The following is a 57,671-nucleotide window of genomic DNA, read 5'->3' as shown; positions in this document are numbered from 1 at the left end:
ATCTATTTCCCTCTGCACCCGATGGAGCACCAATACTTGGTTACGGACTCAATCCCTCAGATCGAAGCGATCATCGACGCGGGTGGCGAGCACCCGCATGTGATGGACCCCGCCGGGGAAAGCTATTTGCGGCAGGAAGGGCGCGGCTTGTGCATCGGCTTTTACGAACAGCCCTGCAAACCCTGGGCCGTCGATGGCACACCTTGGGAGTTCGGGCACGAGCTGCTGCCCGACGACTACGACAAGATCACCGACAGTATCGAGTTCGCCTATCGCCGATTTCCGGTTCTGGCCGAGGCCGGGGTGAAATCGGTGATCCACGGGCCGTTTACCTTTGCGCCGGACGGGAACCCTCTGGTTGGGCCGGTGCCGGGGGTGCGGAACTACTGGTCCGCCTGCGGCGTGATGGCCGGGTTCAGTCAGGGCGGTGGCGTCGGGTTGACGCTGGCACAGTGGATGATCGAGGGCGAACCGGAACGGGATGTCTTTGCCATGGACGTGGCGCGGTTCGGCGACTGGATCAGCCCCGGCTATACCCGCCCCAAAGTGATCGAAAACTACCAAAAACGGTTCAGCGTCGTCTACCCGAACGAGGAACTGCCCGCCGCACGCCCAAACCGCACCACCCCGATGTACGACATCTTCAGCGACATGGGTGCGGTCTGGGGCCAACAATATGGGCTCGAGGTGCCAAACTATTTCGCGCAGGACGATGAACCGGGTTATGAAACCCCGTCCTTCCGCCGCTCGGACGCGTTTGAGGCGACGGGCCGCGAAGTCCGGGCGGTGCGTGAGGGCGTCGGGATCAATGAGGTCCACAATTTCGGCAAATACCGTATCACCGGGCCGGGCGCGCGCGACTGGCTGGATCGGGTCATGGCGGGGCGTATCCCTCAGCCGGGTAGAGTATCTCTGACCCCGATGCTGTCCCCCAAGGGCAAGCTGATCGGCGATTTCACCGTTTCCTGCCTAAGCGAGACATGCTTCCAACTCACCGCCTCTTACGGCAGTCAGGCGTTCCACATGCGCTGGTTCCAGCAGAACGAGCAGCCGGGTGTGTCGGTCGAAAATATCTCGGACCGGCTGAACGGCTTCCAGATCGCAGGGCCAAAAGCCGCTGAGGTTCTGAGCGCCTGCACCCGCGAGGATGTTTCAACGCTGCGGTTTCTCGACGTGCGTCCCATGACTGTTGGCATGACCGACTGCATCGTGCAGCGGGTCAGCTACACCGGCGATCTGGGGTATGAGATCTACTGCGATCCGATGGCTCAGCGGCAATTGTGGTGGACGCTGTGGCAGGCCGGTGAACCTCATGGCATGGTGCCCTTTGGCATGCGAGCCATGATGTCCTTGCGTCTGGATAAGTTCTTTGGCTCGTGGATGCGAGAGTTTTCGCCCGACTACACGGCGGCGGAAACGGGGTTGGACCGGTTCATCTCATTCTCCAAAAACGCCGATTTCATCGGGCGCGCGGCGGCAGAGGCCGAACGTGCAGCCGGAACCACCCGCAAACTGGTCGCCTTTGACGTCGATGCGGACGACGCGGACGTGAACGCCTACGAGCCAATCTGGCTGGACGGCGCGGTTGTCGGGTTCTGCACGTCAGGCGGGTATTCTCATTTCGCCGGGAAATCCATCGCGATGGGGTTCCTGCCAACCGAACGCGCCGTCGATGGGTTGGAGGTGGAGATCGAAATCCTCGGCCAGATGCGCAAGGCCCGAGTGATTTCGACCCCTCTGTTTGACGCAGATGGCGCGCGTATGAGGGGATGACTTCCCTCCTTGTCAGGGGCATGTTGGCGGAATGAGCGAGATACCCGTTATCCTTCTGGCCGCCGGTCAATCGCGCCGCATGGGCGGGGCGGACAAGCTGATGCAAGAGGTCAGCGGTATGTCACTGATCCGGCGCTCGGCAATTGCAGCCAGTGCCGTTGGCCCGGTGATCGTCGCCTTGCCCCCGGCCCCGCACCCGAGGCACGACGCGCTGGGTGATCTTGGAGTTCTAAGGGTACCAATCCCCGACGCTGCCGAAGGGATGAACGCCAGCCTGCGCGGCGCACTAGCGCATGTTCCGCCAGACGCCCCGGCAGTGATGGTGCTGCTGGCGGATCTACCGGAGCTGACCGCCGGGGATCTGACCGCCGTCCTGCGATCCCGCATAACGCACCCAGACCACCTGATCTGGCGTGGGGCAACCGAAGATGGCAAACCCGGTCATCCTGTCCTGTTTGATCAAAGCCTGATTGGCGAGTTGTCCCGGCTACAGGGCGATGACGGCGCGCAAGCCGTGGTGCGGGCACGTAAGGACCAGGTCCATCTCCACCACCTGCCCGGACGCAACGCGCTGCTGGACCTCGACACGCCCGAAGACTGGGCGGCTTGGCGCGCAAGTCGCGCCCCTTAAATGAACACGGCCCGGTCGTTTCCGACCGGGCCGGTTGCCCAACACAGGACTACCACTTTTCACCAATCCCAAAAGCACAACCAGATCACCACGCAGGTGTACTGGTCAATCCGCTGCTGAACCGAAACAAGACCCCCTCGTTAACATGCCGCTAGCGCTTTTTAGACTGAGCTAGCCGTTGGCACCCCCTAGCGCCTTCGACTCCCCCTTACTTGGGCAAAATCATCCTCACCGATCCGAGGTTTCGAAACAACGTAAAATTGGATGAAACAGGTAAGTTTGACGAAAGGTGTTTGGCATTTGCGCAACATCTTGCCAGATGCAACACTACTTTAAGGAGAGTTGTATTTTTGAGTGCGCAACGATAACGGCCAATATGCGCAAACTTTTGCTCAGCATTGAAAACAAAAGGAGAGGTTTAACGGTGGCCCTCTAAAGATACGCGCAACTGCATACAATCCAAAGATGAACTACCCAAACCACCCAAGGGCACCGCTTCGTTTGTCAACCAAACTGATTTAATTCAACGTTTTTGAAAATTTGACACCGATTTCGGCAACAATTCTCCGATTCGGATGCCGAAATTACGGCGAAACGAACGAATCCACGATCGTCACCGCCGCCACAGGACAGGGCCTTTGTGGCGAAATTAAGATTTCTTAATGGAGCAGTCAGGAAAGACTCAGCTTTGACGGGCATCTCCGTTTCAACGCGCGGCTGCAATCGCGCGGTACATACAGGAGACACACATGAGCATCCGTAAATCCCCGCTTCTTTTGCCGCGCACGTCCAACTGGGTCGGCGCCGGTGCATTAGGGGCCGCCATGCTGGCCACGACCGCCCTGCCCTCGATGGCGGATGAGGCGCTGGCCGATCTGGTCGAAAGCGTCTCGCCTTCGGTCGTGACCATTATCGCCGAACAAAACACCGCGCCTGCACCCGCGCAGGGACAGAATTTCGATTTCGAAGGACACCCGTTCGGAGAGTTCTTCAAGCGCTTTGGCGGCCCGGAAGGGTTCAATACGCCCGAGCGCGGCCCCGCGCAGGGCCTTGGTTCAGGCTTCGTTCTGGATGAGGCCGGTTACATCATCACCAACCACCACGTGGTCGACAACGCCTCGGTCATCACGGTTCGGCTGAACGATGACCGCACATTCGAGGCCGAGGTGATCGGCACCGACCCGCTGACCGATATCGCCGTGCTGAAAATCGACGCCGGTGAAACCCTGCAGGCCGTTGAAATGGGTGACAGCGAAGTCATCCGCGTTGGCGAAGATGTGGTGGCCATCGGCAACCCGTTCGGTTTGAACTCGACCGTGACCACCGGCATCGTTTCGGCCAAGGGTCGCAACATCTCGCAGGGGCCCTACGCCGAGTTTATCCAGACCGATGCGGCCATCAACAAAGGCAACTCGGGCGGTCCGCTGTTCAACATGGAAGGCGAAGTAATCGGCGTGAACTCGGCCATTTACTCGCCCAGCGGCGGTTCGGTCGGGCTGGGTTTTGCGGTGACATCGAACATCGTCGAACATATCGCAGCCGACCTGCGCGATGATGGTCAGGTCAGCCGCGGCTGGCTGGGTGTCTCGATCCAGAATGTCAGCCCGGAACTTGCCGCAGCACTGGGCATCGACACGTCCGCAGGGGCGTTGGTGGCCGAGGTGGTCTCGGGCAGCCCGGCAGATGGCGTGCTGCAACAGGGCGACGTGATCCTGACGTTCAACGACAAGGATGTCGATTCAAGCAGCGACCTGCCCTTGCTGGTCGGCACCACCAAGGTGGGCACCGACAGCACGGTAACCGTCCTACGCGACGGCAAGCAGCAACAGCTTGAGCTGACGATCGGTCAGTATCAGACGGCCTCGGCCGACACGGATACCGCTGTTGACGCCAACGTCTCGGGCACATCCCTTGGCGTCACCGTCGCCCCCCTGACCGACGCGTCCCGCGCCGAGATGGGTGTTGGTGAAAACATCGACGGCGTGGTCGTGACCGAGTTGAAGCCCGACAGCCCTGCCGCCAAAGCGGGCCTGCAACGCGGCGACGTGATCGTGAAATTGGGCAACCAGGACACCTTTACGCCGGATGCGCTGAAGGCGGCGCTGGACAGCGAGAAAACCGATCCGGCCCTGGTGCTGATCAATCGCGGCGGCAACCAGATCTTTGTTGCGGTGGAAGTCGCCTAAACGAAGACCCGCGCGTGCCACTTGATGGGGAAATCTGGCGCGCGCCTCCCCGGCGGTTTGACTTGTCCGCGATCCGCCGGGTTGCCGGGTGCGTTCTCCGCACCCGGCAAGAGCTTTGGTAAATCATGTGCTTTGACTGAAATTTGTGTTTAAATCCCGGTAGAAAGGAACCCGCATCATGAGCCGACGTCTGCTTATCGTTGAAGATGACGAAGATACTCGGGACTTCATCGCCAAGGGTTTTAGCGAAGAAGGCTATGTGGTCGAGGTCGCCGCAGATGGCCGCGAGGGCCTGTATCACGCGACCGATGGCGGGTTCGACGCTGTGGTGCTGGACCGGATGCTGCCGGGACTGGACGGGTTGTCCTTGATCAAGTCCATGCGCGCGGCAGGTCTGAAAACCCCGGTTCTGATGCTGACCGCGATGAGCGCGGTTGATGAGCGGGTCAAGGGCCTGCGGTCGGGGGCTGACGATTACTTGGTAAAGCCGTTCTCGTTTCAGGAACTGCACGCGCGGATCGAGGCCTTGTTGCGCCGCCCTCAAGAATCCGAGGAGACGCCGACGCTCACCTGCAAAGACCTTGAGATGGACTTGCTGACGCGCAAAGTCACCCGCGACGGGCGCGAGATCACGCTGACCCCGCGCGAGTTTCAGATCCTCGAATTTTTCCTGCGCCGCAAGAACCGCGTCGTCTCGCGCACGATGCTATTGGAGGGCGTCTGGGACTACCATTTCGACCCCAACACCAATGTCGTGGACGTACATATCTCGAAGCTGCGCCGCCAGTTGGATGAAGGTGGAGAGATGCAGTTGATTGAAACCGTGAGGGGTGCGGGTTACATGATGTCTGATGGATAACCTACGGCTTTCCCTAAATAATTCGCGAACAAGGCTCGTCGTCGCCAGTATGGTGCTTAGCACCTTTCTGACGGCGACGGTTTTGGCTTTGGTCTATGTAACCGCCAATCGTAGTATTGAATCCGAAACCCGCTCGGTCGTGTCGGCAGAACTGACCGGGCTGGCTGATGAGTACGAACGACGCGGATTGATCGGCCTGATCACGGCCATAGAACGCCGCCTGCCAAGCGCGTCGGAACGGGACGCGATGTACCTTCTGACCGACCGAAGCGGCACATCGCTGGTCGGCAACCTGAAAAGCTGGCCCGCCAATATCGCCGCAGGCAGCGGGTGGGTCGAACTGGATGTGCGCCGCGCAGAGGATGACCAACTGGTACCGGTCTCTGCCGCCTCCATCCGCCTACCCGGCGGCGAGCGTTTGCTGGTGGGACGCGACGCAATCGCGCGCCAGCAGTTTGACCGGGTCCTTTTGCGTTCAGTGGCGCTGGCGCTTGGCATTGCGCTGGTTCTGAGCGTTTTGACTGGCTGGCTGTTCACGCGGCTTGTCTTTTCGCGACTGTCCGACATCGCCAGCACTGCTGAAAACATCGTCTCGGGCGATCTGTCCCGGCGCATGCCGATGCGGGGAACCGGGGATGAGTTCGATCAGGTCGCGGGAACGCTCAACAACATGCTTGACCGGATCGAGGAGCTAATCAGCAACCTGCGCACCACATCGAACTCAATCGCCCATGACCTACGCTCGCCCCTGTCCCGCCTGCGGCAACGGGTCGAGGCCCTGTCCGATCCGGGCAAAAGCGATCTGGATCGCGAGGTCGACATCGCCCGCGCGACCGGGGAAATCGACCATGTTCTGCGGGTTCTGGGGCAACTCACCGATATCTCTCGGGCCGAAGCCGGGCTAGGGCGCGAACAATTCGAGCTAGTAGATTTGCAGCAACTGGTCAGCGATGTCGTTGAACTCTACGACCCTGTGGCGGCGGATAAAGGAATCGCGCTCGAGGTCTTTGGACAGGTCGAACCCATACAGGGCCACCGCCCCCTGCTGTCGCAGGCGCTGTCCAACCTGCTGGAAAATGCGATGCGCTATGCGCCACAGGATACGGCGATCACGATCTCAATCACCCGCGATGGCGACTTCACCCGCCTGAGCGTCCGGGACCGGGGCCCCGGCGTGCCCGAGAAAGACCTGCAGCAGTTGCAAATGCCCTTCGTCACCCTCGATCCGGCCCGGACCGAGCGCAACGCGGGTCTTGGACTGGCGCTTGTGGCCGCCATTTCGCGCATGCACGGGGGTGCGTTTTCCGCGCGTAACTGCGATCCGGGGCTTGAGACGACGATCAAGCTGGCAAACCAGCCCTAGGCTGGAACACCTTTGATCGCCATCGTCTTGTTTTTATAGCGTTTATCCGACGTCACATCCGCGCCGAACCAGTCGGGCGGCTGGAAATCCAGCGCCTCGGGTTCGGAGGTGAATTCCACCTCGACCAGACATAACGGCGCGAGATCCCCCTGAAACACATCCAACTCAAACGTCCGACCATCCGGCAGTTGGCTGGTGAACCGTTCCTTCGCAACCCGGCGGCCCTCGGTTTCCGGCCAGAACGTCTGGAACTGTTCGTGGGACAGTTCGGCCTCACGCTCGACCCGAACCAGCCCCCCTGCACCTTTGAGGGTCAGGAAATAACGCTCGCCCTTCTGGCGCAGGCGCAGTTCAGTCGAGTCGTCCGGGGCCGTCAGATAGCCCTGACGTACCAGCGCCTTATCCGCGTCTTCCAGATCCGGAAGGCGTGCCACCAGAAACTTACGTTCAATTTCCGTGCTCATTTGGACGAAGTCACTCCGTTTTCAAGTTCGTCAAACAGCGCCTGATAGGCCGCGCTGGCGGCACTGCGCCGGGCATAGGTGCTGACCGGCGCGCGGTGTTGACCCATCTTTTCGATATCCGCCGCAAATGGGATTGCCGTCTGCAGAAAGCGCTTGCGGTACAGCTTGCGCATCTTTTTCATCGTTTCCTGATGCAAAACCTTGCGCACCTGCACCATCGAGAAAAAGGCGCGCAGCTTTTTCTTGCGCAAGTTGTGCTCGGCGAAGAAGCTGACCAGTTGATCGAAAGTCCGCTCGGACAGGGTTGTCGGAATGACGGGAACAACGATTTCATCGGCGGCTTTGAAAATGTTCTCGGACAGAGTCGAGAAGTTGGGCGGGCAGTCCAGAATGATCACGTCATAGTCGCTCCCAGCCGCGATCAGAGCCTTTTTCAGACGCGATCGCTTGTTACGCATCCGAGACAGGAAGACATCGAAATCGCGGAATGTCAGATTCGCGGGAAGCACATCCAGCCCTTCGAAATCGCTCGCCCGGATCGCATTTGTAAACCGTTTGACGTCTTCAAAAAACCGGGCATCTGTCAGCTTTTTCGAAGGCTTGACCCGAAAGTAAAACCCCGACGCGCCCTGCGGATCAAGATCGCACAGCAGAACCTGTTGACCCGCCTGCGCATAGGCATACGCCAAATTCACCGAGGTCGCGGTTTTGCCAACACCGCCCTTGTTGCTGTAACAGGCAATGATCTTCATCCATCACTCCTTTTCATCGTGAAACAGGCTGCGGAAAAGCTGCCGTATGTCCGGGCTGTCGAACTGCTGGAAATTCGCAATCACGCGTCCGCGTTCTGCCTTTTGGCGCTGATCCAGCACCGCAATCAGCCCGCCTGCGGCCAGGCCAAGCTGGGCCTCGACCCGGCCCTGGGCGTTGCTTTGCTGTGATATGAAATCCAGCAACGCTTCTTGTTGAACGGAATAGTCGTTGAAAAGACCAAGATTATCCTGCAGCTTTTTCAGCGGCTTGATGATCGACTTGAAACCTTTGGCATCGAACAACGGGGCAAAGAACTCCATCAAATAGCGCAGCTTCTTGCAGTCAATCCGCAGGTCGTGCACGACTTGATCCGGCGTCTCCTCAGAGATGCTGCGGGCCAGTTTGCAGACCCTGCGGTATCGTTTCCATATCAGGGCGCAGGCATAATCATACGCAGCGCGGTTTGCATTAGGCCCCGGCTCTACCGTTTGGGTATCTTTGAACAGGTGGGCGAGGTCTTCCATGGTGGCATTGTAAGCCTCACTGCGTAACCGGCGGGACAGGCGGGATAACTCTTGCGCCCGTTCTTTCTCGAACCGGTTGAACATCACCTGCACACCAGCATGAAGGTTCGGCGGTATAAGGCTGAAATACATGTCCTTTTCCAGCAGATACACATCCAGGTCGCGCACCCGGCCGGTCGCCGCCATCACGTCGGAAAAGACACGTTTCAATTCAGCCGTTTGGTGGTCTGAGAAGACCCCCTTGAACAGACTCAGGACCGAGCGAATGCGCCGCAGAGAAACGCGATAATCGTGCAGGAATTCAGTATCAATGTCGGCAATCACGCCGCTTTCGTTTTGGCGCGCAACAGACAGATATGTATGAATAATATCCGTCGCCACTTGTATCGAAGGCTCATCCTTGCCTAAGGGGATTTCGGGTTTGGCCTGATAAGGCTCCGTCCCCGGAAAAAGCCCCCGAAACACCCCCTCGATCACGCCATTGTCCGCAGACAATCCTTCGAGCACGCCGTGAACTTCGGCAAAAGCCCGGTCATACCCCCTCAGCTTTTGAATTCGGATGATTGTAACCTGCCCGGTGTCCGATCTGATTGTCAGCAATTGACCGCGCACTTGCGTCTTTTGTAGGTCGTCCAGAATGGACAGGGCATTTTCCTCGATCTCCGCGGCCCCGATCACCATCAGGGCGCGCAAGGTTGGAAACCCTTTCAACGCATCGCGTACTGGGCCAGAGGGCAAGTCCTGCACAAAGCGACCAGCACCCTTCGCCCTTTGAACCCTAGTCTGGCCATTAGCCTGCAGCAATTTAAGGGTCCCTGCAGCCTCGATAAGAACCTTGCCGGTTTTGCGCAGGGACTGATCGTGACAATCCAGAAACCGGCACGGTTTGGGCGCTGTCGGCGCTTCCGTCCGAATAGACATATTCGTCAGCGACCCAGCAAAAGCTGCTTCATCAAACACGCCCGGGATGACAAAGAACCCGTCTGTTTTTTGCATTACGACGTGCCCTTCCCCGAAGCCTCAAGATAGTCTTAACCGATCTTCCGAACGCTCGTTCCCGTTTCAATCGCCCGCAGAATGGGCGCGATGGGGTCTTATCATCCAACCTGAGCATCTTGTCTTCGACATCCGGACCTCGGTTGACTGCGTGAAGTCATGAAATCGCAATTCCCACACATCGGCAAGATGATTTAAACGAGGGCGAACCGTCTGCGCGGATGACACTCGACCGACGGCCCGTTAAGACAAGCGTATGTCCAATCCTGTCTCATCCATCCGAAATCTTGGCCCGGCCTTTGAACAGGCCTGCGCCCGCGCCGGTATCCACTCTGCCGAAGACTTGCGCGAGTTGGGTGCGGATGCAGCCTATGCCCGGTTGCTTCAAGCTGGGACCAGGCCGCATTTCATCGGCTACTACGTTCTGGTAATGGGCCTGCAGGGCCGCCCGTGGAACGACTGTAAAGGCGATGAGAAAAAGGCGTTGCGCCAAAGGTTTGACGCCATAAAGGCCAACACCCGCCCTGCCCCGCAAAGCAAGATGATCTCGGATCTGGACGCTGTTGGCGTGCGCGTGTCGCCGGGCGATCTCAAGCCGGTCTAGGCACGAAAAAGGCCGCCCCCGGCAGGAGCGGCCCAATCATTTCATCGGCGCGGTGGCTTAGCCGACCAGTTCGATGCCCGAGAAGAAATAGGCGATCTCAACCGCAGCCGTTTCCGGCGCGTCCGAACCGTGAACCGAGTTTTCACCAACCGATTCAGCGAACTCGGCGCGGATGGTGCCGGGGGCTGCGTCTGCGGGGTTGGTTGCGCCCATCACTTCGCGGTTCTTGGCAATGGCGCCTTCGCCTTCCAGAACCTGAACAACGACCGGAGCCGACGACATGAATTCGCACAGTTCGTCGTAGAACGGACGCTCGGCGTGCACGTCATAGAACTTGCCCGCTTGCGCCTTGGTCATGTGGATGCGCTTTTGCGCAACGATGCGCAGGCCGGCTTCTTCGAACTTGGCGTTGATCTTGCCAGTCAGGTTGCGGCGGGTTGCATCGGGTTTGATGATCGAGAATGTGCGTTCCAGTGCCATGTCGGCCTCTCCTTCGTGTTTGGCGCAGCGCGCCGAAATCCATCGCGCGCCGCCTAACATGGTCTGCGGCGTATGAAAAGCACTATGATGTGTGATGGCTCAGATCGTATCGGGCAACGGATCGCGCAGATCGACCCAGCGCACGTAGAGGATCGCCAGAAGGCCAACGAAACTGCTGATGCACATCATGCCCAGAACAAGATACGGCCCGTTTTGAGGGTTGACGAACGCGCCGGTCACCGAGGTCAAAACCGCCCCCAGCGCCACGATCATCGCGCCCGACAACCCCGCCGCACTGCCCGCCAATTTCGGGCGCACCGACATGACGCCTGCCGAGGCGTTGGCGTTAGTCAGTCCGTTCCCGAAACCCACGCAAATGGCCGACCCAAAGAACACCCAAACCGAGCCCATGTCGGCCAGAAACAACAACAGCCCGCAGAACGGCCCGGTCGAGGCCACGATGCGGCCCGCCAGGATCATCGTCGTCAACTGCGTGCGCGCCGCGATACGCCCGGTGATAAAGTTGCCGACCATGAACCCACCGGTGATGATCCCAATGCCTAGGCCCAGCATTGCCGGGCTCAGGTCAAACCACGCGGCGGCCACCAGCGGCGCACCGGTGATGAAGCTGAAGAAGGCCCCGATCGAAAAGGCGGCGCATAGCGCATAGCCCCAGAACCGGCGGGCGCGGAACAGATGAGGGTATTCGCGAAGCTGGGCGGCAAAGGTTGAGGATCGGTTGGTATTCGTCTCGCCCATGTCGATCCAAAGCAGCGCGAACATGCCGGTCCCGAAGACCAGATACAGCACGAACCCCGCGCGCCAGCCAAACAGCGTGTCGAGCGCCCCGCCCAGCATTGGCCCCAGCATCGGAGCCAGCGCCATGGCCATTGCGACGTAGCCCAGCTTGCTAGCTGCCTCATTCGGCGGGTACCGGTCGCGGATCGACGCGCTGGACAGAACCGGCCCCGCCACCACCGCCGCCTGCAGCAGACGGAACCCGAGAAAAACCCAAATCGATTCAGCCAGCACGCACCCTAGCGAAGCGAAGGCGAAGAGACCCATCCCGATCAGCAGGATGGGCCTGCGTCCGAACCGGTCCGACAACGGTCCGAGGATCAATTGCAAAACTGCGGACACGCCCAGATAAGCAGCGATGGACAGGTTCATCAGCGCGTAATCAACCTGAAAATCCGCGCTCATCCGAGCCAGCGATGGCAAGAACATATTCAGCGACAGCACCGACAGCGCCGTGGCGAATATAAGCGTAACCAGCGAAGGGGGCGATTGAGCCGCGCGCATGACAGGAACCAGTGAAAATCCGAACCGGATCAGCGCTATCACATCGCCCGCGAATTGAACATGCCACCTCTGCGCCCTGAACATACCGAGCCGCTGGCGGGCCGCCGCATGCTCTGTTAAGAGCGCCCCATGTTACAGATCGAGGATATCACATACGCCGTCGAAGGCCGCCCTCTGTTTGACGGGGCCAGCGCCACGATTCCCGATGGCCACAAGGTGGGTCTGGTGGGGCGCAACGGTACCGGCAAGACCACGCTGTTCCGCCTGATCCGGGGCGAGTTGGCGCTGGAATCGGGCAATATCTCGGTCCCGAAACGCGCGCGCATCGGCGGGGTCGCGCAAGAGGTGCCCTCGTCCGATGTCTCCCTGATCGATACCGTTCTGGCCGCTGACACCGAACGTGCCGCCCTGATGGCCGAGGCGGATGTTGCCGAAGACCCCGCGCGGATTGCCGAGATCCAAACACGTCTGACCGATATCGACGCCTGGTCTGCCGAGGCGCGCGCCGCGTCGATCCTCAAAGGGTTGGGATTCGATGACGACGATCAGTTGAAACCCTGTTCGGATTTCTCGGGCGGCTGGCGAATGCGCGTCGCTTTGGCGGCGGTGCTGTTTGCGCAGCCCGACCTGCTGCTGCTGGACGAACCGACCAACTATCTGGACCTCGAAGGCGCGCTGTGGCTGGAAAGCTATCTGGCGAAATACCCGCACACGGTCATCATCATCAGTCACGACCGAGGGCTGTTGAACCGCGCCGTGGGCTCGATCCTGCATCTGGAAGATCGCAAGCTCACCTACTATGCCGTGCCTTACGACAAATTCGCCGAGCGCCGCGCCGAACGTCTGGCGCAGGCGGAATCCGAGAACGCCAAGGCCAAGGCCCGCATCGCGCATCTGCAAAGCTATGTGGACCGCTTCCGCTATAAGGCATCCAAGGCGGTTCAGGCCCAGTCACGTTTGAAGATGATCGAACGCATCCAACTGGTCTCGACCCCGCAAGAGGCCGCCCTGCGTGCCTTCACCTTCCCCACGCCCGAGGACCTGTCGCCGCCGATCATCCAGCTTGAGGGCGGCGTGACCGGCTATGGCGAAACCGAAGTGCTGCGCCGTCTGAACCTGCGCATCGATCAGGACGACCGCATCGCCCTGCTGGGCAAGAACGGTCAGGGCAAATCGACCCTCTCCAAACTGCTGTCCAACCGCCTACCGCTGATGGCGGGCAAGATGACTCGCAGCAACAAGCTGCGCATCGGCTATTTCGCGCAACATCAGGTGGACGAGCTGTATGTAGACGAGACCCCGCTGGACCACCTGCGCCGCCTGCGCCCGGACGAGGCTCCGGGCAAATGGCGCTCGCGTCTGGCCGGGTTCGGGCTGAACGCGGATCAGGCCGAGACCGAGGTTGGGCGTCTGTCGGGGGGGCAAAAGGCGCGGCTGTCGCTGCTGATCGCCACCATCGATGCGCCGCATATGCTGATCCTCGATGAACCCACCAACCATCTGGACATCGAAAGCCGCGAGGCGCTGGTCGAGGCGCTGACCGCCTATTCCGGCGCGGTCATTCTGGTCAGCCATGACATGCACCTGCTGTCGCTTGTGGCGGACCGGCTGTGGCTGGTCTCGGACGGGACGGTCAAGCCGTTCGACGGAGACCTCGAAGCCTATCGCGCCATGCTGCTGGCCCGCGACAAGCCGGTAAAGGAAAAGCCGGCGGCCAAGCCCAAGCGCCCGTCGCGCGACGCGATGCTGGCCCTGCGTGCCGACCTGCGCAAATGCGAGGACCGGATCGAAAAGCTGATGGATATGCACGAGAAACTCTCAGCCAAGCTGGCGGACCCGACGCTGTACGAAGACGACAAGATCAACGATCTGGAAACCTGGAACCGAAAGTTCGCGGAAGTCACCGAAGCGATGCAAAAGGCCGAGGCGCTGTGGGTCGCCGCCGCCGAACGGCTTGAACAAGCAGAGAATGCAGCATGAACGACACCGCCTTCCTGATAACCTCGTTCACCACGCTGTTGGTGGTGATCGACCCCCCGGCGCAGACGCCGATCTTTGTGGCGCTGACCCAGGGCATGGACCGGCAGATGCGCCGCGTGATCGCCATCCGCGCCTGTCTGACCGCCGCCGGGATTCTCGCCATGTTCGCCGCCTTTGGCGAGGCGGTGCTGGGATTCATCGGCATCTCGATGGAAGCGTTCCGCGTGGCAGGCGGCGTGCTGCTGTTCCTGACCGCACTCGACATGCTGTTCGAGCGCCGCACCAAACGGCGCGAAAACAGTGCGGAAGAGGAAGAACACCCTGACCCCTCGGTCTTTCCCCTTGGCATCCCCTTGATCGCAGGCCCTGGCGCGATTGCCACGATGATCCTGTTGGCCGGTCAGACGCCGGGGATCGAGGGGCTGGCCATCGTCATCGGTATGATGCTGATCGTGGTGGCGATGGTCTTCGTGACTTATCTGACCTCGGGCGCGGTGGCACGGCTGTTGGGCAAGACCGGGCTGAACGTGTTGACCCGTCTGTTGGGTATGCTGCTGGCCGCACTGTCGGTTCAGTTCATTCTGGATGGCCTTAAGGCCTTTGGTTTTGCATCCTGAATTCCCATATCGAGGGCATAAGAGCTTTTTCCGGGTGAAGGTATGGATGGTTATGAAATCGGGCGTTTGACCTATCTGGTTGTGCTGGGAGCGGTCCTGCTGATGTGGTTCTTCACCCACAACCGGCAATCGCTGGGCAAGACCCTGCAGCAGGTTCTGGCCTGGGTGTTTATCTTCATCGGCGTTATTGCCGTGGTGGGCCTGTGGGACGATATCCGCTCGACCGTTGGCACCACGCCTCAGATGGCGGTGACGGGAAACACCATCGAGGTGCCCCGCGCTTTTGACGGGCATTATTACTTGCCGTTGCTGGTGAACGGAGAGCCGATCACCTTTCTGGTCGACACCGGGGCCAGCCAGATCGTGCTCAGCGCACAGGACGCCGAGCGCGTTGGGATCGACCCGGATCAGTTGAACTATATCGGCCGCGCCTCGACCGCAAATGGCATTGTGCGCACAGCCCCGGTCCGCCTGGACAGCCTTGCGCTGGGTCCGATCCGGGACACCGGTATTTCCGCCTGGATCAATGAAGGTGAGTTGGACAAATCTCTGCTCGGCATGGATTACCTGCATCGGTTTTCCAATGTTCAGTTCGCTGATGGCCGGTTGATTTTGTCCCGCTAAGCGCGGTCACATCTTGAGAACAAAGTGAGAACATGATAGCGTTGGGCCATGTCTGCTCAGCTTCTTGGTCAAAAGCCTGCGCGCACCGCGCCCGGGTTGACGCTTCATACCGGGATCACCCTGCAATTGGGCCGCGTGCACGAGGCCTGCGGCCCCGCCCGGCGCAGCTTTGCCATGTGGCTGGCCGGTCAGGCGCAGGGGCCGGTTCTGTGGATTTCCCCCGCGTGGGAGCCCGGCCAGTTGAACCCCGACGGGATGATGCCCTTTGCCGATCCCGCCCGATTTATCTTCGTCCGCCCCACCCGCGCCGAAGACCTGCTGTGGTGCATGGAAGAGGCACTGCGCAGCGGGGCCATCCCGCTGATCATCGGCGACCTGCCCGGTCCGCCGGGGCTGACGCCGGTGCGCCGGATGCATCTGGCTGCCGAACAGGGCGGTGCGATGGGGCGGCCACCGCTGGGGGTGTTGCTGACCCCCGGCGATGGCGGCGCGCAAGGGGTTGAGACGCGCTGGCACATGGCCGCCGCCCATCAGGCCGAGGCGCGACGCTGGACCCTGACCCGCCGCCGCGCCCGCGCCCTGCCCCCGGTCACGTGGCACGCCACCCAGACCAGACCGCGCGCCGGGCTGAACCTGACGCGGGCCGGAGCCGAGGATGTTTTGGCGTGATCCCTGCACCCGATCACGCAAGAAGTGACTGGCCAACGCCCTGCCCGCCCCCTAGCGTCACGGCATGAGTCATCCGATCCATGACAGCCGCTATTCCTGGCTACGCCTTCTGATCACGCTCGCCATCGCCACGGTGGCGAATGTGGGCATGTGGGCGGTCATTGTGGTGATGCCTGCGGTCGAGGCCGAGTTCGGCGCAGGGCGTGCCGAGGCCTCGATGCCCTACACGCTCGCCATGATCGGTTTCGCGCTGGGGAATATGTGGCTGGGGCAACTTGTAGATCGGCTGGGCGTGACCAAGGCGCTGATCGGTGCCGCAATCCTGAGCGCCATCAGCTACCTGCTGGCGACGCTGGCCCCGAACATCGCGATGCTCTCTGCGGCGCATCTGCTGCTGGGCCTGGGAACAGCAGTGGGTTTCGGCCCTTTGATCGCCGACATCTCGCACTGGTTCCTGCGCCGACGCGGGATCGCCGTGGCGCTGGTGGCCAGCGGCAACTACCTGTCCGGGGCGATCTGGCCCACGATGCTGTCGGACATCCTGGCGCGCGATGGTTGGCAGCAGGTCTATCTGACGCTGGCTGTACTGACCCTGATCGTCGTTATCCCCCTGTCCCTGCTGCTGCGCCGTCAGGTCCCGGTTGAGGCTCACAGCACCGCCGCCGCAACCGCGCAAATCAATGCCCGCAGCGTGGGGATTTCGCCTCGCGCGCTGCAATACATCCTCGGGATAGCCGGGATCGGCTGCTGTGTGGCCATGTCGATGCCGCAGGTTCATATCGTGTCGTACTGCGTGGGTCTGGGATACGGCCCAGCGGTTGGGGCCGAGATGCTGTCGCTGATGCTGTTGGGCGGCGTGGTCAGCCGCATTATTTCGGGCCTTGTCGCGGATCGGCTTGGAGGTGTCCTGACGCTTCTGATCGGGTCGATCCTGCAGTGCATCGCCCTGTTTCTGTTCCTGCCCTATGACGGGATGGTACCGCTTTACATCATCAGCCTGCTGTTCGGCCTCGCACAGGGTGGTATAGTCCCCAGCTATGCGCTGATCGTGCGTGAATACATGCCACCACAAGAGGCTGGCGCACGGGTCGGTTTTGTCATGATGATGACCATTCTCGGCATGGCTCTGGGCGGCTGGTTGTCGGGTTGGATTTACGACGTCACTGGCAGTTACCAACTGGCCTTCGTGAACGGCATCCTGTGGAACGGCCTGAACATCGCCATCGTTCTGATGCTGTTGAAACGGTCTCGACCCAAAGAACATGAGGTACTCGCATGAGCACAGTGAACAGGCGCACCGTCATAGCAGGCCTTGCCGCCCTTCCCCTGTCCCGGCCCGCTCAGGCGGCGGTGACGCCTTATGTGCTGTCGACCGATGGCACGAAGGTCGGCTTTACCTTTGTTCTGTCGGGCATCCCTCAGACCGGATACATGCCGGTCCGGTCGGCGGACATCAAGATTGACACCCGCCGCCTGCAAAACAGTCAGGTCGAGGTTGTTTTGGACGTCAGCAAAGCCCAGACCAAACTGCCCTTTGCCCGGTCGCCGATGCTGGGGCAAACGGTGCTGGACGCGGAAAGCCATCCGACAATCCGCTTTGTCTCAACCGATGTGCAACTGGGCCCCGAGGGGCGGATTTCGGACGGGGCCCGGATCAGCGGCAATCTGACGGTTCGCGGTGTGACCCGGCCGATCACGTTGGACGCCAGCCTGTACCGCCCACCGGGCACGGCGGCAGATGATCTGGACCAGTTGAGCATAAGACTGACCGGCGCGCTGAACCGGCATGACTTTGGTGCTTCGGGCTATGACGATCTGGTGCGCGAAACCGTCGGTCTGGACATCCACGCCAAAATCCTATCGGCGGGTTAGACCGCGATTGACAAAAAACGACGCGATAAAGTCGAATAGGCGCGTGCATCCCGCCCCGATATCGTCACCCTGACCCCCATGCGAACGATCATTTCCTTTGCCGCCCTTTTTCTTTCCGTCATTCTGCTGCAGCTTTCGACCGGAGGCGTAGGGCCGCTGGATGCGATCTCGGGCCTGACGCTGAACTTCTCGACCGAGCAGATCGGTCTGCTGGGATCGGCGCATTTCCTTGGGTTTTTTATCGGCTGCTGGTGGGCGCCCCGGCTGATGGGCAGCGTGGGCCATTCGCGCGCCTTTGCGGTCTGCACCGCCCTGGGAGCGATGGGCCTGCTGGGCCATACGCTGACGGAAAACCCATATATCTGGGCCGCCCTGCGCATCGCCTCGGGCACCTGTGTCGCCGGGAGTTACACGGTGATCGAAGCCTGGCTGAACGCCAAGGTCACGAACGAGACGCGCGGGCGTGCCATGGGCACTTATCGTATCGCGGATATGGGCGCGTCGCTATGCGCGCAGCTGATCATCGCGGTGCTGCCGCCCGCCTCTTACGTGTCGTATAACCTGCTGGCAATCCTGTGCTGCGCCTCGCTGCTGCCGCTAACCCTGACCCGCGCCAGCCAGCCCGCCACACCTGATGCGCCTCGCCTGCGGCCCAAACTGGCCTGGACCAGTTCACCACTGGCAGTTGCTGGTGTGATCGTCGCCGCGCTCAGTTCCGCGTCGTTCCGGATGGTCGGCCCCATCTACGGGCAAGAGGTCGGTCTGGGCGTTGACCAGATCGCCTTCTTCCTCGCGTCATTCGTTCTGGGCGGCGCGCTGGCGCAATACCCGCTTGGCTGGCTGGCCGACAAGTATGACCGGCGCTGGGTGCTGATCTGGTTGTCGGCGGCAGCAGTGCTGAGTTGCGGCATCACCATGGCCGCCAGCGGCACCGGAACCCTTGGCGTCATGCTGGCGGCGGGCGTGTTCGGGCTGACCACCTTTCCGATCTTCTCGGTCTCATCGGCCCATGCCAACGACTTTGCCACCACCGAGCAGCGGGTCGAGTTGTCGGCGGCGCTGATGTTCTGGTACGCGTTGGGGGCGATCGCATCGCCCTACGTCTCCTCCACGCTGATCACACAGTTCGGACCGGGCGCGCTGTTTGCCTTTGTCGCCATGGGTCACATCTTTCTGATCCTGTTCGGTCTTGCCCGTATGCGATCACGCCCGACACCGGACGAACGCACGCATTATGTGTATGCGCCGCGCACCTCGTTCCTGATCGGTCGGCTGCTGAACCGGTCGAGCGAAGGGCGTTAGACAAGGAAATCCAAACGCGGGGTTTTGCTGGGCAGTGACTTCATGTAGACGGGCGCGCAGACAGACACGCGGATACGGAACATGGCTCGGATTCTCATCACCTCGGCGATCCCATACATCAACGGGATCAAGCACCTCGGCAATCTTATCGGCTCGCAATTGCCCGCCGATCTGTACGCGCGCTACCAGCGTGGCAGTGGGAATGAGGTCATGTTCCTATGCGCCACGGATGAGCACGGCACCCCGGCGGAACTGGCAGCAGCTAAGGCCGGTAAGCCTGTGGCTGAGTATTGCGCCGATATGTATGCGGTGCAGGCCGATATCGCGCAGCGCTTTGGCCTGAGCTTCGATCACTTTGGCCGTTCGTCCAGCGAGCAGAACAAGCGCCTGACCCAGCATTTTGCGGGAAAGCTGGATGATGCGGGCCTGATCCGCGAAGTCAGCGAAAAACAGGTCTATTCCAACGCCGATGGCCGGTTTCTGCCGGATCGCTATATCGAGGGCACCTGCCCCAATTGCGGCTATGACCGTGCGCGCGGCGATCAGTGCGAGAACTGCACCAAACAGTTGGACCCCACCGATCTGATCGAGCCGCGCAGCGCGATTTCCGGCTCGACCGATCTTGAGGTGCGCGAAACCAAGCACCTGTACCTGCGCCAGTCGGCGATGAAGGATCAACTGGATGCTTGGATCGACAGCAAGACGGATTGGCCGATCCTGACCACTTCGATTGCCAAGAAGTGGCTGCATGACGGCGACGGCCTGCAGGATCGCGGCATCACCCGCGATCTGGACTGGGGTGTGCCCGTCAAGAAGGGTGATCAGGACTGGCCCGGGATGGAGGGCAAAGTCTTCTATGTCTGGTTCGATGCCCCCATCGAATACATCGCCTGCGCCAAGGAATGGGCTGATTCCACTGGCAAATCGGATGCCGAATGGGAACGCTGGTGGCGCACCGACAAGGGCGCGGATGACGTGCGCTATGTCCAGTTCATGGGCAAGGACAACGTACCCTTCCACACGCTTAGCTTCCCGGCCACCATTCTGGGCTCGGGCGAGCCGTGGAAGATGGTCGATCACCTGAAATCCTTCAACTACCTGAACTATGATGGCGGCCAGTTCTCGACCAGCCAGGGCCGTGGCGTGTTTATGGATCAGGCGCTAGAGATTCTGCCCGCTGACTACTGGCGCTGGTGGCTGCTGAGCCATGCGCCCGAGAGCAGCGACAGTGAGTTCACGTGGGAGAATTTCCAGCAATCGGTGAACAAGGACCTCGCCGATGTTCTCGGCAATTTCGTCAGCCGGATCACCAAATTCTGCCGCTCGAAATTCGGCGAGGCGGTGCCCCAAGGCGGCAGCTATGGCGAACGCGAACAGGCGCTGATCGAAGAACTCACCCAGCGCGTCCGCGCCTATGAAGGGCATATGGAGGCGATGGAAGTTCGCAAATCCGCGCAGGAGTTGCGGGCCATCTGGGTTGCGGGCAACGAATATCTGCAGTCAGCCGCGCCGTGGTCGACCTATAAGGAAAACCCCGAACAGGCCGCCGCGCAGGTGCGGCTGGGTCTTAACCTGATCCGGCTGTATACCGTGCTTAGCGCGCCGTTCATTCCCGAAACCTCGGCCCGGATGCTGAGCGCGATGAACACGCTGGACACAAGCTGGCCCGACGATGTCGAGGCCGCGCTGAACGCCTTGCCCGCCGGGCATGCGTTTTCGGTGCCGGATGTTCTGTTCGCCAAGATCACCGACGAGCAGCGCGAAGACTGGCAGACACGCTTCGCGGGCACGCGCAGCTAAGCACGCCCCAAGACGGGTATAGAAAGCGGAGGCCGCCGGGCCTCCGCATTTTTCGTGCTCAACCTGCGAATGGACCGGAGTCAGCACCGGCTGTTCTGCCTAAGTCTGCCGACATATGACGAAATTTCCCGAACCGACCCGTCGCGTATCGTATTCAAGAAGCTTGAGATATGATCGCAAAACCGCCATCCTGACCGGGAATTCAATCGACTCGCCGGCGCACTCTGCCTGCCCCGGCGCTTAAATCCTTAGTTCCAATGAGGCTTGCGCCATGTCCCTTGCATTGACGAAAACACCTTTCCGCACAGCCGGACCCGCCAAGGCAATTGCCGTAGTGGCCTGTTTGGGCATGGCACATCAGGCCTTAGCGCAAGACCAAAGCGATGCGCCGCCTCCGAAAGTGTCGATTGCTGCAGCCTATACTCAGGAAATCACCGCCGAGGCCGTCTTTATTGGCCGCGCCGAGGCCATTGACAAGGTCGATATCGTCGCCCGTGTAAGCGGTTTCCTTGACAGTCAAGAGGTCGAAGACGGCGCATTGGTGAACGAGGGCGATCTGCTGTTCACCATCGAACCGGACCTGTACGAAGCCACGCTGGAAGCCCGCAAAGCAGATCTGGACCGGGCTGAGGCCAATCTGGAGCTGGCAAAGGTCGATCTGGCCCGGAAAGAAGAACTGTTCAAACGCGAAGCCACCCCGGAATCCGAACGCGACATCGCCCGCGCGAACGAGTTGGTGGCCGAAGCCGAGGTCAAAGCGGCCAATGCCGCGATCCAGCAGGCTCAGTTGGACCTGAGCTACACCAAGATCAGCGCCCCCTTCACCGGTCGCATCGGGCGCGTGGCGACCAGTGTCGGGGACGTTGTCGGCCCGACAAACCCGCCTTTGGTCAATCTGGTCAGCGAAGCACCGATCTATGTGAATTTCTCGCTGAACGAAAAGCAATTTACATCCGTTCTTCAACAGGTTGGCGAGAACCCCAGCACGCTGGCCGACAGCGACAAAAGCCCCAATGTGCACGTGACATTGCCCAATGGAACCAAGCTGGACGAAACCGGAGAAATCGTGTTCGTGGACAACAGGATCGACCCTCTGACAGGGGCTATCACCGTCCGCGCGGAATTCGACAACACCGACCGGCTGATCATCGACGGAGCGTTCCTGAACGTTCAGATCGAGGCGCTGGAACCCACGTTGCAAGTGCTGGTCCCGCAGGCAGCGCTGCAGCGCGATCAGCGGGGTGAGTTCGTTCTGGTCGTGAACGACAAGCAGATGGTTGAGCAGCGCTATATCACCACCGGCGACACGGTCGACTCGGCCATCATCGTTACGGAAGGCTTGCGCGAAGGTGAAAGCGTGATTGTCGAGGGCCTGCAGCGCGTCCGCCCCGGCGTTGCCGTGGATGCGGTCGTCGCGTCCGAGCAGCCGGGAGAATAACGGATGTTCTCTGCCCTGTTCATCAGCCGGCCCAAGCTGGCGCTTGTCATCTCGCTTGTCCTGACGATCATGGGCGGCATCGGTTATCTGGTTCTGCCGGTTGCCCAGTTCCCAGACATCACACCGCCGGTGGTCAGCGTCACAACCACCTATACCGGTGCCAACGCCGAGACCGTGGAGAACACCGTCGCCGCCCCGATCGAGGCGCAGGTGAACGGTGTGGACGACATGATCTACATGACGTCCACCTCCTCGGATAACGGCTCGTATTCGCTGAATATCACCTTCGAGGTCGGCACCGACCCCGACATCGCCTCGGTCAACGTGCAGAACCGCGTTGCGCAGGCTATGTCATCCCTGCCGACCGAGGTGACATCCTCGGGCGTGGTCACGCAAAAGGCATCGACGAACATGCTGTTGCTGGTGACGCTGACCTCGCCCAACGGCACGTATGACAGTGTGTTCCTGTCCAATTACGCGTCGATCAATCTCAAAGACGCGCTGGCGCGGGTTCAGGGGGTTGGCCGGGCGGATGTTCTGACCAATCTGGAATACGCGATGCGTATCTGGATGGACCCGGACAAGATGACCGCGCTGTCGATCACGCCGGGCGACGTGATTAACGCCATCCGGGAACAGAATATCGAGGTCTCCGCAGGTTCAATTGGTGCCCCCCCGGTGCCCGAGGGGCAGACTTTTCAATACACGATCAAGACCAAGGGCCGCCTGACCTCGGCCGAGGAGTTCGGAGATATCGTGATCCGCACCGGCGATGCGGGCGCAATCGTGCGTGTGAAGGACATCGCGCGGGTCGAACTGGGGGCGCAGTTCTATTCAGCCTCGGGCTATTTCGAAAGCGTACCCGCCACGGTGATCGGCATCTATCAGGCCCCCGGCGCAAACGCCCTTGCGGTGTCGGATCGCGTCGAGGCCGAGCTTGAACGTCTGTCGCGGTCCTTCCCAACGGATGTCGAATATCAGGTGCCCTTCAACACCACGGATTTTGTTGAACAATCCTTGAACGATGTGGTGTCGACCCTGATCCTGACCTTCATTCTGGTGATCTCGGTCGTGTTCGTCTTCCTTGGCAGTTGGCGGGCGACGATCATTCCCGCTGTGGCGATCCCGGTCTCGCTGATCGGGACGTTCGCCTTCCTTCTGGCCTTTGGAATGTCGCTCAACACGATCTCGCTGTTCGCGCTGGTTCTGGCCATCGGCATCGTGGTGGATGACGCCATCGTTGTGGTCGAAAACGTCGAACGGATCATCGCGGATGAAGGGCTTTCCCCGCCCGAAGCGACGCGTAAAGCGATGGGTCAAATCACCGGCCCGGTCATCGCAACCACGCTGGTTCTGCTGGCCGTGTTCGTGCCTGTCACATTCATGCCCGGCATTTCGGGGCGGCTGTATTCCCAGTTCGCCGTGACGATTTCAACCGCCGTCGTGATCTCTTCGATCAACGCCCTGACCCTGTCCCCGGCCCTGTGTGGCTTGGTTCTGCGGGCACGTAGTGGCCCGCCCAAAGGGGTTCTGGCGCTGTTCGAAGGCTTCATCGGAACCGTGCGCAATGGGTATGTCGCCATCGTGCGCAAACTGCTGATCCTACCTGTCATTGCACTGGGTGTGATCGTGGCGCTGGCGATGGGAACGGGCACGATCATGTCCAACACCTCAAGCGGCTTTATCCCGCTTGAGGACAATGGTTATCTGTTCGTGGACATTCAGTTGCCCGACGCGGCAACCCTGGAACGGACCGAAACGGTGTCTGCCCGCGTCGATGAGCAGATCCAGCAGATACCGGGCGTGGCAAGCACTGTGCTTGTAAACGGCTTCTCTCTGCTAAACGGCACCACAACCAACGGGGCCGCTATCTTCGTGAACCTCGACAATTGGGAAGAACGGCAAGAGGATGACCTGAGCGCCAATGCTATCCTCGGCAAGGTGCTTGGTATTGCCAATGGAGAGTCCGCGGCCTCAATCGTGGCCTTCAACCCACCCCCAATTCAGGGTCTGGGCATGTCCGCCGGTGTGGAAATGGAGGTTCAGCAAACCGGGGGCGGCTCACCGCAGGATCTGGCCTCAGCCGTTGGCTCGTTTGTTTACGCGGCGAACCAGAGGCCGGAAATCGGCCAGGCCTACACGACCTTCCGGGCCAACGTGCCGCAATTGTTTGTCGATCTGGACCGGGAAAAGGCCAAGACGCTGCAGGTGTCGGTGGCCGAGATTTTCCAGACCATGCAGGCGCAGCTTGGGTCCTACTACGTGAACGACTTTAACCTGTTCGGGCGCGTCTACCGCGTGATGATTCAGGCCGATGGCTCGTATCGCGACAATGTCGAGGATATCTCCAACCTATATGTCCGCTCGACCAAGGGTGAAATGGTGCCGCTAGGCACTCTGATCGATATCGAGAATGTTCTGGGCCCCGTCCTGCTGAAACGCCACAACCTGTTCCGGTCGGCGACGGTGACCGCCGTGCCAGCTCCGGGCCTGTCCAGCGGCGACGCGATCAATGTAATGACCGAAGAATCCGCAACCGCCCTGCCCCCCGGCTATGCGTTCGAATGGACAGGAACCGCGCAGCAGCAGTTGGCGACCGGAGGTTTGGTGATCGTGATCCTCGGGCTGGCGATTCTGTTCGGCTACCTGTTCCTTGTGGGCCAATACGAAAGCTGGTCGATGCCGGTGTCGATCCTGCTGTCGGTGATTGTAGCCTTGTTCGGGGCGGTTGCCGCTGTGGCCGTCGTGGGCAGTGACATCAACCTGTATACGCAGATCGGGATGATCATGCTGGTGGGGCTTGCCTCAAAGAACGGCATTCTGATCGTCGAGTTCGCGATGGAGCAGCGCGCCAAAGGCCTGTCGATCAAGGACGCCGCTGCCGAGGCCGCCTATCAGCGTTTCCGCGCGGTGATGATGACCGCCCTGTCCTTCCTGCTGGGTGTTGTGCCACTTCTCGCCGCCAGCGGCGCGGGTGCGGCCAGCCAGAAGGCCATCGGTGTTGCCGTGTTTGGCGGCATGCTGGCGGCGACGCTGGTTGGTGTGATCCTTGTGCCGGTGCTTTATGCGCTGATGCAGGGTCTGCGCGAGTGGATCAAAGGCACCAACAGGAAAGGCCCAGATACGTCTGAAGGCACCACCTAATGTCGGCGATACCTGAATCAGAAAGCCCCGCTGAAACGCGGGGCTTTTTTCTTAGGCAACCTTTTCCGGCTTCCGGCGTTGGTTCATCCACGACTGCAATCGCTCAATCTGGTCCGTATCCAGACGCAGGCCGAGTTTGTTGCGCCGCCAGACCACATCCTCGGCCTTGCGGGCGAATTCCTTGTCCATCAGCCAGGTCACTTCGCGGGCGGTCAGAGTGGCACCGAAATCCTCGCCCAAATCAGCGGTTTCCTTTGCATCACCCAGAACCAAACGCGCCTCGGTTCCATAAGCGCGCACCAATCGCGCGGCCCATCGTTTATCAAGGAAGGGATAGTCCGCCATCAGGCGGTCGATCAGCCTTTGCACACCATCTACCGGGAAATCCCCTCCCGGTAATGCCACGCCCGCAGTCCACGGTCCGGGCAGGTCTGAAAAATGCCCGGCCACTTTTTCCAAAGCACTTTCGGCCAACCGACGGTAGGTGGTGATCTTGCCGCCAAAGACGTTTAGCACCGGCGCCCCACCCTGCGCGTCCACTTTCAGCGTATAGTCCCGCGTGGCAGCCGTCGCGCTGCTGGCCCCGTCATCATAGAGCGGACGCACGCCCGAATAGGTCCAGACCATGTCGTCTCGCGTCACGGGTTTAGCGAAATACTTCGTCGCAAAAGCACACAGGTAATCCTGTTCGGCCTCGGTGCAGATCGGCGGGATCGAGGGGTCCGAATGATCCTGGTCCGTTGTACCTATCAGGGTAAAATCCTGCTCATAGGGGATGGCAAAGATAATGCGCCCATCCTCGCCCTGAAAGAAGTAGCACTTGTCGTGATCGTAGAGCTTCCGCGTCACGATATGGCTACCCCGGACCAGACGAACCCCCTCGCGCGAGTTCACGTGGATCTTGCTTTGAATGATGTCACCAACCCAAGGCCCGCCCGCATTTATAAGCATCCGCGCCTTGACCTCGCGGGTCTCGCCACTGTTTCGGTCCGTGAGTGTGATATGCCACAGGTCATCGACACGTTCAGCCCGGATCACCTCGGTCCGCACCAATATTTCCGCCCCACGTGCCTCGGCATCTCGGGCGTTCAGCACGACCAGGCGCGAATCCTCAACCCAGCAGTCGGAGTATTCATAGGCCGTTTCGAACTTGTCCTGCAGCGGTGCGCCTTCGGGGGCGGTACGCAGGTTCAAGGACGAGGTTCCCGGCAAAATCTTCCGTCCACCAAGGTTATCGTACAGGAACAACCCCAGACGGATCAGCCATGCCGGACGCCGCCCGCGCATCCAAGGCATGACCGTGCTTAACAGTTTCGAGGTCGGCGTTTCCGCGTCAAACCGCATGTCCGGGTGATACGGCAAGACGAACCGCATCGGCCAGCTGATATGCGGCATGGCGCGCAGCAGGGTTTCCCGCTCAATCAGCGCCTCGCGGACCAGACGGACCTCGAAGAACTCAAGATACCGCAGGCCACCGTGAAACAGCTTGGTCGAGGCCGAGGATGTGGCCGACGCCAGATCGTTCATCTCGGCCAGCGTCACCGACAAGCCGCGCCCGGCGGCATCGCGCGCGATGCCACATCCGTTGATCCCGCCGCCGATGATGAACAGATCGGTGATCTGATTGTCCTGCTGATCCATTTCCGGATGATTCCCCATGCTTGGAAACTTAGGCGCATTTGCCTGCCAGCCGCTCGGTTCGTCAACTGTTTTATTCGTTTGTTTTCGTTTCAGCAGTTAAGGTATTCCTAAATGGGGCGAGGATTGGCCAATTTGCAGATCAAAACCTTGCAAATCGACCCGAAAGGAACAAAAACGAATACACACCCGAGAATCGGAGCCTCTATGTCCCTCTCCTTCCGCCAGTCCGACATTCTGGAGATCGCCAAACAGAACGGCCGCGTCGCGGTCGACGATCTGGCCGCGCGGTTCGATGTGACGGTTCAGACCATCCGCCGGGACCTGTCCGAGTTGTCGGACATGGGCAAGCTGGACCGGGTTCATGGCGGCGCGGTGTTGCGATCCGGTGTCTCGAATATCGGTTACGAGGACCGCCGCGCCCTGAACGAAGACGCCAAAGCCGGGATTGCCAGCGCCTGCGCCGCCGCGATTCCTGATGGCGCGTCGGTTTTCATGAATATCGGCACCTCGACCGAAGCCGTTGCGCGGCAGATGCTGGCCCACAAGAACCTGATGGTCGTGACCAACAACATGAACGTCGCCAATATTCTGGTCGAAAACCCCGACTGCGAGATCGTCGTCGCCGGAGGGGTCCTGCGCCGTTCAGACGGCGGGCTGGTCGGCAATCTGACCGTTTCGATCATCAACCAGTTCAAGTTCGACTACGCGGTGATCGGTTGTTCGGCGCTGGACACCGATGGCGACCTTCTGGATTTCGATTTTCAGGAGGTTCTGGTCAGCCAGACGATCATCACTCAGGCGCGGCAGACTTTCCTTGTGGCCGACCATTCCAAATTCCAGCGCTCTGCCCCCGCCCGGATCGCCTCGCTCAACGACGTGGACGTGTTTTTCACGGACCAAGCGCTGCCAGCCCGGCTGAACCGGTCTTGCGCGGAATGGAACACCGCCGTTCGGGTCAATCCCTGACCCGTACCGATCCGGATCACAATTTGCGCAAAATCCCCAACCGTCTACAAATAGATTGACGAGGTCGGACCAACATCTGAGGATGGGGCAACCTTCCCGTAAGGAGGCGCGAGCATGGGACTACTGGGGCAGCCACTCGGCTACTACGACTATCTGACATTTGTTGCTTTGATCCTGCTTTTGGCAGCGGTGATGGCACTGTTCCTGTTCCTCATGGGCCTGCCCGGACGGATCGCGATTAAACGCAATCATCCGCATGCCGAAGCGGTCAAAATCATGGGCTGGATGGGCTTTTTGGCGGTCGTTCCGTGGGTTCATGCCTTTATGTGGGCCTTCCATGACGGCGTGACCGTCGACATCCGACGCGGCCCGGACGAGGAAAAAGACGCTATTCGCAAGGATATCGAGCGTTTGGGCGGCACGGTCAAAGAAGAATACCAGGCGTCAGACGAGACGCAGAAGAGCTAAGGCCAAAGGAATCAACTCACTATGTTCGTCGCCCTTGGCATTACGCTTTTCTATCTCATCTTCGTCTGGTTCATTTTCTTCAAGGCTCAATGGCTGAAATTCAACATCATGTGGGGGATTGTCTCCTTCTGGGTGGGCGCACATCTGCTGTTGATCTTCCTTGTTGCCCTGCGGTTTTTTCAGCCCTTCACGGTCGACAGCCACGTGGTGCGCTCGACCATTCAGATCGTGCCGAAGCTGACGCAGCCAACCATACTGACCGAGGTTCTGGTCGAGCCCAACACGCAGGTCACCAAAGGCGATCCGCTGTACCGCTTTGACGATACGGTGTTTTCGCTGGCGGTCGACAACGCCAAGGCGCAGCTAGTTGCAGCTGAGCAGAATGCCAAAATTCTGGAACAGGACGTCATCGCCAAGACCGAAGCGGTCCAGCGCGCCAATGCGCAGTTGGCCTATGCGCTGACCGAACAGGCGCGGTACGAAAACCTTGTCCCTGCTGGCGGCGCACGGCAAGACGAATTGGACAGATGGACCGAACAGGTGGCCGAGGATGAGGCTTCGATCAAGCAGGCTGAGGCGAACCTGAAGAAAGCCGAACTTGCTTTGGAGTCGCAGATCGACGGGGTGAATACCGGTATCATCCAGGCGCAGGCGCAGTTGGATGAGGCGCAGTATTTTCTCGACAACACAACGATTTATGCCCCCGAAAACGGCATGATCGTTTCGCAACAGGCCCGCCCCGGGCTTGTCGTCGGCGATATCCGCCTTGGCGCCATCGCCAGTTTTGTCACCGAGGACAGCCCTTATATTCTGGCCACCTTCCGCCAGCAGAACCTGAAATTTGTCGAGCCGGGTCAGGAGGTTGAAGTGGCGCTTGACCTCTATCCCGGCGAAATCCTGACCGGCAAGGTCGAGGCGATCTGGTGGGCTACCCGTCAGGGCCAGTACCTGCCCTCGGGCCGCCTGCCCGGTTTCGAAACACCCAAACTGCCGGGCAGGATCGCGGTTCAGATCACCGTCGACCTTCCCGAGGGGCATACCTTTCCCGCCGGTGGTCACGCCGCCGTAGCCATCTATACCGGTCAGGGCAAAAGCTTTGAGTTCCTGCGGCGGATCAACATCCGTCTCTACTCTTTCGCCAACTTCATCCGACCGCTGGATATTTGAGGACGCATATCATGACACGGGCCACATCCTTTCGCAGATTGATGGGAACAGCCCTGTGCGCCGCCGTACTGGCGGCCTGCACCCCTGTGGGGCCGGATTTCGTGCGCCCGAACTCTCCGGTCGTGAAGCAATGGATTGAGACCAACAGCCCCCAAGCCAGCCAGAGCAGCGGGCTGACCTCGCGTAGTGCACCAGTTGTGAAATGGTGGGAGACGTTCAACGACCCGACCCTGAACAGGCTGATTGCCGAGGCTTATGCCCAGAACCTCACGCTGCAGGTTGCGGGCGCGCGCGTGCTGCAGGCCCGCGCGCAGCTTGGCATCGCGTTTGGTGAACTTTATCCCCAGTCGCAAGCCATCGGCGGGTCGCTGGAGCGCCGCCAGATCAGTGAAAATCTGGGTCCCATTGCGGACGTCAACCGCATCATCCCGCTTGATACCGAGTTCTCAACCTCGCAGGTCGGCTTCGATGCGCAGTGGGAGCTGGACGTCTGGGGCGCACAGCGGCGCGGAGTTCAGGCGGCGAGATCCAATCTGGCACTGCAGGTGGCCAATTACGACGACGCGCTGGTGACGTTGACCGGGGACGTGGCCGCGCTTTACGTGAATATCCGCGCTCTGCAGGAATCGTTGATCGTGGCGCGCGAGAACATCGCCCTGCAGCAGCAATCGGCAGACCTGACCCAGCTACGTTTCAACAATGGCGTCACGACCGAATTGGACGTGCAGGAATCCAAGGCGCTGCTGAACAATACCAAGGCGCTGGTACCCGAACTGGAAAGCGATCTGCAGCAGACCAAGAACGCTTTGGCCGTTCTGCTGGGTACAACGCCGTCGCGCATGACCAGCCTGCTTGGTAGCTCGGGCCGTATTCCGTCTGCCCGGTCCAACGTCGCGGTTGGCGTTCCGGCCGAGTTGCTGCGCCGCCGCCCGGATGTACGTGCTGCTGAATTGGCGGCAGCTACACAGTCGGCGCAGGTTGGGATTGCGATCGCCGATCTTTACCCTCAGTTTATTCTGTCCGGCTCAATCGGGTTGCAGGCATCCGGTGGGCGCGATCTGTTCAGTTCCAACAGCACCACCGGGCTTGCCAGTGCAGGCGTTGTCTGGAACGTGCTGAACTATGGTCGGATCAAGAACAACGTTCGCGCGCAGGATGCCGCCTATCAGGAGCTGATCGCGAATTACCAAAACACGGTCCTGACTGCCTATTCCGAGGTTGAAAGCGCCATGGTCGCCTATGCGCAGGCGCGCAAGCAGGTCGGGTTCTATCAGCAAAGCGTCGAAGCCTCGCGCAAGGCCGCAGAAATCGCTATCAGCCAGTACACGGACGGCATTGCCAGCTATTCGCGGATTCTGAACACGCAAGAGGCTCTGCTGCAGTCCCAAGCCAATCTGATCCAGGCGCGGCAAGAGGTGTCGAGCAATCTGGTCGCGGTCTACAAAGGTCTCGGTGGCGGCTGGCAAATTCGCCAAAATCAGGAATTCCTGCCCGAAACCGTTCTGGCAGAGATGGCCTATCGCACCGATTGGGGCGACCTGCTGCAGGAAACTCCGACGCGCGCCAGCCTGAACTGACGGTTACTTCGTCAGCCCGCGCAGACCGCCTGAGATCAGGATATTCACCTCGTACAATATGCGCGGGGCCGCGAAACCACCGGGACTGGCCAGATAGTTCGGGCTCCATTCCGGTTCGAATTTCTGCTTGAACGAGCGCAGACCTTCGAAGTGGTAAAACTGCTCGCCATGTTCATAGACAAACCCACCGATCCGGTTCCAGAGCGAGGCAAGCTGGCGGTTCTCGATTCCCGAAAACGGCGCGGCCCCAAGCGAGAACCAGTGAAAGCCCTGTTCCGAGCCCCACACCATCATTTCAGCGAACAGCGCGTCCATCACAAAGCTGGGGCTATCGGGCTCATAACGCATCAGGTCCAGCGACAGTTCGGATTTGTGTCCACCCTGAAACAGGTTGGCAAAGGCCATGATCTTGCCTTCCTCATTCCGCAGAACGGCATGGTCGAAGTACGACAGGTAGTCGTCATCGAACCCGCCCAACGCAAAGCCCTTCTCTTCGCCCGCCTTAAGCGCCAGCCAGTCATCTGAAATCTGGCGCAGTTCCGGCAGCACCGGGGCCAGGTTTTCCTTCGGGATGATCTCGAACACATAACCCTCACGCTCGGCCCGGTTCTTGGCTTGCCGGAACCGCTTGCGCGATTTTCCGTCCAGCGAGAAGTCTTTGAGCGGGACCCGCGCGACCTCGCCAATCTTCAGGATCGACAGGCCAAGGTCCAAAAAGGTCGGCAGATACTTGGTCGAAACGCTGTAGAAAGCGCATAGCTTGCCCTCGCGATCCGCCATTTCGCGCATTTGCCAGATCAACTGCTTGCCTGCCGCCTCATCCCCGACCGGTTCACCTTTTGAGATGATGGCGTTGCCTGTATCGGCATAGGCGATGAACGCGGTCTCATCCGGCGAGATCAGGAATTGTTTGTCGCCGGTCAGCGAGATTTGCGACTCGGTATCCTCGCATTCCATCACAAGGCGCTCGACAACTTCGGGGATTTCCGTGCGGACCGGCGTGGGAATTTCCCGCCCAAATAGCGAGTTCACCGCAACCACCCCAAGGATCACCGCCACCACGAGGCTGGAACGCAGGAAACGTGAGGCGTCTCCGTTCCAGGCAAATTCCCACCACAGGGCGTTCTGGTATTCCACGTGGGAATAGGCAAACAGGCCGATCCAGAAGATCACCGCCAGCAGCGCCACGACGCTGACCAACCACGGGATGTTCAGCCGGAAAATCGACGCGCCGCTGACCCGGTAGAAGGCCCCCCGAAACGTCGCCAGCAGGCCGATCGTCGCCAGAATGCCAATCGCCTCATGCGTATCCAGCCCTTTGGTGAGCGAGGCGACAAACCCCGCGACCATCAACAGCATGGCAACCACCCACGCCCGATAGAGCTTGCGGAATAACCCGCGTGAGACAAGCAGCAACAGCACCCCTACGGCGCTGCCCAGCAGATGCGATGCCTCGACAAAGGACAGGGGCAGGAACTCTCGCAGAACGCCAAGGCTTTGGCTATCCGACGGCAATGCGCCCGAAACCAGAAGGATAACGCCCGCCACCGCAGCCACACCTGCAGCGACCATCGGCACGATCGGACGGACGACCCGGTACACCCATGTTGCCGCCCCACCAATCCGATGCCGCTGCGTCAGGGCCGAGGCCACTGCAATGGACAGGCTCGCAATCCCAAACGGCAGGAAGGTGTAGACAACACGGTACAGCACCAATGCAGCAATGACATCCGAGCGACCGGATGCGCCAAGCCCCGCGATCAGAGTGGCCTCGAACGCGCCAATCCCACCCGGTGCGTGGCTCAGGATACCAACCGCGATGGCAGCCACGTAAACGGTGAAGAAGAATGGAAAGCCGACGCCCAGATCGTCGGGCATCAGAATGTACAGCGTCATGGACGCGCCGAACAAGTCGCCAAGCGCCGCCAGAGTCAGCAGCCCAGCCAGCTTCCCGCTGGGCAGGTTGAACCCAACGCCTGCAAAGGACAGCTTGCGCCCGCCTTTGGACAGCCAGATAAACACCGAGACCAGCAGAGCCAAAAGGCACAGCCCGATGATGGTTTCCGTCGTTTCACTGATCGGGACGACCTTGGACACGCCATCGGGGTGAAAGGTCAGCAGCATTCCCAGCGTCAGCACCAACCCGCTCCAGAACGCGATCCACGAGGTTGCGATCACCCCGGCCACACGCGCAAGGTCCAAGCCCAGCGAGGCATAGATCCTATATCGGATTGCAGTGCCGGTGATGTAGGAAAAACCCAGACAATTCGACACCGCATATCCGCACGCCCCGGCCATTCCCGCCACCGGCAAAGGAACCTCACCATCCGCAACGCTTCGCACCGAAAACACGTCGTACATCGAAAGAGACAGAAAGCTGAACGCCGTCCAGCACAGCGCGAAAAACATCAGCGTCCACGAGGTGTTCTGGATGTCCGTCTGCACGTCCGCCCATTTCACATGGCCCGACAACTCATGCAGAACGATCAACGCGATCAGCGTAATCAGAACGGGAATCGCGATCCGGACCCAGGGCTTTTCCAGCGTCGCCGTGACCTTCTCGGCCCATTGCACGGCCCGGGGTTCTTTGCCTTGCTCGTGACTGGTCATTGTGAAGGTCCCTGTTTTCTGCGCCGGACGCACCGGCGATGCCTGCCCGCAAACATTGACACAATCTTGTTAAACGTCAAAGCACTACGGGGTGGTGTTATGGCAGCGAACTAAAGCCGCCCCTTGCGCGTGGACAGCAGCAGGTTCGTCTCGGACCGGGTGATCCCGTCCATGCGCCGGATCTGGAATAGAACCCCGTCGAGCTCCGCCAGTGTTTCGGTTCCGATCTCGGCGATCAGATCCCAAGCGCCGTTGGTCGAATGCACCGCCTGAACCTGCGGCATAGCCCCGATCCGCGCCATAGTTCTTCCGGTCCCGCGCCCCTCGATCTCGAGCATCATAAGCCCGCGCACTGGGCTTTGCGCCACATCGCGTCGGGTCACGACGGTAAAGCCCACAATCTCGCCCGAGTCCTTCAGGCGCTGCAACCGGCTGCGAACCGTTGTGCGGGTGACGCCCAGTGTTTCGGCAAGCTCGGACAAAGAAGCACGGGCATCCCGATACAGTGCGCTAAGCAGCCTGTTGTCCAAATCGTCCATAACTCATTTCCATTTTGGATTTTTGGGTTCCCTTTTGAACAATTTGACATCTTCCCGCAAGACGCAATGACAGGATAGATCGACATATGGAAACCAAACACATCACACTCGTCGGCGCACCCATGGACGCCGGAAAGCGCCGCCAGGGATGCCGCATGGGCCCTGACGCCTATCGCGTGGCCGGATTGCAGCAGGCGCTGACCGATCTGGGTCATACAGTCACCGATTACGGCGATGTGCGCCCGCGGGCAACCGACACGCCCGATCACGCGCATCTGTTTTCCCTACCCGAATGCGTGGGCTGGACTCAGGCGCTGAGCCAGACCGCGCAGGACGTCGCGGACCAAGGCCTGCCGATCTTCATGGGCGGTGACCACGCCCTGTCGATGGGCACAGTCGCCGGGATGGCCGCGCATGCTGATCGGCTGAATCGCCCTCTGTTCGTGCTCTGGCTGGATGCTCACAGCGACTTCCACACGCCGGACAGTACTGACAGCGGCAACCTGCACGGAACACCGGTCGCCTATTTCACCGGACAGCCCGGGTTTGATGCCTTCCCGCCCCTGCCCGCCACGGTACCGACCGATCAGGTTGGCATGATCGGGCTGCGCTCGGTCGATCCCGCCGAACGCGCCCGGCTTGAGGATGACCGCGCAATGCTGGCCGACATGCGCAGCATCGACGAACATGGAATCAAAGCGCCCCTTTTGGCCTTTCTAGAGCGTGTTCGGGCCGAAAACGGCATCCTGCACGTCTCGCTGGATGTGGATTTCCTGGACCCCGCCATCGCCCCCGCCGTCGGCACCACCGTTCCCGGTGGCGCGACCGAACGCGAGGCGCATCTGGTGATGGAGTTGTTGCACGAAAGCGGGCTGGTCTGTTCGCTTGATCTGGTTGAACTGAACCCGTTTCTGGATGAACGCGGACGCACCGCAAAACTCATGGTCGATCTGGCCGCCTCACTGCTGGGCCGCCGCATCTTCGACCGCCCCACTCGGAGTTTCTGATGACCCTACCTTCTGACAAAGCCCTCGTGCCGTTTGTGTCCGTCGACAACATGATGCGGCTGGTTCACCATATTGGTCTTGAGCAGATGATCACCCAGATCGCCGCCCAGATCGAAGCCGATTTCAAGCGTTGGGAAAGCTTCGACAAAACCCCACGCATCCCGGCCCACTCGCCCCACGGTGTGATCGAACTGATGCCCACTTCGGATGGTGAGGCCTATGGGTTCAAATACGTGAACGGCCACCCTAAGAACACCTCCGAAGGGCTGCAGACTGTAACGGCCTTTGGCTTGCTGGCCGATGTTTACACCGGCTACCCCACCTTGCTGACCGAGATGACGATGCTGACGGCTCTGCGAACGGCGGCGACCTCGGCCCTTGTTGGCAGCTATCTGGCACCGAAATCGGCAACCACAATGGCGATGATCGGCAACGGCGCGCAGTCCGAGTTCCAGTGTCTTGCGTTCAAGGCGATGTGCGGAATCGACACGGTTCGCCTGTATGACACCGATGCCAATGCCACCGCCAAATGCGCGGCGAACCTTCAGGGCAAGGGATTGACGGTCATTCCCTGCAAAACACCCGAGGACGCTATCGAAGGCGCGCAGATCATCACCACTTGCACCGCGGATAAAAAGTACGCCACGATCCTGACCGACAACATGGTCGGCCCCGGCGTCCACATCAACGCGATCGGCGGCGATTGCCCCGGCAAGACCGAACTGCACCGCGACATCCTGCTGCGTTCCGAGATTTTCGTCGAATACCCCGAGCAGACCCGCATTGAGGGTGAAATTCAGGCGCTCGACGACGATCACCCGGTCACCGAGATGTGGCAGGTCATGACCGGCCAGGCCAATGGCCGGACGGATGATCGCCAGATCACCCTGTTCGACAGTGTTGGCTTTGCCATCGAAGATTTCTCGGCCCTGCGCTTTGTCAAGCGCGCCATTGATGGCACCGATTTCTTCGAACCGCTCGACATGCTGGCCGACCCCGACGACCCGCGCGACCTGTTTGGGATGTTGATGCGGGCCGGATAAGCTGGGAGATGGGGGCTCTGCCCCCGCCGCCCTACGGGCGCCTCCCCCGGGATATTTTTAGCCAGATGAAGCAGGGGATCCGCACTTCTTCTGTTCAAAAATACCTCGGAGCGCGAGGCAGAGCCTCACAAAAACCCTTCGCTACCCCGCCAATGACGGCAGGTAGAGCACAATACCTGGAAAGGCCACAAGCAGCGCAATTGTCACCGCGTCTGCGATGAAGAAGGGCGTGACGCCTTTAAACACGTCTTGAACGCTTAGGTCCGGGCGAACCCCTGCGACGACAAAGCAGTTCAAGCCGATGGGGGGTGTGATCAGGCAGAACTCGGCCATTTTCACCACCAGAATACCGAACCAGATCGCACACATAGGACCAGACATGCCAAATGCGCTGTCGGCGGCGCTGACGGTTTCGCCTCCGTTCAGGGCCATCACCGCCGGGTAGACGACTGGCAATGTCAGCAGCAGCATACCGATGGCATCCATGAACATGCCCAGCACCGCATAGGCCAGAAGGATGCAGATCAGGATCAGCATCGGCGACATCTCAAGCGATGTGATCCAGTCCGAAAACGCGCCCGGAAGGTCCGCGAAGCCCAGAAAGCGCACGTAGATCAGAACACCCCAGATGATCGAGAAGATCATGGCGGTCAGTTTTGCGGTTTCCAGCAGCGCGGATTTGAACTCGGCCCACCGCATGCCGTGGAACAGGGCAAAGCAGAACACGATGAAGGCTCCAATTGCGCCGCCTTCGGTCGGTGTGCCCCAGGCTTTGTCCCCGAACGGGTTGTAGACAAAGCAGATGATTATCAGGATCACCGCGACGATAGGGATGGCCCCAGGCAGTGCGGCGAAGCGTTGCTTCCAGCTGAACCCCGTCACCGGCGGGCCGACGGATTTGAACACGACCGCGATACCGACGATCAACAGGCCATAGACCAGCGCCGAGAATGCGCCGGGAATGAACCCGGCCAGCAGCAGTTTGCCCACGTCCTGTTCGACGATGATGGCGTAGATTACGAGGATTGCCGACGGTGGGATCAGCGAGGCCAGTGTTCCGCCTGCAGCCACAACGCCTGCGGCGAAGCGTTTGTTGTACCCGACGCTCAGCATTTCGGGGATCGCGATGCGCGCGAAGACCGCAGATGTCGCCACCGATGCGCCTGACACGGCCGCAAACCCAGCAGTTGCGAAGACGGTGGAGACCGCCAACCCTCCGGGGACCCAGGCGATCCAGCGCTTGGCGGCCTCGAACAGGGCGCGGGTCAGGCCAGCGTAGTAGGCAAGGTAGCCGATCAGGATGAAGGTGGGGATCAGGCTGAGCGTGTGGGCAGCAACCTTGGAATGGGGCACCTGCCCCGCTGTTTTCACCGCAACGGTCACCGCTCTGCCGAACCGGTCGGGGTCATATCCGAACTTGGCCCAGAAGATCCAGACCAACCCGAACAGGCCTGCAAGGCCCGCCGCAAAGGCCACGCGCATGCCGGTGACGACCAGAACCAGCAGACCGCCCGTGACCCACAGGCCGATTTCAATCGTGTCCATGGCCTAGTCCTGCCCTTCGAACTGCTCGGCCTCGGCCGCTGCCTGTGCTGCTGCGTCTTGTATCAACGGAACGGCAACTGGGGCCTCAAGCCCAAGAACCAGCGCGCGCCCATAGCCCCAGACCTGCAGCAGCAACCGGAGGCACAAGACCGAAAACGCGACAGGGGCCAACAACTTGGCTGGCCACAGCGGGATGCCGATGTCGATGGAACTGTCCCGGCTCCATAGTGGTGCGCCAAAATCGAAGGACCGGTCGAAATGCGACCAGCTTCCCCAAACGAGTGCCAGCATCAGCACGAGGATCAGAAGGACTGAGGTCAGTTCGAACAGCCACAGCGCCCGGCCATGCAGCCGGGAAATCACGATGTCCATACGGATATGCCCACCATCGCGCTGTACGTAAGAGATGCCCAGAAACGCGATCAGCGGCATTGCCTGTTCGATCCAGTCCACATAGCCCGGCAGTGGCGCATTAAAGGCGTTGCGCCCGCTGACGGAAACCACCGCCATCACCATAAGGCTGAACACCGCCAGCCCGCTGATCAGCGCCAGAAACCGTTCCAACCCCAGCAAACGCTGGTCCAACTGGCTGAGGCGACTGCCATCTTCCAGCACGGTGGCTTGTCCTGCCATGCCGCTTATTCCCTATGTCCAGAAGAAACCGGGTGCCCGTGCAGGAACCCGGCTATAGCGGTCAGTTACCACCGCGCTGTTGTTGCAGTGTCGCTTGCACCAGATCGTACAGATCCTGCGCTGGCAGACCCTGAGCGGACATGTCCGCGATCCACTGCTCGCGGATCGGATCGGCCGCTGTTGTGCGGAACTCTTCGATCACCGCGTCGTCAATCTCGACCTTCTTGACGCCCTTCTCTTCAAGCACGCTGTCCCATTGTTCGAGCAGGCCGCCATAGTTGGCAAGGTAGTGGTCGATGGCCTCGTCGATGGAGCTGTCCAGCGCCTCGCGATGTTCGGGCGACAGCGCTTCGTAGGCGTCGATGTTGACCACAACCGGGCAGTTCACTGTGCCGGGGTTCAGGTTTGCGGTCCACCAATCGGCCTCGTTGATGGTGCCAAAGGACAGATGCGCGTGCTGGGCAAAGGCGACCGTGTCGACCACGCCGGATTCCATTGCGTTGAAGGCCTCGGTCGCGGGAACTGAGGTCGGCACACCGCCAACCGCTTCGAACGCCTGCCCAAGGCCACCGGTGGCGCGGACCCGCATGCCGTCAAAATCCGACAGTTCGTCGCGCGGCTCGCCGGTGCCCACGATGTTGTACTGCGGCATGGGCGAGGTCATGATGATGCGTGCGTTCCACTGCGCCATCTCATCCTTCACGGCGGGATGGTCATAGACCGCGTGGCTGACGGCCACCTCCTCTTCCAGATTGTTCACACCCAGGAATGGCAGTTCAAGAACGGTGATCGCGCGATTCTTGTCCCGGTGATACCCGGCGCAGAACTGGGCCATCTCGAACGCGCCGATCTCGATCCCGTCCAGATTCTCGCGCGGTTTGGACAGGCCGCCGTAGCTGACGTTGATGGTGAAATCTCCGCCGGTTTTCTCGCTGACAAGCTCGGCCAGTTTTTCGACATGTTCAGTAAAGGCGCGGCGCTTGCCCCAGACGGACGCATTCCATTCGGTGGCTGCGGCTTCGGTGACGAAGGCAACGCCCAAGGCGGCGACGGCAGCGCCGCTCAGCATTCTTTTCATAATGATCTCTCCCGTTGGTGCGCCCCTTTGCCGGAGCGCTTGGAAAGAAGCTAGCGCCAACATAACGTTGTGCCAACCCCATGCGGCAGACAGCGAAGGCAAGTCCGCCGGTCAGATGCAGGAGAGCCCGCCTGTCGGCACCCGGACGCTCGGCCAGCCGGAAGCTTTCACCGGTCAGCTTTCGCCTTGACGGATGTTACATTTACTCATTTGTTTAATAAGTTACTTTTCTAATTTTGCGCCGAAAATTTACAAACTCACAGAAAGTTCAAAAATTTCTTTACAAACTAATCCTGATATTTCGGCAATTTATTTATTTATTTTCACACATCGGTAATATTCAGCGCGGGGAGGAAATGGGTCGACATTTCCAGGGCAACTGGCAGAAACGATCCTACGCATTCCAGTCTTAGAGGAGAGGAGCCTCATATGACCACCGCTGCCCAGGCAGATGCCAAGACATATCCGCCATCCGCAGAAACTGTTGCGCGTGCACATGTAGATGCCGCGAAATACTCCGAGATGTATGCAGCCTCGATCAATGATCCGGACGCGTTCTGGGGGGAACAGGGCAAGCGCGTCGACTGGATCAAGCCTTTTTCTCAGGTCAAGGACACGAATTACGACTTCGGCTCGGTCAAAATCAACTGGTATGCCGATGGCACGCTGAACGTTTCGGCAAACTGTCTGGACCGCCACCTGAAAACCCGCGGCGATCAGACGGCGATTATTTGGGAGCCCGACGATCCAAAAGACGCGGCCCAGCACATCACCTATGCGGAACTGCACCGCCGCACCTGCCGGATGGCCAACATCCTGGAATCGCTGGGCGTTCGCAAAGGTGACCGCGTTGTCATTTACCTGCCAATGATCCCCGAGGCCGCCTATGCCATGCTGGCCTGTGCACGGATTGGCGCGATCCATTCGATCGTATTCGCCGGCTTCTCGCCCGATGCTCTCGCGGCCCGGGTCAACGGATGCGACGCCAAAGTTGTGATCACTGCGGACGAGGCACCGCGTGGTGGCCGTAAAACGCCGCTGAAATCGAACGCGGATGCGGCCCTGCTGCACTGTAAGGACACGGTCAAATGTCTGGTGGTCAAGCGGACCGGCGGTCAGACCACATGGATCGCCGATCGCGACTTTGATTACAACGAAATGGCGCTTGAAGCGGATGATTACTGCGCCCCGGCTGAAATGAATGCCGAGGACCCGTTGTTCATCCTCTATACCTCAGGCTCGACCGGCCAGCCGAAAGGGGTTGTCCACACGACCGGCGGTTATCTGGTCTATGCCTCGATGACGCATGAGATCACCTTTGATTACCACGAAGGTGACATTTACTGGTGTACCGCTGACGTAGGCTGGGTCACCGGTCACAGCTATATTGTCTATGGACCGCTCGCCAACGGTGCGACCACGCTGATGTTCGAAGGCGTACCCACCTTTCCCGACGCGGGTCGGTTCTGGGAAGTCTGCGCGAAGCACAAGGTGAACCAATTCTACACCGCCCCCACCGCAATCCGCGCGCTGATGGGTCAGGGCAATGAGTGGGTCGAAAAACACGACCTGAGCGATCTGCGGACGCTCGGGACCGTTGGCGAACCAATCAACCCCGAGGCCTGGAACTGGTACAACGACGTTGTCGGCAAGGGCAAATGCCCGATCGTGGACACCTGGTGGCAGACCGAAACCGGCGGTCACCTGATGACCCCACTGCCCGGCGCGCATTCGATGAAGCCCGGCGCGGCGATGAAACCGTTCTTCGGCATCCAACCGGTTGTTCTGGACCCGCAATCCGGGGTCGAGATCAACGGCAACGGGGTCGAGGGCGTCCTGTGCATCAAGGACAGTTGGCCCGGCCAGATGCGCACCGTCTGGGGCGACCATGAGCGGTTCGAAAAAACCTATTTCTCGGACTACAAAGGCTACTATTTCACCGGTGACGGTTGTCGCCGCGACGAGGATGGCGATTACTGGATCACCGGCCGCGTCGATGATGTGATCAACGTCTCGGGCCACCGCATGGGCACCGCCGAAGTGGAAAGCGCGCTGGTGGCGCATGCGGCCGTGGCTGAAGCCGCTGTTGTGGGCTATCCCCATGAAATCAAAGGGCAAGGCATCTATTGCTACGTCACGCTGATGAATGATCGTGAACCCTCGGACGAGCTTATGAAAGAGCTGCGCACCTGGGTTCGCACCGAGATCGGCCCGATTGCCAGCCCGGACGTGATCCAGTGGTCGCCGGGCCTGCCCAAGACCCGCTCGGGCAAGATCATGCGCCGTATCCTGCGCAAGATTGCCGAGAACGATTTCGGTTCGCTGGGCGATACCTCGACACTGGCCGATCCGTCGGTTGTCGATGATCTGATCCAGAACCGCGCGAACAAGTGAGGGTGTGATGGACGCTGACACGATCACAACCCCCGCTGTTCTGATCCTTCTCGGCCCTCCGGGCGCCGGGAAGGGAACTCAGGCCCGTATGCTGGAAGAGAAGTTTGGCCTCGTGCAACTCAGCACCGGCGATTTGTTGCGTGCTGCGGTTGCTGCCGGGACCGAGGCCGGGAAAGCCGCAAAGGCCGTCATGGAAGCAGGCGATCTGGTTAGCGATGAAATCGTCATCGCCATCCTGCGCGACCGCATGGCCGAGCCGGATTGCGCCAAGGGTGTCATTCTGGACGGCTTCCCCCGCACCACGGTTCAGGCCGAGGCGCTGGACGGGCTGCTGTCGGAAAGCAACCAGAAGATCAGCGCCGCAATCAGCCTTGAGGTTGAGGACGCGGAAATGGTCACCCGCATCTCGGGTCGCTACACCTGCGCCGGTTGCGGCGAGGGCTACCACGACACGTTCAAGCAGCCCGCCGTCGAAGGCACCTGCGACAAGTGCGGCCATACCGAGTTCAAGCGCCGCGCGGATGACAATGCTGAAACCGTGGCCTCGCGCCTGCAGGCCTATCACACGCAGACCGCGCCGCTGATCAACTACTACGAATCTCATGGTGTCCTGCAGCGCACGGACGCCATGGGCAAGATCGAAAACATTGCCAGCGATCTTGAGACGATCGTCGGCAACACGATGAACTAAGGAGGGGATAGAAAGCCGCAAGGCTTTGATTCCAAAAAGAATACTTCAAGGACCCGCCTTGGCGGAACCGAGGAGTTTTGCCAGGCGCACGGGGCGTTTGGCGCAACCGAGAAGCGGCCCGCAGCACTGGAGGAGTTGGGCACGGGCCGCCCAAATTAGAAAGCGAAGGAGGAACCCGCAATGGCGGATCAATCTACAAGCTCCGCGCAGACTGCCGAGTCCGATAAGGGCTATTGGCAGGCCAACCTGCGTCTTATCTACATCAGCCTTGTAATCTGGGCGCTGGTGTCTTTCGGATTCGGCATTCTGCTGCGTCCGCTGCTATCCGGCATCTCGATTGGTGGTACCGATCTGGGCTTTTGGTTCGCCCAGCAGGGTTCGATCCTGGTCTTCCTGGTGCTGATCTTCAACTACGCCTGGCGCATGAACAAGCTGGACGCCGAATACGGCGTTGAGGAGGAATAAACCCCATGGACCAGTTTACCATCAACCTGCTGTTTGTCGGCGCATCCTTCGCGCTATACATCGGCATCGCGATCTGGGCCCGCGCGGGTTCCACATCGGAATTCTACGCCGCCGGTCGCGGCGTTCACCCGGTCACCAACGGTATGGCGACAGCGGCGGACTGGATGTCTGCGGCCTCGTTCATCTCGATGGCGGGCCTGATTGCCTTTACCGGCTATGACAACTCGACCTTCCTGATGGGTTGGACCGGTGGCTACGTGCTGCTGGCTCTGCTGCTTGCGCCTTACCTGCGTAAGTTCGGCAAATACACCGTCTCGGAATTCATCGGCGACCGTTTTTACAGCCAGACCGCACGTATCGTTGCTGTTGTCTGCCTGATCGTCGCGTCGGTGACCTACGTTATCGGTCAGATGACCGGTGTGGGCGTGGCCTTTGGCCGCTTCCTCGAGGTGTCGAACACGTCCGGTCTGCTGATCGGTGCCTGTGTCGTGTTTGCCTACGCGGTGTTTGGTGGGATGAAAGGCGTGACCTACACTCAGGTCGCTCAGTACTGCGTGCTGATCACCGCCTACACCATCCCGGCGATCTTCATCTCGCTGCAGCTGACCGGCACGCCGATCCCTGCACTGGGTCTGTTCGGTGACACCGCCAGCGGTGAGCCCCTGCTGACCAAGCTGGATGCGATCGTGACCGAGCTGGGCTTCAACGACTATACCGCACACCACTCGAACACGCTGAACATGGTTCTGTTCACGTTGTCGCTGATGATCGGTACCGCCGGTCTGCCGCACGTGATCATGCGCTTCTTCACCGTGCCGAGAGTGTCGGATGCCCGCTGGTCGGCTGGCTGGACGCTGGTCTTCATCGCGCTGCTGTACCTGACCGCCCCTGCGGTTGGCGCAATGGCTCGCCTGAACATCACCGACATGATGTGGCCCAATGGTGGCATCCAAGGTGGCGCTGTCTCGGTCGAGGAAATCGACACCGATCCGCGCTATGACTGGATGAAGACATGGCAGAAAACCGGCCTGTTGGATTGGGAAGACAAGAACGGCGACGGCAAAATCCAGTACTACAACGATGCCAATGCAGACATGCAGGCACTCGCTGAAGAAAAAGGCTGGGTTGGAAACGAGCTGACCAAGTTCAACCGTGACATCCTGGTTCTGGCCAACCCCGAGATTGCCAACCTGCCCGGTTGGGTGATCGGTCTGGTCGCGGCCGGTGGTCTTGCGGCTGCTCTGTCGACCGCTGCGGGCCTGTTGCTTGCGATCTCGTCGGCGGTGTCCCACGACCTTGTCAAAGGTGCGATCAATCCGCAGATCTCGGAAAAAGGTGAACTGCTGGCCGCGCGTATCGCAATGGCCGTAGCCATCCTGGTTGCAACCTATCTGGGTCTGAACCCACCGGGCTTTGCGGCACAAACCGTGGCCTTGGCCTTTGGTCTGGCGGCTGCCTCGATCTTCCCGGCGCTGATGATGGGGATCTTCTCGACCCGCATCAACAACACCGGCGCGGTTGCAGGTATGCTGGCTGGTCTGGTCGTCACATTGGTCTACATCTTCCTGCACAAGGGCTGGCTGTTCATTCCGGGCACCAACTCGTTCACCGATGCTGACCCGCTGCTGGGTCCGATCAAGTCGACCTCGTTCGGTGCAATCGGTGCGATGATCAACTTTGCGACTGCCTACATCGTTGCTGGCATGACCAAAGAGACTCCGCAGGAGATCAAAGATCTGGTCGAAAGCGTTCGCATTCCCCGTGGCGCGGGCGCAGCTCAGAATAAATGAGCCTGATGCGGCATATGGTTAACTTCCATCTGCCGCGTCTTTCGACTTACTTGTCCCGCCCGGCATACCACCGGGCGGGATTTTTTTTCAGACAACCGGAGACATATGATGCCCCTGTCCCATGACCAGATAACCCGGTTCCTGAAATCCGTGCATCCCTATGACTCTCTACCGGAAACAGTGCTTGAGGACATCGCCAAGCAGATTGAGGTTTGGGAAGTTGACGAGGACGGCAGCGTTTACGATTTGGGCCACACCCTGCCCGGCGTTTTCGTGATCTATGAAGGACAGGTCGAAATCACCGATGAGAACGGCGAAGTTGTGTCTCATCTGGGTCTGCGTAACTCATTTGGCGAACGCGGGCTTCTCAAAGACGGCAAAGCCACGACCAAGGCGCGGGCGAATTCGCCTTCGGTCCTGATCGTTCTGCCCCCCGATCTTGTGCGCGAACTGATCGACGGTCATGACGTCGTTTCAAAATTCTTCAACCGAACACGGGGGGGACGCTCCGGTCCGCAAAGCCTGGCCACCAGCGCTATCGACGTACTGATGGCCCACAATCCAGCCACCTGCCCTCCGGCCACATCGGTTCGGGACGCGGCGCAGATCATGCGCGACAAGCGGATTTCTTCGCTTTGCGTGAGCGAGGAAAACAAGCTTCTGGGCATTGCGACCCTGCGGGACATCTCGGGCAAATACGTAGCCGATGCGATGGCGCCGGATACGCCGGTCTCGGCGATCATGACACCTGATCCTGTCACCCTGTCCCCCTCCGACATCGGTTCGGATGTGCTGCACGTGATGATGGAGCGTGGGATCGGCCACATCCCGATCTGCGAAGGCGGTCAACTGGTCGGCATCGTCACCCAAACGGACCTGACCCACTATCAGGCCGTGAACTCAGCCGAACTGGTGCGGCAGATTGCGAACGCAAATTCGGCCGAGGATATGGCGCAGGTTACGGCAGAAATCCCGCAGCTTCTGGTGCAACTTGTGGCCAGCGGCAACCGGCATGAGATCGTCACCCGTCTGATCACCGACGTTGCAGATACTGTCACGCGGCGGCTTCTGGCTCTGGCCGAGGAAAAGCTTGGCCCCCCACCCGTCCCTTACCTCTGGTTGGCCTGCGGGTCACAGGGGCGGCAGGAACAGACCGGCGTGTCGGATCAGGACAATTGCCTGATGCTGGACGACAGCGTGACCGAGGATGACATGCCCTATTTCGCCGCGCTTGCGAAATTCGTGTCAGACGGGCTGGACGTCTGCGGGTATTTCTATTGCCCCGGCGACATGATGGCGACCAATCCGCGCTGGTGTCAGCCGGTGCGGGTCTGGCGCGAGTATTTCAGCGGCTGGATCGCTAAACCCAACCCCGAGGCGCAGATGCTGGCCTCGGTCATGTTCGACCTGCGCCCAATTGGCGGCGCATTCGACCTGTTTGCCAACCTGCAGGCGGAAACACTGAAAGCCGCCAGCGCCAATTCAATCTTTGTCGCGCACATGATCGCGAATTCGCTGAAACACACCCCACCCTTGGGCCTGCTGCGCGGCTTTGCGACCATCCGGTCAGGCGAGCATCGCAACACGCTGGACCTGAAGCACAATGGCGTTGTCCCGGTGGTCGATCTGGCGCGCATCTACAGCTTGCAGGGCCAACTGCCCGAGGCCAACACACGCGCTCGCTTGAAAGCCGGCGAAGGCGCAGGTGTGCTCAGCCCGTCGGGTGCACGGGACTTGCTGGACGCATACGACCTGATCGCCGAAACCCGGCTCGAACATCAGGTCAGGCTGGTGAAATCCGGCGACAAACCGGATAATTACCTGCCCCCCTCAAATCTGTCGGACTTTGAGCGAAGTCATCTTAGGGATGCTTTTGTGGTGATAAAAACAATGCAGTCCGCAGTGGGGCACGGTAAGGGGATGTTAGGATAAGGGCGCGCCAACAAAGAGCGCAGGGATCGCCTTCGGCGACCGTATTTGGAACGAGAAGAAGAGGCGGTTCACGCCTGAAGCGTGGAGGATACATATGTTTCTGGAATTGATCGGCACGATTTTTGCGGGCTTTGCGTTTGCGGGCGTCGTGATGGTGCTGAACAAGCTGACAGGCGGGCGTTTGCCTCGCTGGGTGACCCCTGTTGCCGCCGGGCTGGGGATGATCGGCATGACCATCGCCAGCGAGTATTCCTGGTATGACCGCACCCGCGATACCCTGCCCGGTAGTCTTGAGATTATCGAAGAGGTCGAAAGCCGCGCGTTCTATCGCCCTTGGACCTATGCGGTGCCATTTGTCGACCGTTTCGCGGCCATCGACACAGTCTCGGTGCGCAAGAATGACGAGGTGCCGGACCAGCGCCTTGTCGATCTGTATTTCTTTGGCCGCTGGGCCCCGGTGTCCAAACTCCCGGTCGCTGTCAACTGCGCCGAAAACCGCCGCGCCAGCCTGGCCGACGGGGTCGAGTTCGGAGATGACGGCCGTGTGCTGAACGCAGACTGGGTCACCCCCGGTTCCGACGACCCGATAATCGAGGCAACCTGCGGAGTTTGACAATGCTGACCAAGCTGAGCCTTCGCCTGCGCGTCTTTCTGTTCTTCTGCCTTCTGGCCGTGGGCGGGCTTGCCGTAAGTTCGGTTGCGCTTTGGGTCAGCTATGCACGGTCCAACGACCCGGAATTGTTGGATTCATTCATCTTCGCCGAAATCCTGATTGCCTTCGGATTTCTCGCCATGATCGCCGGGATTTGGCTGCTGTTCGACGACAATGTCGCCAAACCGATCGAGCGCCTGTCTGCCGAATTGCGCGCGCGGGCACATGCGGGCGTCAGCACGGACATGGATCTGGACGCCGCGAAATACCTTGGCGATCTTGCCCCGGCCGCCGCCGGGCTTGCGGATCAGTTGTCCGACAAAACGATGAACATTGCCGAGGTCATTGCCGCCGAAACCGCAAATCTCGCGGCGGAAAAACAGCGGCTGACGGCGCTGCTGACCGAAATTCCTGTCGCTATGCTGCTGGCGGGGCCGACGCATAAAATCGTTCTCTATGACGCACAGGCGGCCGAGGTTCTGGCCCAGATCGCCCATCCTCGACTGAATGCCTCGCTTTTTGAATACCTCGACCCGACGCATTTGGAAGGAGCCTATGCGAAGCTGACGAAGACTGGCATGGACGTGACCTGCACTTTGCACAGTGTCGACGGAAATCAGACCTATTCGGCCCGGATGAAACCGCTGGGCGACGCGCCTGGCTACATGCTGATTTTCGACGACAGTGCCGCCCAAATCTCACCCGATGCCGAACGTCCGCTGGTCTATGATTTCGATCTGCTCAAAACCGCCACCGAAGGCGAATTTGAAAGCCTCTCGCTATCCGATCTGTGCTTCGTGGTCTTCGACACCGAAACCACCGGCCTGCTGCCTCACAAGGATGAGATTGTACAGATCGGCGCGGTTCGGGTTCTCAATGGTCGGATTGTCGAAGGTGAGCGCATTGACACACTGGTCAATCCCGGCATTCCGATCCCGCCCGCCTCGACCCGAGTTCACAAGGTCAGCGATCAGATGGTTCAGGGCGCGCCGGATATTGCCGAGGCCGGACGGCTCTTTCACCAGTTTGCCCGCGATGCGGTGATCGTGGCCCATAACGCACCGTTCGACATGGCCTTTCTGCGTCGCCACGCCAAGCGCATGAACGTCGAATGGGATCACCCGATTCTGGATACGGTCCTGCTGTCGGCGGTTCTGTTCGGAGCCAGCGACACCCACACGCTGGACGCGCTGTGCGACCGGCTGGACATCGAAATCCCCGAGGCTCTGCGCCACACCGCCCTTGGGGACGCAGTAGCAACAGCCGAGGCGCTGGTTAAGATGTTGCCGATGCTACAGGCCCGCGGCATGAACACCTTCGGGGCTGTCATTGTCGAGACGCGTAAACATGGTCGTCTGCTCGAAGACCTGAACTGACCTGCCGTAATATCCCGGTCAAAGTCAGCTTTCGATGGACAAACCCCGCAGGCCATGGCACCTGATGCGCGGCCAAGGAACACGCGCGATGACCGAAAAGACCTTTACCCCCAGTCCGGATCAAAGTCTCGCCTTTCGCGAGGCTTTGGGGGCTTTTGGCACAGGTGTGACCGTCATCACCACGGAAACGGAACAAGGGCCGCGCGCGATCACCGTGAACTCTTTCGCGTCAGTGTCACTGGACCCGCCGCTGGTCTTGTGGTGTCTGGCCAAAGACTCGAACCGCTTCGGGGCGTTCTGCGACTGCCAGCACTACTCGATCCATATCATGGCGCAGGAACAGCAGGATCAGGCGCTGCGGTTTGCTCGCGACGGAGCCGATTTCTCGCATGCCGAATGGGCCGCGGACGCGTCTGGCCGCCCGCGTCTGGCCAATTGTCTCGCGCGGTTCGATTGCCGCCTGCATGCCCGCCACGAGGCCGGAGATCATTTGATCCTGATCGGCCAGGTCGAAACGGTCATGCACCGACCTGGGCAAGGCCTGATTTTCAAGCGCGGGCAGTTTGGCAAGTTTCTCGACAACATCTGAATATTCGTTTCTCTTCATCTCTGGCGAGTGGCCCGATAAATTGCTATCTGGCCCGCGACCACCACAGGCAATGCTCTCGGAGAGAAGATGATCAGCAGCAAAAAGAACTTTGTCTTCGTGCACATTCCTAAGACTGCCGGTAGTTCGGTCACGTATTGCCTGCGGCACGATTTTGACCGCGAGAACAGGGCACAGCGCCTTATAAACAGCATTTCGAAACGCGTGTCGGGTCGCAAAATATATGAGATCACGCAGTTCCAACCGTTGCCAAACCACGCTACGGCGGCTGAGTATCTTGCCCATTTCGGCGATCGTTACTGGTCGATGAAAAGCTTCAGCTTCGTGCGAAACCCGTACGACCTTATGGTTTCGCTTTTCTTTTACATGCAGCAGGCTCCGCAACATCCAGACCATCAAAAAGTACAGGGGCTGAGTTTTCGGGATTACGTGCTGCAGACCTATCACCCCGATCGCCCCGAAAGCCGACAGGTGCGTTATCTTGTGGACGATGAAGGGCGCAGTCTCGTTCAGAAAATCGGGCGTGTCGAAACGGTCTCGGAAAGCTTCGCGGAAATCACGCGGCATCTGGGGATCAACGCTGAGTTGCCACACCTGAACAAATCGAAGCGTGGCAGTTACCTAAAGCATTATGACGACGAGACGATTGATCTGGTTGCGCGCGTGTTCCGCACTGATTTTGAGATGTTGGGCTACAGCCTTGACCCGAGCTGCACCGATGTCACGCCAATGCAGTTAAAACCGCATCCAAAGCTCTTGATGCAATAGCAGTTCCCTGATTTTGGAACCACCGCTCTCGGCTCACTCATTCAATGAGCCATGCACGGCCAAAGCCTCAAGCTCGGCCTCTTGCGGGGTGATGACGCGAAACGCTTCGTGCACGCCTGCTTCGGACAACTCGCGGGTGACGGTGAGCAGAGTGTTGGGCCCGTGTTCGTCGCATAGCTCTGACATATGATCTATTTCGGCTTGGGCCACCTCGAACGCGGCATGGATGGATGGCGCGCCGTACAGTTGCACGAAATGCTCGGCCAGATTGCGTGCCACCTGATCTCTTTCCGCAGGCTCGATTTGTGTCACGGCAACGAATGTCACGCGGCCGAAGGTCTCTAACCCCAGCCAGCCATTGGCAAAGGCCTGACGCGCCTTGCCCTCTAGATCGCCCTCGCCCCAGTTCGAGAACTCGAATCCGCCCGAGATGCACCATTCCCCAGTGCGCGCCGGGGAGTGAAAGACGTTCATGTCGCTTTCGTCGAAGTGAATTGCACGGGCCAGTTTCATCAGGCGGTCTCCAACAGTTGCGTCAGGGGGCGCAGATGGGTATCGGCACCGTCTCGGATCAGCATTCCAAAGCGCTCGTCTGTGCCAAGGAAAACTCCAGCGCCCACCGGTTCTCCGACCCCACGCAGCAGCCCCATCCATTCGGCGTGAAGTGGCGCGTTGCCGTCCTCCTGCCAACGGTTGAGCCAGGTCAGCATATGGCGCGACCAGCTTTCGACCAACTGTGTTGGCGACACATCGGCACAGCCCTCATCATAGAGTGCGGTCACATCCGGCGTTTCCCCCGGCGCGTCGCTGGTCTGCAGCAGGGCCAGTTCCCATCCGACCACCAGCCAATCGGGCTGATCCTCGGGCACTTGCGTGGAAGCAGCCACGCGAAACGTCCCGCACCTGGCACCATTCACACAAATCAAACCGTCCCAGCCCAGATGAACGGCAACCTCGGGCGGGGCCAGAGCGCCCAGTGCGTTCTGGAACCCGACGGCGCAGAGCGGCAGCATCGCCATTGCATCCTGCAAGGGAACCTCAGGGGCGAAGACGATTGCGACGCGCAGGCGATCAGCCTGAATGTTGTAGGCAACCGTTCCCGCATCGCAACCAAGCGTCGCAATTGCCTGCGCGCGTTCAAACGGATCCTCCCCACCCTTCACGGGTTGACCTGAAAGCAATGGAGGAAAGACCGGCTCGCTCATGCGTTGCCTTTGGCGACCAGGTCGCGGGCGATCTTGCGGAAGGCTTCGGCCTGCGGGCTGTCGGGCTTGCTGACCACGATGGGCGCGCCTCCGTCTGCCGCCACGCGGATGTCCAGATGCAGCGGGATTTCTCCCAGCAAGGGAACGCCCATGGCCTCGGCCTCAGATGCGACGCCGCCATGGCCGAACACATGTTCCTCGTGCCCGCAGTTCGAGCAGATATGGGTAGACATGTTTTCGATCATCCCAACGATGGGGGTCTTTAGTTGGTTGAACATGTCGATCCCCTTGCGGGCGTCGATCAGCGCCACATCCTGCGGGGTTGAGACGACGATGGCCCCATCCAGCTGAAACTTTTGGCTGAGCGTCAGTTGCACGTCACCGGTACCCGGCGGCAGGTCGACAATCAGCACATCCAGCGCGCCCCACTGCACCTGGCTCATCATCTGCTGCAGCGCGCCCATCAGCATCGGCCCGCGCCAGACAACGGCCTGCCCTTCATTGGTCATCAGACCCATCGACATCATGGTGACGCCGTGATTGCGCAGCGGCAGGATCGTTTTGCCATCGGGGCTGGCCGGACGGCCCGAGACACCCAGCATTCGTGGCTGCGACGGGCCATAGACGTCGGCGTCCAGCAAGCCAACGCGACGACCTTCCGCGGCCAAAGCACAGGCGAGGTTGGCCGACACAGTAGACTTACCCACGCCCCCTTTGCCCGAGGCAACCGCAATAATCCGATCCACCCCCGGCACCGCCTGCGGTCCGGTCTGCGAGGGCTTCGGCTTGGGCTTCAAATCCGGCGGGGCCTTGTCGGAATGCGCCGTCAGCATGGCGGAGACCTTAGAGACACCGTCCACCATCTGCGCCGCCTGCTCGGCGGTCGCGCGCACAGGTTCCATCTTTTCGGCGTGTTTGGGATCAATCTCGAGCACAAACCTCACTGTGTCACCTTCGACATTCAGCGCGCGCACGACACCGGCGCTGACGATGTCCTGCCCGGAAACCGGGTCGGTGATCTTTTTCAGGTTCGCAAGAACCGCGTCACGGACACTCATGCCTTTGCCTCATTGATTTGCCGAACCGCGTGGCTGCCATTCATTGCATGTGTCTCCGTCTCATTCTGTTCATTTGACGCATCCCGCCCTGCGCCGTTAGGCTGCGGCATGCGCGTTATCCTCTTGTGCCTGAGCCTGACGCTCACCGCTAGCCCCTCTTGGTCGCAGGAGGCCATTGGCCTTGCCGCCCCGGCTGAGGTTTCGGACTCGGGCCTGTTGCAACATATTCTTCCGCGCTTCTCACTCAAGACCGGGATACGCGTGATTGCTGACGAAACCGGCGTCATGACCCTGACGACCGCCCCGCCGGGCGAGCCGGTTTTTGCCCGTGGCGAAATCGTTTACTTCCTGCAAACCGAAGAGAACGCCCGACAGGCCCGGTTCCGCGACTGGTTGCTGTCCGATATCGGCAAGCGAACGGTCGAAAGCTTCGCCCCACCGGAAGGCGCGCCGTACAGTGCCTCGTTCGAGATCGCAGCGGCGGTTGATGACACCGCCGTGGACGGCAACACCGTCTTGGGCGAGGAACTGTCGATGATCCATTGCGGGCGCTGCCATGTCATCGGGCCGAAGAACCGGATGAACGGCCTTGGTTCGACCCCGTCTTTTGCCGTGCTGCGATCCCTGCCCGACTGGTCCGAACGGTTCGAGGCGTTCTTTGCCCTCAACCCCCACCCCGCTTTCACGCAGATCGACGGAGTGACGCCGCCTTTCGATCCCGCGCGCCCCTCGCCCATCGTTCCGGTCGAGATGACGCTGGACGATCTTGAGGCGATCCTGGCCTTCGTCTCGGTCATCAGCGCAGCCGATCTGGGCGCGCCGCTGCAACATCAGTGATCCTTCCGTTTTGAGAAATAGTCGTCTGTGGTCACAACACGCGGCTTCGGGTTGGACTGGAACGGATTGTCCTGCTGCTGGAACTGGGCGTTCACCCGGCAATTGTCGCACATCTGGATCATCCGTGCCTTGTCCGAGGTGGCGAACATCGGATGGGTGCCGGACAACTTCTCCATAATGCGCTCGACCGTGGATTTCACCCCGAACAGCGCGCCGCATTCGACGCAGGCAAAAGGTTCTTCCTCGTTCAGAACCTGCTGAGACAAAGCGGCGTCGCTCAGGTCAAGCTGCGGGACCAGCGTGATGGCATTCTCGGGGCAGATGCCACGGCACAGGCCACATTGCAGGCAAGCGTCCTGCTGGAAGTTCAGTTGCGGCTTGTCCGGGTTGTCGATCAGTGCGCCCGAGGGGCAGAGCGACACGCAGCTCAGACAAAGCGTGCAGGCGTCGGTGTCCACGGCCACCGCCCCGTAAGGCGCGTTTTCCGGCAAGGGCAACGGGGCCTCGGCCCCTGGGTTCAGCGCCTGCGCCGCAAGGCGGGCGATTTGCCTGCGGTTGCCCAGCGGCAGGACCGGATCGGGCAAAGGCACCGGAACGTCCTGCGAATACAAGAGTGCTGACAAGGCGTCGGGATCGCTCTGATCAATCAACCCCAACCCGGCCTCGGGCGCAATCGCCTGTGCCAGCGCAAGCTCGGAGTTCAGCGCATCCCGCTCGGTCGTCGGGGCCAGTAGGATATCGACCCGCGCAAAGCCATGGGCCAGAGCGGCCAGCATCTCGGCATGGCCGAACCCGGAGATCACCGACAGTTCCAAAGGAATGACATCTGCAGGCAAGCCCCGACCATAGCGGGCGGCTAGCCGGATCATCTCGGCCCCGAAGCCATCATGTACCAGCAGCCGCGGCGCGGTGCCCCCGGCGCGCCGGTAGGTACGTGCCAGAATGTGCAGGCGGGACAGCAGCGCCGAAACTGGCGGGTCCTCATATGTGATCGCGATAGAGGGGCACACAGCTGAACATTCCCCGCATCCAGCACAGACCATCGGGTCGATGGCGACATGCTCACCCGCAGGCGTTATCGCCCCAGTCGGGCAGATATCCAGACAGTTCGTGCAGGCCACCTGTTCGGCGCGGGAATGCGCGCACAAGGTTTCCTCAAGCCGCACGTAAAGCGGTTTTTCGAAGGTGCCCACAAGCTGCGCCGCTTCAAAGGCCAGCCGTTCGATGGCAATGGTATCTTTGGGATCGGCGCGCAGATACCCCTCGCGCTTGGTGGGAGCCTGAACGAACGGCGTTCCTCCGGCCAGATCAACGACGATATCACAGGCCGAGCGCGCGCCATCGCGCGGTTCTGACCACCGGAATTCGCCGCGCCCGCCGGGTTCAAGCTGTTGCAATGCATCCAGTTTCAGCGAAAACCCACCCAGCGCGCCGGTCAAGGATTTCACGCGCCCGCGAATGACGTCGAACGCGCGTGACGTCGCCTGTGCCTCGTCCATCACCAGAACCGTCACGGCCAGCGTTTCGGCCAAACGGTCGGCGAGTGGGAACGCCACCTCGCCCGCTCCGACGATGAAACACGTGCCTTCGCTTATGACGTCCACGCTTGATGTAATCGGCTGCGGCACCATCGCCTCGGCGGTCAGCGCCGCCATTTTGGCGGTGGCGTTCTGCCCCTGATCGGACCAGCCCGCCCGGTCCCGCAGATCAACGAAGCCCGGCGTCTCAACACCCAAATCCTCGGCCAGATCCCGAAACACCGCTTGCTCCTGCCCGCAGGCGATCAGCGCCGTTTCGCCATCTTTCAGTAGCTCTGCCGCTGCGCCCAGTTCTTTGGTACATAACGCGGTGTGCACCTTAGAGCATTCAACATCGCAAGCCGCAGCGATCCCGTCGGCATCCACAGCTTGCGACCCTGCGCAATCACAGAGCAGTAGTTTCATGCAAATTCCTCCCCAACTTCCTGACCACTTTAGGCCGTAGAAAGGCAGAGGCAATGTAAACCCGCAAAAACGCCATGAGTTTGGGTTTCACCGCCCCGCAAGGTCGTTAACAGCATAAACTAACAGTGATGTGCCCTTTTTCCATTCAATACAGGCTTGGCAGGTGGCGGTTTTGTGTACCATAGTAGACCTTGGGGAAGGCAGGGGAGAGCCTTCCGGGGAGGACTGAGTGGCCAAGGCCGCAAACCAGATAGAGATGCCGGTTGGCGTCGTCGTGCGCAAAACCCCCGGTGTGACCCGGTGGGCGAAATGGAACTGGCGCGCCGTTGCTGCGCTGCCCGGCGCGGGCCCTGCTGACTGGATTGAATTGCGCCGTGAAGGCGACGCGGTCGAATACCATGCTGCCACCTTGCCCCTGAAACTCTGGTCGGATGAGACCGAAGCCTATATGGCCAACCTGTCGGACGGGCAGCCCTCGGTCTATCTTGTGATGCGCAATGAGCCCAGCGGCGAGCACCCGCTGACGGCAGTTCTGATCACGGCCTCGCCCTATGAGGGGCAGGATTACGCGGATACGGGCGAAGAGATCGTCGAGAAGATACCTATGACCGAAGGGCTGATCGCCTGGGTTCGCGATTTCACTCTGCAGCATCATCAGGACGAGGTTTTCGTCAAACGCCGTCGCGACAAGAAACGCACGGACCTGGTTGAGGATGGCAAGGGGGATGCGCGTATCCGGCAGACCTCGGACGTATACCGCGCACCGCGGAGGGCCGTGCATTGACCGAAGCGCGCGATTTCTGGTCCCGCCGCAAGGCTGCGGTGCAGGCTGAGGCCGAGGCTGATCAGGTCGCGCTGGAAGATCAGGCGCTCGCAGATCAGCAGGCCGAGTTGGAAGAAAAGACCGATGCCGAGCTACTGGCGGAATTCAACCTGCCCGACCCGGATGCGCTACAGCCCGGTGACGATGTTTCGGGCTTTATGGCCAAGGCAGTACCGGACCGTCTGCGCCGCCGCGCGCTGCGGCGGTTGTGGCGGCTGAATCCGGTGCTGGCCAATGTGGACGGGTTGGTGGACTACGGCGAGGACTTCACCGACGCGGCCTGCGTGATCGAAAACCTGCAAACCACCTATCAGGTCGGCAAGGGGATGCTGGCGCATGTCGAAGCTCTGGCTGTCGAAGAGGACGAGAGCGAAGAGGAAGAAGACCTGCCTGCCGAGCCTCTGGTCGCGGAAGAGGAACCGCGGGACGCCCCCGTCACCGTTGAGGTCGAAGTGGCCCAACTTGATGAGGACGAAGATATGGACCTGCCCCCTGCCCCACGCCGGATGACGTTTGAGTTCGAAGGATAACAGAATGACCGCAAGCGAAGCGCAACAGATGGATGTCTCGGCCGAGGATCGACTGCGAGCGGATTTCTACAACTTTCTGGGGCTGATGCTGTCTGCCCCGCCGGATCAGATGCTGCTGGATCAGGTCTCAGGCCTGAGCGGCGATGACACCGATCTGGGGCAAGCCATTCGGGCCATGGCGCGGGTGGCCAAGGTCACCAAACCCGCCGCCGCCGAGCGCGAGTTCAACGCGCTGTTCATCGGTCTGGGGCGGGGTGAGTTACTGCCCTATGCCAGTTTCTACCTGACGGGCTTCCTGAACGAGAAGCCTCTGGCACAGTTGCGCAATGACATGGCCGCGCGCGGCATCACCCGTGCGCAAAACGTGTTCGAACCCGAAGACAACATCGCCTCGCTGATGGAGATGATGGCGGGCATGATCGTGGGCCGGTTTGGTGCGTCAGCCTCGCTGGACGACCAAAAAGCGTTCTGGAACAAACATATCGGCCCTTGGGCTGTGCATTTCTATTCGGATTTGGAAGCCGCTGAAAACTCGGTTCTCTATGCATCGGTCGGCACCGCTGGCCGGACCTTCATGGAGATTGAGCGTGAGGCCTTCCGAATGACGGCGGCCTAGGCTGCCACTCGCCAGCGCCGCAATCGGCGCTATGTCGCAAATGGGAAAGGAGGACTCCCATGAGCAAGACCAAGGAAGAAGGCGCAAGCCGCCGCGACTTCCTCAAACTGGCCGGAACCGCAGCGCCTGCTGCTGTCGCCGCCGCCAGCCTGACCGGGAAAGCCGAAGCAGCCGAGCTGCCAACGGATGAAACCCGGATGCAGGACACCGCGCATACCCGCGCCTACTTCGAAAGCACCCGGTTCTAGGATCGGACGCCTTCACCACCCGACTGACGGTTGCGATTGGCCCTGACGTCGGTTTGAGAAGTACCAAGCCAGCCGTGGCTG

51 protein-coding genes (1 of these 51 only partly in view) are annotated in these 57,671 nt (G+C 60.3%); 36 read left to right on the top strand and 15 right to left on the bottom strand.

The window, feature by feature from the left end; genetic code table 11:
- The 5 genes from ACR0NJ_RS15250 to ACR0NJ_RS15230 all read left to right on the top strand — a co-directional run.
- Positions 1-1,773, top strand: the 3' portion of a protein-coding gene (locus ACR0NJ_RS15250) for a GcvT family protein (protein WP_480817989.1). Its footprint begins 645 nt before the window's first position; the window shows 1,773 of its 2,418 coding nt (coding positions 646-2,418); its start codon lies off the left edge, out of view; it ends in the stop codon at positions 1,771-1,773.
- A 31-nt stretch (positions 1,774-1,804) separates the two neighbouring features.
- Positions 1,805-2,404: a nucleotidyltransferase family protein gene (locus tag ACR0NJ_RS15245; RefSeq protein ID WP_480817988.1), complete on the top strand. Its 600-nt coding sequence runs from the start codon at positions 1,805-1,807 to the stop codon at positions 2,402-2,404.
- Between the two features lie 749 nt (positions 2,405-3,153).
- Positions 3,154-4,590 (top strand): DegQ family serine endoprotease, encoded by a 1,437-nt coding sequence (locus ACR0NJ_RS15240; RefSeq protein ID WP_480817987.1) that lies wholly within the window; start codon positions 3,154-3,156, stop codon positions 4,588-4,590.
- 178 nt (positions 4,591-4,768) lie between these two features.
- Entirely contained in the window at positions 4,769-5,449 is a 681-nt protein-coding gene (locus tag ACR0NJ_RS15235; RefSeq protein ID WP_480817986.1) for a response regulator transcription factor, read from the top strand.
- Positions 5,450-5,498: 49 nt separating this feature from the next.
- Positions 5,499-6,812 carry a sensor histidine kinase gene (locus ACR0NJ_RS15230; RefSeq protein WP_480817985.1) on the top strand — a complete coding sequence of 438 codons (1,314 nt, stop codon included), beginning with the start codon at positions 5,499-5,501 and terminating at the stop codon, positions 6,810-6,812.
- On the opposite strand, the gene ACR0NJ_RS15225 is transcribed toward ACR0NJ_RS15230, so the two are convergent.
- The 3 genes from ACR0NJ_RS15225 to ACR0NJ_RS15215 are packed head-to-tail and all read right to left on the bottom strand — an operon-like array spanning position 6,809 to position 9,549.
- The gene (locus tag ACR0NJ_RS15225; protein ID WP_480817984.1) at positions 6,809-7,276 is read right to left on the bottom strand and encodes a CYTH domain-containing protein; all 468 of its coding nucleotides are present in this window, start codon (positions 7,274-7,276) and stop codon (positions 6,809-6,811) included. The genes ACR0NJ_RS15230 and ACR0NJ_RS15225 overlap by 4 nt on opposite strands.
- Positions 7,273-8,028 carry a ParA family protein gene (locus ACR0NJ_RS15220; RefSeq protein ID WP_480817983.1) on the bottom strand — a complete coding sequence of 252 codons (756 nt, stop codon included), beginning with the start codon at positions 8,026-8,028 and terminating at the stop codon, positions 7,273-7,275. Before ACR0NJ_RS15220 ends, ACR0NJ_RS15225 begins: the two co-directional genes overlap by 4 nt.
- A gap of 3 nt (positions 8,029-8,031) precedes the next feature.
- Positions 8,032-9,549 (bottom strand): CHAD domain-containing protein, encoded by a 1,518-nt coding sequence (locus ACR0NJ_RS15215; protein ID WP_480817982.1) that lies wholly within the window; start codon positions 9,547-9,549, stop codon positions 8,032-8,034.
- A 256-nt stretch (positions 9,550-9,805) separates the two neighbouring features.
- Here ACR0NJ_RS15215 and ACR0NJ_RS15210 point away from each other — a divergent pair, with 256 nt between their 5' ends.
- Positions 9,806-10,153, top strand: coding sequence for a TfoX/Sxy family protein (locus tag ACR0NJ_RS15210; RefSeq protein WP_480817981.1), 348 nt, complete (start codon positions 9,806-9,808; stop codon positions 10,151-10,153).
- Between the two features lie 57 nt (positions 10,154-10,210).
- Here ACR0NJ_RS15210 and ndk read toward each other — a convergent pair whose 3' ends face one another.
- Complete coding sequence (gene ndk, locus ACR0NJ_RS15205) at positions 10,211-10,633, bottom strand: nucleoside-diphosphate kinase (RefSeq protein ID WP_008757405.1); 423 nt, start codon at positions 10,631-10,633, stop codon at positions 10,211-10,213.
- A 99-nt stretch (positions 10,634-10,732) separates the two neighbouring features.
- The gene (locus ACR0NJ_RS15200) at positions 10,733-11,935 is read right to left on the bottom strand and encodes a multidrug effflux MFS transporter (protein WP_480817980.1); all 1,203 of its coding nucleotides are present in this window, start codon (positions 11,933-11,935) and stop codon (positions 10,733-10,735) included.
- Positions 11,936-12,064: 129 nt separating this feature from the next.
- Here ACR0NJ_RS15200 and ACR0NJ_RS15195 point away from each other — a divergent pair, with 129 nt between their 5' ends.
- From ACR0NJ_RS15195 to ACR0NJ_RS15150, 10 genes are all read left to right on the top strand, one after another.
- Positions 12,065-13,915, top strand: coding sequence for an ABC-F family ATP-binding cassette domain-containing protein (locus ACR0NJ_RS15195; protein WP_480817979.1), 1,851 nt, complete (start codon positions 12,065-12,067; stop codon positions 13,913-13,915).
- Positions 13,912-14,532: a MarC family protein gene (locus tag ACR0NJ_RS15190; protein WP_480817978.1), complete on the top strand. Its 621-nt coding sequence runs from the start codon at positions 13,912-13,914 to the stop codon at positions 14,530-14,532. Before ACR0NJ_RS15195 ends, ACR0NJ_RS15190 begins: the two co-directional genes overlap by 4 nt.
- 42 nt (positions 14,533-14,574) lie before the next feature.
- The gene (locus tag ACR0NJ_RS15185) at positions 14,575-15,156 is read left to right on the top strand and encodes a retropepsin-like aspartic protease family protein (protein WP_480817977.1); all 582 of its coding nucleotides are present in this window, start codon (positions 14,575-14,577) and stop codon (positions 15,154-15,156) included.
- Positions 15,157-15,204: 48 nt separating this feature from the next.
- The gene (locus ACR0NJ_RS15180; protein ID WP_480817976.1) at positions 15,205-15,825 is read left to right on the top strand and encodes an ImuA family protein; all 621 of its coding nucleotides are present in this window, start codon (positions 15,205-15,207) and stop codon (positions 15,823-15,825) included.
- A 64-nt stretch (positions 15,826-15,889) separates the two neighbouring features.
- Complete coding sequence (locus tag ACR0NJ_RS15175; protein WP_480817975.1) at positions 15,890-17,104, top strand: MFS transporter; 1,215 nt, start codon at positions 15,890-15,892, stop codon at positions 17,102-17,104.
- On the top strand, positions 17,101-17,697 hold the full coding sequence (locus ACR0NJ_RS15170) for a YceI family protein (protein WP_480817974.1): 597 nt from the start codon (positions 17,101-17,103) through the stop codon (positions 17,695-17,697). Before ACR0NJ_RS15175 ends, ACR0NJ_RS15170 begins: the two co-directional genes overlap by 4 nt.
- A 78-nt stretch (positions 17,698-17,775) precedes the next feature.
- On the top strand, positions 17,776-18,999 hold the full coding sequence (locus tag ACR0NJ_RS15165; RefSeq protein ID WP_480817973.1) for an MFS transporter: 1,224 nt from the start codon (positions 17,776-17,778) through the stop codon (positions 18,997-18,999).
- 81 nt (positions 19,000-19,080) lie between these two features.
- Positions 19,081-20,799: a methionine--tRNA ligase gene (gene metG / locus ACR0NJ_RS15160; RefSeq protein WP_480817972.1), complete on the top strand. Its 1,719-nt coding sequence runs from the start codon at positions 19,081-19,083 to the stop codon at positions 20,797-20,799.
- A gap of 271 nt (positions 20,800-21,070) precedes the next feature.
- Positions 21,071-22,237, top strand: coding sequence for an efflux RND transporter periplasmic adaptor subunit (locus tag ACR0NJ_RS15155; RefSeq protein WP_480817971.1), 1,167 nt, complete (start codon positions 21,071-21,073; stop codon positions 22,235-22,237).
- A gap of 3 nt (positions 22,238-22,240) precedes the next feature.
- Positions 22,241-25,381: an efflux RND transporter permease subunit gene (locus ACR0NJ_RS15150; protein WP_480817970.1), complete on the top strand. Its 3,141-nt coding sequence runs from the start codon at positions 22,241-22,243 to the stop codon at positions 25,379-25,381.
- Positions 25,382-25,432: 51 nt separating this feature from the next.
- Here ACR0NJ_RS15150 and glpD read toward each other — a convergent pair whose 3' ends face one another.
- Positions 25,433-27,040, bottom strand: coding sequence for a glycerol-3-phosphate dehydrogenase (gene glpD, locus ACR0NJ_RS15145; protein WP_480817969.1), 1,608 nt, complete (start codon positions 27,038-27,040; stop codon positions 25,433-25,435).
- A 186-nt stretch (positions 27,041-27,226) separates the two neighbouring features.
- Between glpD and ACR0NJ_RS15140 the strand changes: the two genes are divergently transcribed.
- The 4 genes from ACR0NJ_RS15140 to ACR0NJ_RS15125 all read left to right on the top strand — a co-directional run bounded on the left by ACR0NJ_RS15140 (position 27,227) and on the right by ACR0NJ_RS15125 (position 31,200).
- Positions 27,227-27,988, top strand: a complete 762-nt coding sequence (locus ACR0NJ_RS15140; RefSeq protein ID WP_480817968.1) for a DeoR/GlpR family DNA-binding transcription regulator — start codon at positions 27,227-27,229, stop codon at positions 27,986-27,988.
- Positions 27,989-28,102: 114 nt separating this feature from the next.
- Positions 28,103-28,456, top strand: coding sequence for a DUF3302 domain-containing protein (locus ACR0NJ_RS15135; protein ID WP_480610323.1), 354 nt, complete (start codon positions 28,103-28,105; stop codon positions 28,454-28,456).
- Between the two features lie 21 nt (positions 28,457-28,477).
- Entirely contained in the window at positions 28,478-29,623 is a 1,146-nt protein-coding gene (locus ACR0NJ_RS15130; protein ID WP_480817967.1) for an HlyD family secretion protein, read from the top strand.
- Positions 29,624-29,634: 11 nt separating this feature from the next.
- Positions 29,635-31,200, top strand: a complete 1,566-nt coding sequence (locus ACR0NJ_RS15125; protein WP_480817966.1) for an efflux transporter outer membrane subunit — start codon at positions 29,635-29,637, stop codon at positions 31,198-31,200.
- 3 nt (positions 31,201-31,203) lie between these two features.
- Here the strand turns inward: ACR0NJ_RS15125 and mprF are convergent, their stop codons facing one another.
- Both mprF and ACR0NJ_RS15115 read right to left on the bottom strand, forming a co-directional pair.
- A complete protein-coding gene (mprF, locus tag ACR0NJ_RS15120; RefSeq protein WP_480817965.1) occupies positions 31,204-33,810 on the bottom strand; it encodes a bifunctional lysylphosphatidylglycerol flippase/synthetase MprF in 2,607 nt (868 codons plus the stop codon).
- 110 nt (positions 33,811-33,920) lie between these two features.
- The gene (locus ACR0NJ_RS15115; protein ID WP_480817964.1) at positions 33,921-34,349 is read right to left on the bottom strand and encodes an Lrp/AsnC family transcriptional regulator; all 429 of its coding nucleotides are present in this window, start codon (positions 34,347-34,349) and stop codon (positions 33,921-33,923) included.
- Between the two features lie 86 nt (positions 34,350-34,435).
- On the opposite strand from ACR0NJ_RS15115, the gene rocF reads away from it, so the two are divergent.
- Positions 34,436-35,356 (top strand): arginase, encoded by a 921-nt coding sequence (gene rocF, locus ACR0NJ_RS15110; RefSeq protein WP_480817963.1) that lies wholly within the window; start codon positions 34,436-34,438, stop codon positions 35,354-35,356.
- Positions 35,356-36,399 carry an ornithine cyclodeaminase gene (locus ACR0NJ_RS15105; protein ID WP_480817962.1) on the top strand — a complete coding sequence of 348 codons (1,044 nt, stop codon included), beginning with the start codon at positions 35,356-35,358 and terminating at the stop codon, positions 36,397-36,399. Before rocF ends, ACR0NJ_RS15105 begins: the two co-directional genes overlap by 1 nt.
- Positions 36,400-36,540: 141 nt before the next feature.
- Here ACR0NJ_RS15105 and ACR0NJ_RS15100 read toward each other — a convergent pair whose 3' ends face one another.
- From ACR0NJ_RS15100 to ACR0NJ_RS15090, 3 genes are all read right to left on the bottom strand, one after another.
- Positions 36,541-37,944, bottom strand: a complete 1,404-nt coding sequence (locus ACR0NJ_RS15100) for a TRAP transporter large permease (protein ID WP_480817961.1) — start codon at positions 37,942-37,944, stop codon at positions 36,541-36,543.
- A gap of 3 nt (positions 37,945-37,947) precedes the next feature.
- Positions 37,948-38,577 (bottom strand): TRAP transporter small permease subunit, encoded by a 630-nt coding sequence (locus ACR0NJ_RS15095; protein WP_480817960.1) that lies wholly within the window; start codon positions 38,575-38,577, stop codon positions 37,948-37,950.
- A 61-nt stretch (positions 38,578-38,638) separates the two neighbouring features.
- Positions 38,639-39,655 carry a C4-dicarboxylate TRAP transporter substrate-binding protein gene (locus ACR0NJ_RS15090; protein WP_480817959.1) on the bottom strand — a complete coding sequence of 339 codons (1,017 nt, stop codon included), beginning with the start codon at positions 39,653-39,655 and terminating at the stop codon, positions 38,639-38,641.
- A 429-nt stretch (positions 39,656-40,084) separates the two neighbouring features.
- On the opposite strand from ACR0NJ_RS15090, the gene acs reads away from it, so the two are divergent.
- The 9 genes from acs (at position 40,085) to ACR0NJ_RS15045 (ending at position 50,330) form a co-directional block, all read left to right on the top strand.
- Complete coding sequence (gene acs / locus ACR0NJ_RS15085; RefSeq protein WP_480817958.1) at positions 40,085-42,049, top strand: acetate--CoA ligase; 1,965 nt, start codon at positions 40,085-40,087, stop codon at positions 42,047-42,049.
- Between the two features lie 7 nt (positions 42,050-42,056).
- Positions 42,057-42,740: an adenylate kinase gene (locus ACR0NJ_RS15080; protein WP_480817957.1), complete on the top strand. Its 684-nt coding sequence runs from the start codon at positions 42,057-42,059 to the stop codon at positions 42,738-42,740.
- A gap of 180 nt (positions 42,741-42,920) precedes the next feature.
- Entirely contained in the window at positions 42,921-43,205 is a 285-nt protein-coding gene (locus tag ACR0NJ_RS15075; RefSeq protein ID WP_480817956.1) for a DUF4212 domain-containing protein, read from the top strand.
- 5 nt (positions 43,206-43,210) lie between these two features.
- Positions 43,211-44,995, top strand: coding sequence for a sodium:solute symporter family protein (locus tag ACR0NJ_RS15070; RefSeq protein ID WP_480817955.1), 1,785 nt, complete (start codon positions 43,211-43,213; stop codon positions 44,993-44,995).
- Between the two features lie 108 nt (positions 44,996-45,103).
- Positions 45,104-46,927 (top strand): DUF294 nucleotidyltransferase-like domain-containing protein, encoded by a 1,824-nt coding sequence (locus tag ACR0NJ_RS15065; RefSeq protein ID WP_480817954.1) that lies wholly within the window; start codon positions 45,104-45,106, stop codon positions 46,925-46,927.
- 94 nt (positions 46,928-47,021) lie between these two features.
- Positions 47,022-47,540, top strand: coding sequence for a hypothetical protein (locus tag ACR0NJ_RS15060; protein WP_480817953.1), 519 nt, complete (start codon positions 47,022-47,024; stop codon positions 47,538-47,540).
- A 2-nt stretch (positions 47,541-47,542) separates the two neighbouring features.
- Positions 47,543-48,955, top strand: a complete 1,413-nt coding sequence (locus tag ACR0NJ_RS15055; RefSeq protein ID WP_480817952.1) for a 3'-5' exonuclease — start codon at positions 47,543-47,545, stop codon at positions 48,953-48,955.
- 88 nt (positions 48,956-49,043) lie between these two features.
- Entirely contained in the window at positions 49,044-49,544 is a 501-nt protein-coding gene (locus ACR0NJ_RS15050) for a flavin reductase family protein (RefSeq protein WP_480817951.1), read from the top strand.
- Positions 49,545-49,631: 87 nt separating this feature from the next.
- Complete coding sequence (locus ACR0NJ_RS15045) at positions 49,632-50,330, top strand: sulfotransferase family 2 domain-containing protein (protein ID WP_480817950.1); 699 nt, start codon at positions 49,632-49,634, stop codon at positions 50,328-50,330.
- Between the two features lie 33 nt (positions 50,331-50,363).
- On the opposite strand, the gene ACR0NJ_RS15040 is transcribed toward ACR0NJ_RS15045, so the two are convergent.
- The 3 genes from ACR0NJ_RS15040 to ACR0NJ_RS15030 are packed head-to-tail and all read right to left on the bottom strand — an operon-like array spanning position 50,364 to position 52,593.
- Positions 50,364-50,843 (bottom strand): DUF6505 family protein, encoded by a 480-nt coding sequence (locus ACR0NJ_RS15040; protein WP_480817949.1) that lies wholly within the window; start codon positions 50,841-50,843, stop codon positions 50,364-50,366.
- Positions 50,843-51,535 (bottom strand): biotin/lipoate--protein ligase family protein, encoded by a 693-nt coding sequence (locus ACR0NJ_RS15035; RefSeq protein WP_480817948.1) that lies wholly within the window; start codon positions 51,533-51,535, stop codon positions 50,843-50,845. Before ACR0NJ_RS15035 ends, ACR0NJ_RS15040 begins: the two co-directional genes overlap by 1 nt.
- Complete coding sequence (locus ACR0NJ_RS15030) at positions 51,532-52,593, bottom strand: Mrp/NBP35 family ATP-binding protein (protein WP_480817947.1); 1,062 nt, start codon at positions 52,591-52,593, stop codon at positions 51,532-51,534. Before ACR0NJ_RS15030 ends, ACR0NJ_RS15035 begins: the two co-directional genes overlap by 4 nt.
- A gap of 108 nt (positions 52,594-52,701) precedes the next feature.
- Here ACR0NJ_RS15030 and ACR0NJ_RS15025 point away from each other — a divergent pair, with 108 nt between their 5' ends.
- Positions 52,702-53,430 carry a hypothetical protein gene (locus tag ACR0NJ_RS15025; protein ID WP_480817946.1) on the top strand — a complete coding sequence of 243 codons (729 nt, stop codon included), beginning with the start codon at positions 52,702-52,704 and terminating at the stop codon, positions 53,428-53,430.
- Here ACR0NJ_RS15025 and ACR0NJ_RS15020 read toward each other — a convergent pair.
- The gene (locus ACR0NJ_RS15020) at positions 53,424-55,373 is read right to left on the bottom strand and encodes a 4Fe-4S binding protein (RefSeq protein WP_480817945.1); all 1,950 of its coding nucleotides are present in this window, start codon (positions 55,371-55,373) and stop codon (positions 53,424-53,426) included. The genes ACR0NJ_RS15025 and ACR0NJ_RS15020 overlap by 7 nt on opposite strands.
- 229 nt (positions 55,374-55,602) lie before the next feature.
- Here ACR0NJ_RS15020 and ACR0NJ_RS15015 point away from each other — a divergent pair, with 229 nt between their 5' ends.
- Genes ACR0NJ_RS15015 through ACR0NJ_RS15000 form a run of 4 tightly spaced genes read left to right on the top strand, consistent with a single transcriptional unit; the run spans position 55,603 to position 57,590 of the window.
- Positions 55,603-56,157, top strand: a complete 555-nt coding sequence (locus ACR0NJ_RS15015) for a DUF3305 domain-containing protein (protein WP_480817944.1) — start codon at positions 55,603-55,605, stop codon at positions 56,155-56,157.
- Positions 56,154-56,726, top strand: coding sequence for a DUF3306 domain-containing protein (locus ACR0NJ_RS15010; RefSeq protein WP_480817943.1), 573 nt, complete (start codon positions 56,154-56,156; stop codon positions 56,724-56,726). Before ACR0NJ_RS15015 ends, ACR0NJ_RS15010 begins: the two co-directional genes overlap by 4 nt.
- Before the next feature lie 4 nt (positions 56,727-56,730).
- Positions 56,731-57,342 (top strand): TorD/DmsD family molecular chaperone, encoded by a 612-nt coding sequence (locus tag ACR0NJ_RS15005; RefSeq protein WP_480817942.1) that lies wholly within the window; start codon positions 56,731-56,733, stop codon positions 57,340-57,342.
- Between the two features lie 59 nt (positions 57,343-57,401).
- A complete protein-coding gene (locus ACR0NJ_RS15000; RefSeq protein WP_480817941.1) occupies positions 57,402-57,590 on the top strand; it encodes a twin-arginine translocation signal domain-containing protein in 189 nt (62 codons plus the stop codon).
- Positions 57,591-57,671: the final 81 nt, after the last annotated feature.

It is taken from the genome of Ruegeria sp. F11 (assembly GCF_056533855.1).
The sequence above is the reverse complement of the archived record's forward strand: the minus strand, read 5'-3'. Positions and strand labels throughout refer to the sequence as shown.

Bases quoted from the DNA above. Each gene is read 5' to 3' on its own strand.
- ACR0NJ_RS15245 (WP_480817988.1), top strand. From the start codon at position 1,805: ATGAGCGAGATACCCGTTATCCTTCTGGCCGCCGGTCAATCGCGCCGC.
- ACR0NJ_RS15240 (WP_480817987.1), top strand. From the start codon at position 3,154: ATGAGCATCCGTAAATCCCCGCTTCTTTTGCCGCGCACGTCCAACTGG.
- ACR0NJ_RS15235 (WP_480817986.1), top strand. From the start codon at position 4,769: ATGAGCCGACGTCTGCTTATCGTTGAAGATGACGAAGATACTCGGGAC.
- ACR0NJ_RS15230 (WP_480817985.1), top strand. From the start codon at position 5,499: ATGGTGCTTAGCACCTTTCTGACGGCGACGGTTTTGGCTTTGGTCTAT.
- ACR0NJ_RS15225 (WP_480817984.1), bottom strand. From the start codon at position 7,276: ATGAGCACGGAAATTGAACGTAAGTTTCTGGTGGCACGCCTTCCGGAT.
- ACR0NJ_RS15220 (WP_480817983.1), bottom strand. From the start codon at position 8,028: ATGAAGATCATTGCCTGTTACAGCAACAAGGGCGGTGTTGGCAAAACC.
- ACR0NJ_RS15215 (WP_480817982.1), bottom strand. From the start codon at position 9,549: ATGCAAAAAACAGACGGGTTCTTTGTCATCCCGGGCGTGTTTGATGAA.
- ACR0NJ_RS15210 (WP_480817981.1), top strand. From the start codon at position 9,806: ATGTCCAATCCTGTCTCATCCATCCGAAATCTTGGCCCGGCCTTTGAA.
- ndk (WP_008757405.1), bottom strand. From the start codon at position 10,633: ATGGCACTGGAACGCACATTCTCGATCATCAAACCCGATGCAACCCGC.
- ACR0NJ_RS15200 (WP_480817980.1), bottom strand. From the start codon at position 11,935: ATGCGCGCGGCTCAATCGCCCCCTTCGCTGGTTACGCTTATATTCGCC.
- ACR0NJ_RS15195 (WP_480817979.1), top strand. From the start codon at position 12,065: ATGTTACAGATCGAGGATATCACATACGCCGTCGAAGGCCGCCCTCTG.
- ACR0NJ_RS15190 (WP_480817978.1), top strand. From the start codon at position 13,912: ATGAACGACACCGCCTTCCTGATAACCTCGTTCACCACGCTGTTGGTG.
- ACR0NJ_RS15185 (WP_480817977.1), top strand. From the start codon at position 14,575: ATGGATGGTTATGAAATCGGGCGTTTGACCTATCTGGTTGTGCTGGGA.
- ACR0NJ_RS15180 (WP_480817976.1), top strand. From the start codon at position 15,205: ATGTCTGCTCAGCTTCTTGGTCAAAAGCCTGCGCGCACCGCGCCCGGG.
- ACR0NJ_RS15175 (WP_480817975.1), top strand. From the start codon at position 15,890: ATGAGTCATCCGATCCATGACAGCCGCTATTCCTGGCTACGCCTTCTG.
- ACR0NJ_RS15170 (WP_480817974.1), top strand. From the start codon at position 17,101: ATGAGCACAGTGAACAGGCGCACCGTCATAGCAGGCCTTGCCGCCCTT.
- ACR0NJ_RS15165 (WP_480817973.1), top strand. From the start codon at position 17,776: ATGCGAACGATCATTTCCTTTGCCGCCCTTTTTCTTTCCGTCATTCTG.
- metG (WP_480817972.1), top strand. From the start codon at position 19,081: ATGGCTCGGATTCTCATCACCTCGGCGATCCCATACATCAACGGGATC.
- ACR0NJ_RS15155 (WP_480817971.1), top strand. From the start codon at position 21,071: ATGTCCCTTGCATTGACGAAAACACCTTTCCGCACAGCCGGACCCGCC.
- ACR0NJ_RS15150 (WP_480817970.1), top strand. From the start codon at position 22,241: ATGTTCTCTGCCCTGTTCATCAGCCGGCCCAAGCTGGCGCTTGTCATC.
- glpD (WP_480817969.1), bottom strand. From the start codon at position 27,040: ATGGGGAATCATCCGGAAATGGATCAGCAGGACAATCAGATCACCGAT.
- ACR0NJ_RS15140 (WP_480817968.1), top strand. From the start codon at position 27,227: ATGTCCCTCTCCTTCCGCCAGTCCGACATTCTGGAGATCGCCAAACAG.
- ACR0NJ_RS15135 (WP_480610323.1), top strand. From the start codon at position 28,103: ATGGGACTACTGGGGCAGCCACTCGGCTACTACGACTATCTGACATTT.
- ACR0NJ_RS15130 (WP_480817967.1), top strand. From the start codon at position 28,478: ATGTTCGTCGCCCTTGGCATTACGCTTTTCTATCTCATCTTCGTCTGG.
- ACR0NJ_RS15125 (WP_480817966.1), top strand. From the start codon at position 29,635: ATGACACGGGCCACATCCTTTCGCAGATTGATGGGAACAGCCCTGTGC.
- mprF (WP_480817965.1), bottom strand. From the start codon at position 33,810: ATGACCAGTCACGAGCAAGGCAAAGAACCCCGGGCCGTGCAATGGGCC.
- ACR0NJ_RS15115 (WP_480817964.1), bottom strand. From the start codon at position 34,349: ATGGACGATTTGGACAACAGGCTGCTTAGCGCACTGTATCGGGATGCC.
- rocF (WP_480817963.1), top strand. From the start codon at position 34,436: ATGGAAACCAAACACATCACACTCGTCGGCGCACCCATGGACGCCGGA.
- ACR0NJ_RS15105 (WP_480817962.1), top strand. From the start codon at position 35,356: ATGACCCTACCTTCTGACAAAGCCCTCGTGCCGTTTGTGTCCGTCGAC.
- ACR0NJ_RS15100 (WP_480817961.1), bottom strand. From the start codon at position 37,944: ATGGACACGATTGAAATCGGCCTGTGGGTCACGGGCGGTCTGCTGGTT.
- ACR0NJ_RS15095 (WP_480817960.1), bottom strand. From the start codon at position 38,577: ATGGCAGGACAAGCCACCGTGCTGGAAGATGGCAGTCGCCTCAGCCAG.
- ACR0NJ_RS15090 (WP_480817959.1), bottom strand. From the start codon at position 39,655: ATGAAAAGAATGCTGAGCGGCGCTGCCGTCGCCGCCTTGGGCGTTGCC.
- acs (WP_480817958.1), top strand. From the start codon at position 40,085: ATGACCACCGCTGCCCAGGCAGATGCCAAGACATATCCGCCATCCGCA.
- ACR0NJ_RS15080 (WP_480817957.1), top strand. From the start codon at position 42,057: ATGGACGCTGACACGATCACAACCCCCGCTGTTCTGATCCTTCTCGGC.
- ACR0NJ_RS15075 (WP_480817956.1), top strand. From the start codon at position 42,921: ATGGCGGATCAATCTACAAGCTCCGCGCAGACTGCCGAGTCCGATAAG.
- ACR0NJ_RS15070 (WP_480817955.1), top strand. From the start codon at position 43,211: ATGGACCAGTTTACCATCAACCTGCTGTTTGTCGGCGCATCCTTCGCG.
- ACR0NJ_RS15065 (WP_480817954.1), top strand. From the start codon at position 45,104: ATGCCCCTGTCCCATGACCAGATAACCCGGTTCCTGAAATCCGTGCAT.
- ACR0NJ_RS15060 (WP_480817953.1), top strand. From the start codon at position 47,022: ATGTTTCTGGAATTGATCGGCACGATTTTTGCGGGCTTTGCGTTTGCG.
- ACR0NJ_RS15055 (WP_480817952.1), top strand. From the start codon at position 47,543: ATGCTGACCAAGCTGAGCCTTCGCCTGCGCGTCTTTCTGTTCTTCTGC.
- ACR0NJ_RS15050 (WP_480817951.1), top strand. From the start codon at position 49,044: ATGACCGAAAAGACCTTTACCCCCAGTCCGGATCAAAGTCTCGCCTTT.
- ACR0NJ_RS15045 (WP_480817950.1), top strand. From the start codon at position 49,632: ATGATCAGCAGCAAAAAGAACTTTGTCTTCGTGCACATTCCTAAGACT.
- ACR0NJ_RS15040 (WP_480817949.1), bottom strand. From the start codon at position 50,843: ATGAAACTGGCCCGTGCAATTCACTTCGACGAAAGCGACATGAACGTC.
- ACR0NJ_RS15035 (WP_480817948.1), bottom strand. From the start codon at position 51,535: ATGAGCGAGCCGGTCTTTCCTCCATTGCTTTCAGGTCAACCCGTGAAG.
- ACR0NJ_RS15030 (WP_480817947.1), bottom strand. From the start codon at position 52,593: ATGAGTGTCCGTGACGCGGTTCTTGCGAACCTGAAAAAGATCACCGAC.
- ACR0NJ_RS15025 (WP_480817946.1), top strand. From the start codon at position 52,702: ATGCGCGTTATCCTCTTGTGCCTGAGCCTGACGCTCACCGCTAGCCCC.
- ACR0NJ_RS15020 (WP_480817945.1), bottom strand. From the start codon at position 55,373: ATGAAACTACTGCTCTGTGATTGCGCAGGGTCGCAAGCTGTGGATGCC.
- ACR0NJ_RS15005 (WP_480817942.1), top strand. From the start codon at position 56,731: ATGACCGCAAGCGAAGCGCAACAGATGGATGTCTCGGCCGAGGATCGA.
- ACR0NJ_RS15000 (WP_480817941.1), top strand. From the start codon at position 57,402: ATGAGCAAGACCAAGGAAGAAGGCGCAAGCCGCCGCGACTTCCTCAAA.